The organism is Parendozoicomonas haliclonae (assembly GCF_900174585.1).
Lineage (GTDB): Bacteria > Pseudomonadota > Gammaproteobacteria > Pseudomonadales > Endozoicomonadaceae > Sansalvadorimonas > Sansalvadorimonas haliclonae.
The window spans coordinates 115,343-173,013 of the sequence record NZ_FWPT01000010.1 but is presented as its reverse complement, the minus strand read 5'-3'; the positions used below and the strand labels follow the sequence as shown (position 1 = coordinate 173,013).

Below are 57,671 nucleotides of genomic sequence, written 5' to 3'. Positions count from 1 at the left end.
CTGCCAAAATCCATAGCACTGCTTCTGGCAGGACTGCTGGTTACGCTTCTGGCCGGCTGGCTGCTGCATTCAGCACCGTCACAGCCAGTTCAAATATCTGATAACCACACCGACGATACCAACACGAACTCTTCTGTGGAACGCCCCATGCTCCATAGTGGGGCACTAACAACACCAACCCAAAGCCATACTCCCTCTCCACAAATCAGATCGTTACGGGGAACCAGTCCTGATGGCAGCATTACAGTAGACGAACAGGGAAACATTTTTATCACTGCCGGAATGCGCAGACTGTTTGAATACTATCTGGCGACACTGGGCGAACAGTCTCTTTCCTCCATCCGCCAGCAGTTTTATCAGGCCGTTAAAACTCAGCACAACGCCCGCATCGCCCAGCGGGCAACAGATTATCTGGATCAATATATCAACTACCGTGTGGCACTGGCCGAACAACAGCAATCGCTGGCAGCATCTTCCAGCCAATTATCTTTGTCCGAACTCTTTCGCCTGAAAACCGAATTGCTTACTACAACCCGACTAGAATATCTGGGTGCTGAGATGACCGAAGCCTTTTATGGCGATGAGACTCTCTACGATCAATATATGCAGGAGAAGCTGGCTATCCAGAGCAACAGCAGCCTGAGTGCGGACGAGCGAAGTATCCAACAGCAGCAGCTTGCCAAAACCTGGCCGCAATTTGCCCAGCCGGCAGCTTCTGAGAGATTCAATACTGTTCAGCAGCAAATAGAAACAGCCAAAGAGCAGGGAGCAAGCCCTAACGATATCTACGTTCTGCGCTCTCAGGCTTATGGAACAGAAGCCGCTGAACGCCTTACGGCACTAGATAAGCGACGCCATCAATGGCAAACCCGGCTTGACCACTACCAACAACAAAAACAGCAGTTATTGGCCAGCGGTTTTCCCCCCGGAGACAGCACATTCCAAAACCTGATAGAGAATTCCTTTTCCGGGCCGGAGCAGCATCTGGTTCTGGCACTGGAAAAGACCAACAAGCTGTAAAAGAGGTTTCAGCTGAGAAGATGTAACTAATAAAAATGCATTAATAACAATAATAAGGACACAACTATGCGCTCTTTCTCACCACGTTTCCGGCCAAGGCTGCGATTAGCGTTTCTCGCTCCCCTTCTCGGAATGATTATCAGCCTGCTGGCCACACCGGCATCAGCCTGGTGGTGGAAAAAGGATACCTACACCGAAACCCGCTACCCGATTGTACTGGTGAACGGCATGTTCGGGTTTGATACCACCGCCTTCGGTCTGGTCGAATACTGGTACAAAATCCCCAGGGAGCTGGAAAAGAGCGGTGCCGAGGTTTATGTCGCCCAGGTTTCCGGACTGGCCAGCACCGAACAACGCGGATTAGAACTGCTGGCCCAGCTGGAAGAGCTGCAGGCCATTACCGGAGCGGAAGGCTTTAACCTGATTGGTCATTCTCATGGTGGACCTACCAGCCGCTTTGTTGCCGGCGTTCGTCCTGATCTCGTGAAGTCGGTAACCAGTGTCGGCTCTCCCCATAAGGGCAGCCCGGTTGCTGATCTGGTGCTGGAAGTAGGAGACACTCCGGTTGTCGGTGATGCTGCGTTCGTGATTATGGAAGCGCTGTCGGGGCTGATTAACCTGATGTCCAACAACCCTACCGATAATGGCCAGGATGCGACTGCCTCTCTGCAATCTCTGAGCTCATCCGGCAGCGCCGACTTTAACCAGCGTTTCCCGGCCGCCATCCCTTCCGATTGTGGAGAGGGCGACTATGAGGTTGATGGTATCCGCTACTACTCATGGGGCGGCACCCAGGCCTTTACCAATCCGCTGGATCCTTCCGATTACTTCTTCTCGATTCTGGCCCCCCAGATTGATGAAGCCAACGATGGTCTGGTCGGTCGCTGCTCATCCCATATGGGCATGGTGATTCGTGATGATTATCGAATGAACCATATCGATGAGACCAATCTGCTGTTTGGTCTGCACAGTCTGCTGGATACCGACCCTGTTGCCGTATATCGCCAGCATGCCAATCGTCTGCAGAACGCCGGACTCTGATCAATAGATCAATATTCCGCGCACGAAGAAGGGAGCCAACGGCTCCCTTCTTCAGTACAGATATTAGCGTTTAATTAACGACGCTCAATACCTGCCGGTACAAAGTCAGAGACTTTCAGCGGAGACATCTTCTCAACATACTCACGCAGAACGTCGGCATCGATATAGCCGGTATCCACATAGCCAGGATGCTCGGACACATTCGGGTAGTTGTCACCGCCCTTGGCTGAGAAGTTCAGCAGCGCCATACGGTAGGTCTTATCCATATCAACGGACTTGCCGCCGATCTTGATCACATCAACCTTCTCGCCGTCAATCTTCATTTCCACGCCGTTGAAGTGAGCGAACGCACCACTATTGGTTGGCTTGGCAGCTACAACCTTCAGGTACTCAACCACTTCCTTACCGCTCATATCCACATAAGCCAGACCATTACCGAAAGGCGCAACCGTCAGGATATCGCGGTAGGTGATTTCACCGGCATCGATGCTGGCACGAATACCACCGGAGTTCATAACCGCCAGGTCCGCATTGGCCTTGGACATCATGCCACTGGTGATCAGACGACCCAGGTTGGTGTAGCCGAAACGCACTTCGTTACGGTCACCGGCCAGACGCTCGTCAACAGAACCTACCTGCTGTTCTACCAGCTTGGCGCCCTTCTCCTGATAAGGCGTCAGTAGCTTGAGCATTTTTTCGTCCTGAGCAAAGGTGAAGTTACCTTTGTGGTTTACAGGAATCAGTTCATAGTTGAGCAGGCTCAGCTTGCCATCACGGTATTCAAAGTCAGCACGACCAACGTAACGGCCCCAATCCTGAGCCTGTACGATCAGTGTGTTGTTTTGCAGGTCAGGCTTGAACAGTGGGTCCTGGGAATGACCACCAACAATCAGATCGATGCCATCAACACTACGGGCGAGGGTTACATCACCTGGGGCATTCACACCGTGATCACCGTTCTGGTAGTGACCCATATGAGTCAGAGCGATAATCACATCAGTTTCGTCCTGCAGCTCAGGCAGAAGCTTCCTGGCCGCTTCTACAGGGGAGATAAACTCCAGCCCCTTCATATTCTCAGGGTTGCTCTGCTTAGGGGTATCGGTAGTGGTCAGGCCCATCACACCAACAGTAATGTCACCCAGCTCGAAAGTGGTATAAGGCTTGAACGCGTGTTCGCCATTAGCCTTGTATACGATGTTGGCAGAGAGGAACGGGAACTCAGCCAGATCCTGCTGCATTTTCAGCACTTCAGAAGAGTTATCAAACTCATGGTTACCCACAGCCATGGCGTCATAGCCCAGCAGGTTCATACCCTTGAAATCCGGGATCGCATCCTGCAGATCGGACTCAGGCACACCGGTGTTGATATCACCGCCGGACAGCAGCAGTACATGACCGCCTTCGGCTTCAACTTCTGCACGCACCTGGGAAACCAGAGTCATACGGGCAGCCATACCCCACTCGCCTTTACGGCTGGTCCAGAAACGGCCGTGGTGATCATTGGTATGAAGAACGGTGAATTTTTCGACTTTATCTTCGCCGAACCAGCTGTTCTGCGGCATCATCGAGCAGGCGCTGACCGCAGCCGCCAGTACAGAAACCGCGGCAAGGCGGAAACCGAGTCCTTTGCGTGACATTGTTCGTCCTCAAAGCGAGCGTTGTGATTCTTTTTATTGTCCCCGCAGAGGGTGCCTTAACCCGATGATACAGATCAACAAATTCCGAGAAAGGCGATAATTCACAAGCAGGTCAGTGCTGCTGACAGCACTGTTAGCAGCACTGACTATTGCAGACAGTAGCGCGAACAACCCTGATAGAAACGGCTCATAAGTAACATTGCATAGCCAGCTTATGAGAACAGGGAGGTTCACAATGGCCTATCACAGAGGTGTTCACCACGCGACCGGACAAGTTCATTTCCCCGAGCAGGAAGTAGCGAACGACAAACCGGATACCCCCGAAGCCACAGGATCCACCTGGGGCTATATCGTAAGCTGGGTTTATGCCATTCCGAAAATCGTTACAGTTCCCGCTTCGTCCATCTATCGCGCCCTTTTTGGCTACTCCGCGACCAAAGCTCCAGTCTCCGATAATGAGCTGGGTACGGAACTGGCCAGATTCCGCAAACGAGCCAATGAAGCGAGATCAACTCACGATCAAAACCTGGCCGAGATAATGGGCCGGTATCCGCATCATGATCTCGGCCAGCATGAACCCTTGGATGCAGAAGTCGCTACAGAAAACAGTCGTTTCCAGAATGAGGCGGAAGCGCTGAAAAAAGAAATGACCCAGTCTATAGCGCTGGCCAATACCCGCCGTGACACCATCAACCAGATTCTAAGCACTCTTGGTCTGGTTGATCTGGATATGCAACAAGCCCACGCCCAGCGCAGCAATGAGCTGCAACTGAATGAAGGCATCAATGAGCTGATGGACTTCAACCATGAGGCCGAACGTGTCCAATCACAGAAAATTATTGAACTTGAAAATGAGATTCATCGCCTGAGTAATCAGGCTCAGGTCTACCAGAGACAGCACGCTGAGAATATCGCTGAAGTGCATCGCTTGCGGGGCTACCAGCGCCTTTACAACAACAAGGCCGAAGAGCTGATCAAAGCCCAGAATGAAGCCAGAGCCCAGCATAATTATTATGACGCAACGATCAAACAGAAAAACCGTGATCTTGATCTGGCCAAGCATCAGCATCAGCAGTTGCACGGCGATACAGTACGCCTGCAAGAGCTGGCCAATAAAGAAGGCAGAGATCGCATACAGGCAGAACAGAACGGTAATTATTATTCTCAGCAGTGGCAGAAGAGCAGTCAGGAGGTTGAGAAGCTGACCCGTGAACGTGATGATGCTGTCACCAGTGCCAGACTGGCGGCAGAACGTAACCAGGCAAATGTCCGTAGGCTGGAACGTGAATGTCAGGACAACCTGCGTCAACTGGAAGAGCAGAAGAAAACCTGTAAGCAGTGGATGACTCGCAGTCAGGTACTACAGCGCCAAGTGAGTGATCTGCAGACTCAGCTTCAGGAAAGCAGAGATGCTCTGAGAGAGGCAAATGCCACCAATGCACTCAAGATCCAGAAAAAAGATCAGGCCATGACGCTTATGAAACGTCGCTATGAGGACAGTGAAGCCCATCTGAAAAGAGAAGTCACCCAGGCCCGCATGGTCGCCAGTAGCAATGGTGAACGGGTGCAGGAACTGGAAGACATGCTGGAGCAGGCGTCCAATACCCATAGCCAGAATCAGTTCCAGATGGAACAGTCTCTAACCGTCTGGAGAGATAAAGGCAACCGTCAGATTCCGGCACTGGAAAAGCAGATTGAGCAGCTGACCAAAGAAATCAGTGAAGCCGCCAGCCGGTTTAATCAGGAAAAGCATCAGCTGGAGATCCAGCTGTCTGAAGAAGAGCTGAAAACCGACAGCCTCCAGCAGCGCCTGAAAACTATGGAAAAAACCATAGGTCAGCAGAAGCTGGATATTCAGCGACTGGAACAGGAAAAGCTCAAGAGCGAAAAAGAAACGTCTGAGTTAAAAGACAGACTGCCGGGATTACATCAGAAGATAGATCAACAGGCCCGTCAGCTGGATCAGCTACGTCATGATAATCAACAACTGAAGAGCAATGTCACCCGTGGTGATGACAATGCTCGCTCACTGAGCCAGCGGTTGAACGAGGCAAGAAACGGTGCTGATAGCCGTGAACAGCAGCTGAAGAATCAGCTGACTCTCGAACAGCAAAAAGTCGCTCGACTGGAAGCCGGCCAGAAAGATCTGCAGTTCAAGGCTCAACAGGATCTGAGCCGCATCAAAGATCTGGAAGCTTCAGAAAAAGCTCTTCGCCAGGAACAGCTTCAGGCCTCAGAAAACAAGCGCCGTCTTTCTGCCAACGAGAAAGAGACCCAGCTGAGCCATGAAGCAGAGACGAAGCGTCTGACCGAAGAGAACAGACAACTGAATGAACGACTGAGAGAGTCTGAAGCTCAGCACACCAATCTGCAGAATCAGGTATCCACCATTTTGCAGGGTCTTGGTGGCCAGGATACCAAGCTCAGCAATATGCAGGTGATGCGTCTGATCCTTCAGCTAATCACCCGCAAAGGCTCAGTTCTGGATACCCGTCTGGAGTCCCAGCAGGCCGAGCTGCGTCGGGAACTGCAAAATGCTCTGGAGGGTAAAGGTCAGATGTAACCTACTGTATTTTCCATGTACTAATGCACTTTCCATGCACTAAAGATCCCGGGGCTGATTCAGGCCCGGGATCTTTTATTTTCTACGACAATGGTTCAAGAGTGACCGTGCGTTCCACCAGTTCCAGAACCGCAGGCCGATGGGTGACCATCAGCAGAGTCTTACCCGGCAAAGCTTCATTCAAAACGGAAATCATCCGCCCCTCGGTATCCGGATCCAAGCCTTCAGTCGGCTCATCCAGCAGCACCAGCGAGCACTGGTGATCCTTCAGCCTTAACAGCACCCGGGCTATCCCTATGCGTCGCTGCTCGCCACCAGACAAAGCCTGACCAGCTGCCCCCAACCAGGTATCCAGAAGGTTTGTTTCTGGAGCGATATGGGTCAGCCCCACATGTTCCAGCACTTCGATGAGATCATCATCGGAAACCGTACCAGCCAGATCAGGATCAACGGCCAGCAACAGGTTATCCCTTAAAGTCGCACTGAAAATATGAACCTTCTGAGGCATCACTGCCATGGAGCGGCGTAACTGGTGTTCCGATAACAGCTCCAGTGGCTGACCGTCCAGTGTGATCTGCCCTTGATAAGGCCAGTCACGGGTGATCAATTGCAGCAAAGACGACTTGCCACAACCGGTCGGGCCGACCAGAGCCACCCGTTCACCCGGTTGAATATGCAAAGACAAACCATTCAGCACCGGTAGTCCATTCGGGTAAGCAAAGTGGATATCAGAACACTGCAGCTCCCCCATCGGCAACTCAGGGACTACACCGTCCGCAGGAAAGACGACTGCGGGCTGCTGTTCCGTCACGTCTCTCAATCGGGTTGCGGCGCTGTGAGTCTGTCCCAGCATCTGGAAAGCCGACGGCAATGGCATAACTGCTTCAAAAGCGGCCATGGTCGCTAATGTCAGCATAACTAGCACCGGTCCGTGGTTGTGCCCAAGGCTAAGATCGCCATCAATAGTCACTGCGCCCAGCAAAACCACACCCGCAAGAGTTGCTCCGGTCAACAGCGCAATAACCAAAATTGCAAGCCCGGCAACCCGCGCCATGGCACGCTCCTGAACCTGCACCTCGGATTCCGCATCTTCAATAGTTTCACGATAACGAACCGCAGCCCCATAGATCTGAAGCTCCGTCTGCCCGGCCACGTAGTCCATCAAGCGATTGCGCAGGATTTCTCTGGCCTGCACTGTGCGCTGCCCGGGCTTTTGTCCCAGCCGAAAGAACCAGCCGGGCAAAACCACAATCGCAACCAGCAATACGACCAGCAGCATCAGTGCCGTATCCAGACTGAACCAGGCCGCCAGGATCACCAGTGCCAAGGTTCCGGCCACAGCTAACAACAACGGGCTGATTAACCGCAGATACAACCCATCCAGCGTATCAATATCCGCCACCAGACGGTTTAACAACTCACTGTTACGAAACCCTTTCAGCCCGGCAGGAGCCAGCGGTTCGACTTTCTCAAAGAACCAGACCCGCAGCCCAGCCAACAAACGAAACGTGGCATCATGGGTCACCAGTCGTTCGCCATAACGACCAGCCGTTCGAGCGATGGAGAACCCTCGCACACCCGCTCCGGGGGTAAAGAAGTTAAAAGCCTGCGCCGTCGCAACCGTCAAACCTGCCACCGCTGTGGCAGTAATAAACCAGCCGGAGAGCGCCAGCAGGCCGACACTGCTGATCAGTGTTGCCAGTGCCAGCAGATAGCCAAGTGCAAAGCGCCCTTTATAGGGTTTGGCCAAAGCCAGAAACGGCTTCAGATCACGAAAGACTTTGCCAAGGCTGGCTGGCTGTTGGGTTTGTGTCTTATCAGACATAAGCCACCTCCCCGCCATGATCAGTCTCATCGACAGAAGCCAGTGTTTGCCACTGCTGAACCAGTCTTTGGAAAGGAGGGCAACTCTCAAGCAATTCCTGTTGGCTGCCCACTGCAATCATTCTTCCTTTTTCCAGCATCAAAACCTGAGCGGCCTGACCGAGACTTTCCGGACGATGGGTAATAGTGATCACACTGCGCCCCTGCACAGTCTCATTCACCGCCTGGTTCACAATTGTGGCGCTGTGATGATCCAGGCTTGCTGTTGGTTCATCCATTACCAGCAACTGGAAAGGTCGCAATAAAGCCCGCGCCAAGGCCACTCGCTGAGCCTGACCGACAGACAAGCCCGAGCCTTCATCACCAAGAAGGCTATCCAGTCCCTGAGGCAGACGGTCAAGAAACTCATCAACACGCGCCACCTGCATCACCCGTGCAATCTCGTCATCAGCAGCATCGTGCATCGCCAGAGTGATGTTGTCTCGCAGTGAACCATGGAACAGTCTTGGATTCTGGCCCAGCCAGGCCAACTGTTGTCGCCAGCCGAACAAATCAAGCTCCCGCAGAGACACCCCATTAATCAGCACCTCACCTTCATAATCGGTAAAGCCCAACAGCACATTCAATAGCGTGGTCTTTCCGGCACCGGATTCACCCACCACTACCAGTTGCTGACCGGCCTGCAGCTCAAAGGAGATATCATCAAGAATACGACGACCATTGCTTGCGGTGACCGAAACTCCACGAAACACGACACTGGCAGCTACCTGATCCGGACAAGCCACCTGTCCACCAGCCAGACCGGATTCCGAACTGTTAAGAAACGCTTCAATATCGTCACCGGCACCAATCGCATCGGCCTTGGCGTGATAGTAGGTTCCCAACTCCCGCAATGGCTGGTAATACTCCGGCGCAATCAGCAGCAAGAACAAGCCAGTAAACAGCGACAGAGAATCTCCCCACAAGCCAAAGTTCAGATAACCGAGATAACTCATCCCCAGGAAAACAGCGGTAATGGCGATAGAAATTGCCGTAAAGAACTCCAACACCGTAGAGGAGAGGAAGGCCAGTCGCAGCACCTGCATGGTTTTCTCTCGAAAGGACTCGGCAGCCGAGGCAACCGCCTGCTTTTCCCGCGCACTTTGGTAAAACAGTCGCAGGGTGGTCAGGCCTTGCAGGCGATCAAGAAAATGAGCACTTAAACGGGACAGCGCCTGCACATTACGCTGACTGGCCGCAGCGGCCTTCTTACCCACCAGCACCATAAACAGAACCAGCAGTGGTGCGGTAATCAGCAGCACCAGAGCGATCAGCCAGCTAAATGACAACGCAAGTAGTATGGTGATGATGGGCAGGATACGCACCAGTCCCATCTGAGGCAGATAGCGGGCGTAATAGTCATGGAGTTTATCCACCTGCTCCATCAGCAGGGTCAGCCAGCTACCGGCCGGACGATTGGCAAGAATAGCCGGTCCCATCTGATCAATGCGGGCCAACAGCTCGCCTCGAATCTCGGTGCGTACCTGCTCACCCGCCTGTTGGCCTGCCAGTTCACGCTGCCGGCCGCACACACCTCTGCCCAACGCGGATAGCAGTAATACCGCAATACCGGGCAACACCTCGGAGAAGGTGGCACCGGCCATAACCAGTTTATCGATAGTCCAGGCCAGTGAAGCGGCCTGTAGAATAATGAAAAGATACTGACAACAACCAAACAGCACGGCTCGCCGAATCCATGGGCGAACGCTGGTCTGACGGAGCTGGAGCCAGGACTGCACAACCTGTTCCCGTTCCTTTTGCATGAACCACCAAATTTCTCATTGTTAACAGGAAGGCATTGTATGCAGCACGCTGACAAAGACAATGGAAAATACCTACAAGTTTCAGTGGGTTGCAGCCTGAAACATTTCGCTGCGTGCGCAAACGCTCATAAGTGTTATGTTTTCCCGATATTTGTAACAATACCGGCAAAATTTTTGTGCTGAGCGTGACAATGTTTCAGGTTTGGAGCCGTTATTGCCACGCTGGCTGATTAGAGAGCAGGTTCGTTTTCTCGTATGTTTGATTCCATTCGTATTGTCATGCTCCGCACATGGCATCCGGGCAATATTGGTTCTGCCCTGCGCGCCATGAAAACCATGGGGCTGGCCAGACTGATTCTGGTGGATCCCCATCAGTTTCCTCACCCGGAAGTCGCAACCATGGCCGCCGGCGCTGATGATCTGATTGACTCTGTAGAAGTGGTCAGTTCTCTGGAAGAAGCCATTGCCGGTTGCCGGCTGGTGGTAGGTACTTCTGCCCGCAGCCGCAGTTTTCCATGGCCGATGCTCACCAGCCGCGAGTGTGGGGAGAAGCTGGTGCAGGAATCTGCCACTGGTGATGTGGCGCTGGTCTTTGGTCAGGAAACATCCGGCATGACCAACGATGAACTGCAGCAGTGCCACTTCCATGTATCTATTGATGCCAACCCGGACTATCCGGTGTTGAATGTTGCGTCTGCCGTTCAGATTCTCTGTTATGAGATCAAGCAGGCCAGCCTCATTGAGCAACCGCCAGTAAAAGAAGAGCACGACGATACGGTTTACCCGGATACCCGACAGATGGATCAGTTCTACGAACAGCTGGAACTGGCTCTGGGGGATATCAATTTTATTATTCGCCAGCATCCCGGCAAGATCATGACCAAACTGCGTCGGTTCTTTAACCGGGCCCGCCCGGAACAGGAAGAGTTAAATATTCTGCGCGGTGTGTTGAGCCGGGTTCGCCAGAACGCTGCGGCAAACCAGCCGGAATCAAACGATTAAATAAACGCCGTTGGTCAAACACTCTGAGCGCACAGTATATGTTCCGGCTCAGAGTGTTAAACCAGGAATGATCTTTCAGACCGGCAGCAGCTTACGCAGCCCGGCATCCTCAAGAATATGAGCCAGCTGATTGGCGTAGGTGACAAATTTCACTTCCCGCCCTTGGTAACGCACCTGCCCTTTGGGTGAGATCGGTCCTACCTCCACCGGCTCAAGATGGAAAGCTCTGGCCAGACGAGCACCATCACTGGTTGCGCACAAACCACCGACATAATTGATATGGTCAAAGTGGCGACTGATGTAAGTCATCACTTCCATAATCAAGCGCCCGGCTGCTAAGCGACTCGCGCCGTACAGAGAGAAAATATAAAGACTGTGAGACTCACCAGGTGCAGCAATATCATCCAGCGACAGTGATGCCTCTTCCCGGCGGGCATGAACCAGCTGCCAGAACACTTCATCCTTCAACGGCAAAGCAATCAGGTGGCCGAAATATTGTCCATGCTTCATGCACAGCAGGGCCAGGCGGTTACTGTGCCGGATCCAGCCACCGAGACGCTCATGGCTTACAGGAACAGCGGAAGCACTGAGTGATTGATCATATTCGATGATCATATCCAGACAGTTCTGGTGGTTCGGGGAGTCATTGAAACGTTCAATCTGGTAATGGCCACCTTCCTTCTCCGGGAAGGTTCCAACCTTCTGCCCCAGCTTGGGAGAAACCAGATAATGCCTGACCAGATATTCAACCGCCTGATCCGATGTCACCCGACTGGCTCGCCCGGAGCGAAACGGATAGATTTTTTCGACATCATCATGGAAGTAGGCAATTACTTCCCGCTGACGATCACAGGTCGGCTCCGTCGTCGCCCGCTCCCAACGACTGATGGTGACAGAATCAATACCTGATAACACCGGTGAGTAACAGGAAAGAGCCACAGCCAGACGATCCTGGGTTAAGCCCGCTTCCTTTCTCCGCTTCTTAAGATAATCCCCAAAACTCTCAAGCATGCGCCTACAGCCTTTTCTATGTGACCCAACCAGGTCTGTCGTTTTATTGCTTGTAATCCTGCGGGTTCGGCTCTCACTGCCAGAAACCCAAGAGCACGCCACCATTGCGGGTGACCGCAATGATGTTACGCAAAAGGGAGGGAAAAAAAGTTGTCTTATGCCAAGAAAAGGCATGATTTATGGCGGGGAGGAATTAGGCGTCAGAGGCCCTGTTTTTTAGCCTCATCCCAGAAGTGATCCAGCTCTTCCAGTGAACACTCGTCCATGGTTTTACCCTGTGCCGCGACAACCTGCTCAATATAGGCAAACCGGTTTCGGAACTTGCGATTGCAGCCGCGCACAGCCTGTTCGGCATCGACTTTCAGATGGCGGGCCAGATTAGTAGCGGCAAACAGAAAGTCACCGACTTCTCCCTTGATCTCATCCTGATTGCCCGAGACCATCGCCTCTTCAATCTCGTCCAGCTCTTCACGCATCTTGGCCAGTACGGGACGTACATCCGGCCAGTCAAAATTGACCCGCGCGGCTTTGTCCTGCAGCTTCTGAGCCACAACAAGGGCTGGTAGATTATCGGAAAGACCATCCAGCAGCCCAAGCTGCTTCTCGGCTTTTTCCTGTGCCTTCACCTGATCCCAGGTGTTATGCACCTGTTCTGCTGTCAGCTGCGAAGGAGTCCCCGTTAACAAATCGGGATGACGACGCTGGATCTTGTCCACCAGCCGATTAACGACACCAGAGAAATCAAACATTCCCTGCTCTTCAGCCATCCGGGCGTGATAGACGACCTGGTACAACAGATCACCCAACTCATCTTCCAGATGCACAAAGTCACCACGCTCAATGGCATCGACAACTTCATAAGCTTCTTCGAGGGTGTAAGGGGCGATAGTGTGAAAGGTTTGCTGACGATCCCAGGGAGAACCCGTCTGCGGATCACGCAGACGGGCCATCAGTTGCAGAAGATCATCCAGACTATGGACGGGTTTACTCAAACGAAAACCTTGTGCTTATGCTGAAGCCGGTACGGCGCTGTTGTCACGGTGGACATCCAGCACGTTCGGCAGCTGATTAATTTTTGCCAGCACCCGACCCAAAGTATCCAGACTGGAAATCTCCAGATCCAGGGACATGGTGGCCATATTGTCATTGGTATTGGTCTGGGTATTCAGACCAATCACATTGACCTTCTCGTTCGCCACCACCACGGTAATATCCCGCAGCAGTCCCGGACGATCATAAGCGAGAATCGCAATCCGTACCGGATAGGTACTTTCATGCTTGTGACCCCAATGCACTTCAATCACCCGATCCGGCTCCTGCTCACGCAGTTGCAGAGCGTTGCTGCAGTCGGAACGGTGAATGGAGACACCACGCCCCAGCGTGATGTAACCCATAATCGGATCACCCGGCACCGGCTGACAGCAGTTAGCCATCTGGGTCATCAGGTTACCCACACCTTCAACAATAATATCGCTGTCTTTGCGCTTCTTGCTGACCGGACGGGTCTTGAATTCAAATGCCGTTTCATCAACCGGCGGTTCCACCAGACGCTGCGCGGCATGCACAGCCTGCAGCAGACGCAGATCACCGGAACCGACCTTGGCCAGCAGCTCCTCTGCATCCTGCAGCTTCATGCTTTCGGCCAACTCATCAAGCTTCACGCCGACAATGGCCAGACGTTTAAGTTCGGCTTCCAGCATATGGCGGCCGGCGGCGATGTTGGAATCACGATCCTGCAGACGGAACCAGCTGACAATCTTGGCCCGCGCACGACTGGTACGGACATAACCCAGATTCGAGTTCAACCAGTCCCGGCTAGGGGAAGCGTTGGACGCCGTCAGGATTTCAATCTGGTCACCGGTCTTCAGCGCACTGTTCAGGGGAACAATACGTCCACCGACTTTTGCACCACGACACTTGTTACCTACCTCGGTATGAACACGGTAGGCAAAGTCGACTGGTGTGGCACCAATCGGCAGATCGACCACGTGACCATCTTTGGTAAACACATAGACCCGGTCCGGCTCAACATCGAGATGCCACTGGTCGGCCAGTTCTTCCATGCCCTGACCAATCTCTTCCTGCCACTCCAGCACCTGACGCAGCCAGTTGAGTTTGGCTTCGTAACTGTCACTCTCGTTTTTGGTATCTGTGCCCTTGTATTTCCAGTGGGCACAGACACCGAGTTCCGCCTCTTCGTGCATCGAGTGGGTACGAATCTGCACTTCCAGCGTCTTACCCTGTGGGCCGAGTACTGCAGTGTGCAGGGACTGGTAACCATTCTCCTTAGGCGTGGCGATATAGTCGTCAAACTCTTTGGGGATATGGTTCCAGAGCGAGTGCACCAGACCAAGGGCAGCGTAACACTCCTGCACCTCATTCACATAGATACGCATGGCGCGGATATCGTACAGCTCGCGGAATTCCACGCCCTTGCGCTTCATCTTCCGCCAGATGCTGTAGATATGCTTCACCCGCCCGCTGACTTCGGCATGAATACCGGAAGCGGCAAGCGAATCCCGCACCTTCTGCATCACATCCTGAATGTACTGCTCACGGTCCACACGGCGCTCATCCAGCAGCCGGGCAATCTTTTTATAATCCTGGGGCTTGAGGTAGCGGAACGCCAGATCCTCCAGCTCCCATTTGATATAACCGATGCCCAGACGGTGAGCCAGCGGGGCATAGATCTCAAAAACTTCCCGAGCTACACGCTGCCGACGCTCTTTGTCAGCATTCTTCACCGCCCGGATTGCACAGGTTCGCTCTGCCAGCTTGATCAGGGCCACCCGAACATCATCAACAATGGAGACCAGCATTTTGCGGACTTTTTCCAGCTGATCCTGCTGCTGGCCCAGTACCTGGGTGCGGGTCGGATTCTGGATGGCGCTGATAACCGCCATCCCCTGAACGCCCTTCACCAGACGGGCTATTTCAGAGCCAAATTTTTCCTTCACCTCTTCCAGGGTGATACGGTGTTCACGCACGGAACGATACAGTACGGCAGCCACCAGCGAAGCCTGATCGAGCTTCAGCTCGGCCAGAATATCCGCCATTTGCAGACCGATCGCCATCAGGCTCTCGGTCTCGGACCATTCACTGGGTTTGCCAGGCACGGTCGCCGCCCGCTGCACCATCTCGCAGGCATCCAGCAGCTGCTGCTCATCTTTCAAAGTAACGAAAGATTTCAGCCTTGCCAGCCAGGAAGGTATATCAATCGAGCCATCCGCCATTATGGGATGGTCATCACGTACCTTGACCATGGGTATTCAGTTCAACCTCTGCTTATATCTACGGCAGGAGCTCTGCAGCCCCTGCCCGCTTTTCATTGTTCCCTGAAGCTTATGCTTGTCAGTTCCCCCGAACGAACAGCCCCATACTTTCAACATGGGTGGTCTGTGGGAACATATCCATAATCCCGAACCGGGCCAGCCGATATCCCTGCTCCCTCAAAAAGCCTGCATCACGGGCCAGGGTCGCCGGATTACAGGATACGTAGAGTATCCGGGAAGGCAAAGCGTTCACCATCTGCTGGAGAATTTCCAGCGCACCGGTTCTGGGTGGGTCCAGCAGCATCGCATCATAAACGCGACTCATCCAGACCCGGCGACCTGGTTCAGCAGCCAGATCCGCCTGTTCAAAAGAAGCATTATCCATGCCATTGGCGACGGCGTTCATCCGGCCCCGTTCAACCAGTGCCATCACGCCTTCCACCCCAACAGCTTCCCGGCACTGCCGGGCCAGAGGCAGGGTAAAGTTACCCATACCGCAGAACAGATCAAGCACCTGCTCAGAAGGTTTAAGCGCCAGCCACTCCAGAGCCTGGCTTACCATCTTCTGGTTAATTTCCGGGTTGACCTGGGTAAAATCAATTGGCTGAAACGCCAGAGTCAACCCCTGCTCAGGGAGTTCATAGCGTAAGCTATCCGATCCATCCGGTGCATGGATACAAGTCATGGAAACCGCCGATGAATCGGTCTGCATATAAAGGTGCAGCTGGCGTTCCATAGCCAGCACCTGCCAGCGCTCACGATCCACTTCCGGCATAGTACCAACAAGCCGCAGCAACACTGCCGTGCCATTATCGGCCTTGGCCAGTTCGATATGGGAAATAATTTTCCGGTTTTTAGAGGATTCCAGCACCTCACGCAAAGGCGCAATCAAAGCCGAGAGCTCAGGAGCCAGCACCAGACATTCCCCGATCGAGACAATATCCTTGCTGCCTGCCGCCCGGAAACCAAAGTGAACCTGACCGTTCCACCAGCGCACCGCCAGACGCGCCCGGGAGCGGTAACCGAATGGCTCACTCACCAGCGGGGCTTCCAGAGACTCCGGGGCCAGTCCAGCCAGACGCTGCAACTGCCCCAGGACGATGTCCTGCTTAATGCCCAGCAGAGCTTCGCTGCGGATATGCTGCATATTGCAGCCACCACATTGATCAAACCATGGGCAAGGCGGCGCAACCCGATCGGCGGATGGCTCGATCACCTTGCTGACCGCCGCATCAATACGTTTGGTGGTCTGGTTCACGATCCGGATTTTAACTTTATCACCCGGTACAGCACCTTCCACCAGCATCACCCGCCCGTGCTCTTTGACAATGCCACGGCCATCATGAGCCAGCGACTCAATTGTCACTTCCGCAGGCACTGCACCAGCGCGGGAAGACCGTACCGTACGGGGTGGATTTTTACGTTTAATCTGCATGAAAAGGGGCCGTAATACACTACCGGTAAAACGCTCTATTTTACCTGCTCATTGCGCCCCTGTATGCAATCGCTGATGCTGTGACAGTCCAACTCGCTCAGGATTCAAAAACACCGGTGGAAAGATAGCGGTCGCCACGGTCACAGATAATGGTCACGATGGTGGCATTACGAACCTGTTGATCCAGTTCAAGCGCAGCCGAAACAGCACCACCTGAGGACACTCCACAGAAGATACCTTCTTCTTTGGCCAGCCGCCGCATGGTGACCTCGGCACTCGCCTGGGCGATATCCATAACCCGATCCACACGAGCGGCATCATAGATAGCCGGCAGATATTCCTTAGGCCAGCGGCGAATACCGGGGATGCTGGCTCCGTCAGCGGGCTGCAATCCAATAATCTCAATCGAAGGAGACTGACTTTTCAGATACTCCGAGGTCCCCATAATAGTGCCGGTTGTTCCCATGGCACTGATAAAGTGTGTCACCTGCCCCTGGGTCTGCTGCCAGATTTCCGGGCCGGTCCCCTGCACATGGGCAAACGGATTATCACTGTTGGCAAACTGGTTCAACACCAAGCCTTCACCGCGCGCTTCCATCGCCAGCGCCAGATCCCGTGCACCTTCCATGCCCTCTTCTTTGGACACCAGCACCAGCTCTGCACCATAAGCAGACATCGCCGCTTTACGCTCATGACTCATATGGTCTGGCATAATCAGCACCATCCGATAACCACGGATGGCCGCCACCATCGCCAGAGCTATGCCCGTGTTACCACTGGTCGCCTCAATCAGGGTATCGCCGGGTTTTATACGACCACTCTCTTCTGCACGCTGAATCATCGAGAGTGCCGGACGATCCTTAACGGATCCGGCCGGGTTCTGCCCTTCCAGCTTCAGCAACAGCACATTATTACGATCACGACTGCCCATACGCTGCAGACGCACCAGCGGTGTCATACCGATCAGGGATTCAATAGTGGGATAAGCAATACCAGCATCTTTGCCTGTAAGCCCGTTATTATTCATCACTGTTCTCTATATTCTACGACGTTGGACATTCCAGCATCCGTTTTCGTTATTCTGTTTTGGGTATAGTACCGGTATGCACTGAAAGATCTGTATACTGGTTTTTCATAACGATAGAAACGCAAAGAATAATAAACAGGCACTCATCCCCACATGCATAACATGTACAAGGGTCTTAAGAACCGGGTTTTACGAGCCGGCCTGATTCCCGTTGCCCTGCTGACCATTACCCTCTGCCTGCTCTCCGGCATTTTGGCCTTCTTCCAGACTAAGGCTGACTTTGAACAACAGTCGCTGATTAACAGCAAGCAACTCGCCCTGATCATCTCTCACTCGCTCAGCCATAATGATAAAGAGCTGACCCAGACCATCCTGCGCACCTCTCTACAGCTGAAAGGCATGGAAAGCCTGCGCATCACTGATGAAGGTGACAACGCCCTGTTTGAATCAGGCATCCCAATGCTGCCAGCGATAGCCTCCCCACAAACAAGAAGCTATGTCGTTGACCTAGATGACCATCTGCTGATCACCGTACCGGTATCGACTGGTGAGTCAGCGCCTGCACTCTGGCTTGAGGCAGGCTTTAACAAACAGGAAATTCTGCTGAGCCGTTATCAGTGGCTGCTGATCATTATCACTATCTCAGTGCTTTCATTAATGCTGGCTACGATTGCCCTGTTGCGTCTGGCCAACAGCCTGTCTTTCCCACTGGAGCGTATTACGTCCCAGATCGGCCAGCTGGATCTCTACAATCTGCAAATGCGCCTGCCAGCCGATAGCAACAATGACTTTGTCCCCCTGAAGCGGCACCTCAATCACCTGCTGGCCCGCATGCAGATTCGTTATCGGGATATGAAAGATGAGGTAGAGCGGGCTGCGGCAGAAATCCAGCAAAATATGGAAACGCTGGAGCTAAAAAATGCCGAGCTGGATATCTCCCGCAAAAACGCCATTGAGGCCAGCCAGAGTAAATCCATGTTTCTGGCTAATATCAGCCATGAAATGCACACACCACTCAACAGCATTGTCGGCTACTGCGGACTGCTGGAAAAAACCCAGCTGGAAAGCCTCCAGCGCGAACACTTACGCACCCTGCAAACCTCTGCCGAGTGCCTGAAAGCAATTATTTCCGACATTCTCGACTTCTCCAAGATTGAAGCGGGAAAACTGCATCTGGAACATGCACCCTTTAACCTGCGCACTGTCGTCGATGAAGCGCTGGCCATGAACAGTCCCAGCGCCCAGGAGAAAAAACTGGAACTGGCGACAGTGTTCTACCCCGGCACCCCGGTCTTCTTGTTGGGCGACAGCAATCGTCTGAAGCAGGTCATTTCCAACCTTCTTAGCAACGCTATTAAATTTACCGAGCAGGGCTCTGTTGCCATTGAAGTGAACTGTATTCAAAAGCGGAACGAGATGGCTGAACTGAGAATCTCGGTAAAAGACACTGGCATTGGCATCTCCGATACTGAAGGCCACAAACTGTTCCAGGCCTTCTCCCAGGTTGATTCCTCCCTGAGCCGTAACCGCGACGGCACTGGTCTGGGACTGGTGATCTGCAAAAACCTGGTGGCCCAGATGCAGGGAGAAATTGACTTTACCAGCCATGCCGGTGAAGGCAGCTGCTTCTGGTTTACGGCCAATCTCGCTATCGACCATAAGAGTGAAGCCCTTCACCAAAGCACCAGAACGGATCACCTGTCAGGTATTGCCATTGTTTGCGAGCCCAGGGAGTGGTCCCGACTGGCTATTGTTCGCCAACTGGAAGATCTGGGATTTGAACCTCACTGCCTGGACACCGACTCCATGTTTAACAGCTCACGGCTCAGCATTCTTAAGCAGGCCTCACTGTTTGTGGTTGGCGTTCATCAGGAAGACAGCCAATCCACCATTACTGAAGTCGCACCTTATATAGACACCAATGCCCGCTTGCTTTTGCTGGGTGATCCGCAACATATTGAAGATTTAAATTATCTCACCGGCACCAACACCCGGATACTTCCCTTCCCGCTTATGCAGGAACAGTTGCTGGAAAGCCTTTGCACGCTGTTTGGAGAAGATCAGGTAGATTGCACCCAGAAACCGGAGCAGACACCACAAGAGCTATCAAACGACACCCGCATTCTGGCGGTGGATGACAACCCGCCCAACCTGAAGCTGTTAAAAATCATGCTCGAAGACCTGGGCGTGCAAGTGGATACCGCCAACTCCGGATACAAGGCGGTCGAATACGCCCAGCAACACGACTACGATCTGATCTTTATGGATATCCAGATGCCAGGCATGAACGGTGTCGAAGCCTGCCAGAAAATTCGACAGCAGGAACAGGGTGAAAAGAATATCCCCATTATTGCCCTGACAGCACACGCGATGATGGACGAGAAGTCCCGGCTGCTGGAAGAGGACTTCGACGCCTACCTCACCAAACCAGTCAGTGAGCAACAGTTATTACACACTATCAGCCATTGGACACAGCCACTGTCAGCAGGTCAGACCCTTTCACTGTTTCCAGGCGATTCATCCGCCGACGAGAAACAACAGAAAGCGGGGACAACATCATCCAGCCCGGTTGATATGGAAGAAGGCATCACCCTGGCAGGCGGGCGCAAGGCTCTGGCAGAAGAGTTGCTGTCTATGATTCTGGAAACCCTGCCGGAAAACCGTGAAAGCATTGCCGCCCTTCATCAACAGGAACATTTTGTCGAGCTACAGGAAGTTATACATAAGCTCCATGGTGCCGCCCGTTACTGTGGCGTGCCGGATCTCCGTGACGCCTGTCGGGAATCAGAAATACTCTTGAAGAAGAAAAAGCTGTCGGAGCTTGAAGATTCAATTCACGTATTGAATCAGGAGATTGATCGCCTGCTGATCTGGCAGGCTCGCTTTATGCCGGCACGGCAGGATAAACAAACATCACACGACACCGAATCAATTGAGGAACTGGAAAGTCAGGCCTGAGCCTTGGCTAAATAGTGGCTCCCATGCAGAAACGAGGGAGCCACTGACAACACTTGAATGCCTATAACTTTAAGACTTGGTTATCTTTGGCTGACTCTCTTTCGCAAAAGCAATATCCCATTCACAAAAAGAGTCAAACTCAGGCTCATACCCTAAAACCTTTTTTGTCTCTGACAAATCAAGCCTTTTAAATCGATTATCGGAAATACCATGGGCTATAACGAATGGATCGTTAGTTAGATCAGCCTCTATACATTTGACGATTAACGAACACAAATCGCTCGGTTCTGCCCAGGCACTTAAATCCCGAGAGCTTAATTCATCCCATTCATGGGTATATTCAAAGGCGCCAATTCGGATTGCGATCGATTCTATGTTTTTTTGATAGGCATAGTATGCTGCTATGGATTCGCCAAATGCTTTGCTGACGCCATATAAGTTCTTAGGACGAACCGGCATATCACTTTTGACTTGTATATCCAGCGGATATCCTTCTATAGCCTGTGCGCTGCTTGCATAGATGACACGCTTAACACCGGATTCAGCCGCCGCCTGAAATATATTGTAAGTCCCTACGATATTGACTGGTAAAACTTGTTCAAACGGTGAATCCGGGGATGCAACACCGGCTAAATGGATGACCGTATCAACATTCTTGCAGGCAGCCTTACACGAAGCAAAGTCACTCACGTCGACCTTAATACCCCGTGCTTCATTAATTTCCAGATCAGCCAAACAAAGAGCATACGGCTTTTCAAGGCTATCAATGTAACCGACCAAAGCCGAACCAACTCTGCCATTCGCTCCAGTTATAAGGATCGATTTAGACATTTACTTCACCCCAAAAATGGCGAGTATAATGCCAGAAACAGAGTCTCCAACACTTTTAATTTCTTATGGAAACACACGTCACACGACGTGGAGTCTATCGTGGAAGGAGAAAGCCAGGCTTGAGCCTGAGCTTTCCTTATACGAGTGCCCTGATCAGTGCATCAAACTGAACAAACGGTTGCGGTAACGGCGCACCAGCGGATCGGCCGAACCCTTCTGATCAAAGATTTTCAGCATCAGCAGGCGGGCGCCATCATCACGGAAGTTGCGATCCCGGCGCACGATCGTTAACAGCGCTTCAAAAGCCGCCTCATCTTCATCCGCCAGCACATGGTGAATCGCCATCTGGTAAACCGCCTCCAGATCCGCTTCATCCTGCTGGATACGTGCTTCCACCTCGGCACGCGGTGAGATATCACTGGCCATATCCAGGAAAGCCAGCTTGGCCCGTGGCTGTTCCGCCCCCGGTGCATCCTCCGGTAGAGCATTGATGACCATCCGGGCATCATCAATACGACCTAATTGCAGCAACAGACGCGCCTGCAACACCTGCAAGCCCATATTACCCGGCTCTTCTGTCAGCAGTTCCTGCAACAAAACCAGTGCCTGCCCGGACTCACCGGCTTCGATCAGGGCATCGATCTGCTGCTGGATACGATCCGCAGGGCTCATGGTGACTTCATTCAGCAGTTCACGCAGATCCGCTTCCTGCTGCAAACCGGTCAGCACCTTCACCGGACGTCCTTCATGAATCAGCACCAGTGTTGGTATGCTGCGGACACCGAGCTGCATCATCAACTGCTGAGCCAGCTGCTGAACCCGTGGATCAGGGTCTTCCGCATTCAACTTGGCCAGACGAAACTTACCGGCATACTCCTGAACCAGCTTCATCAGTACCGGCAACTGCGCCTTGCACGGCTGGCACCATTCCGCCCAGATATCCAGCAGCACTGGCTTGGTATTGGAGCCCTCCAATACTTCGGTATGCAGATTGTCGGCACTGACATCAAAAACAAGACTAGAGTCGCTTACTGGCAGCTCATTCATTGGAATAATGCTCTCCGGATACGGATTGGGTTATGGGGAAATTTTACCTGACATGGCTCCTTCGGCAAATTCCAAAACTGGAGCCAAAGAGTGGCAATTTTTCATTATTTTTATGCCAAGAAGTATTGACAAATAACAGCGAAAGAAAAAGAGAAGATAAGGATTTTAAGGCATGGCTCGTTATCCACCACTTCTGTGGATAACTCTGTGGAAAGTCATTTGAATTTCTTATGCAGCCCTTGGTAAATATGGGGCCGCTATAAATTGATCATTTTTTGACCAATTAAAAACACCTTATTTTTCAATAGGTTACGTCACACATAAATTAAAACACCATTTTATACAGTTTCTCTTGACATAAGACAAACTACATAATTTCAGTGTGCATAAACAATTTGTAATCTGTCCATATTCCATAAAAAGAACCGCTCTAACATCAGCTTTTATCAGCCTCTATTATCCCGAAACCAGAGCTGCCAGGCCAAAAACAAGAAGGGCCGGCTAATGCCAACCCTTCTCATCAGTTCAACCTGTTCGATACCGGAAACCTAGTCTTGAATCAGGCCATACTCCCGACCGAGAACCGCCTCAATTTCTGCCCTTGGGTTATCAGACAGTGGTAGTTTTTCACCGGTGATCTTTTCGGCAATGTTCACATAAGTCCGGGAGACTTCCATCATCACCGCCTCCGGCAGGGCATTATCTCTGGCGAGAGCTTCCCGCTCATCCATACGATCCTTATTCAAAAGGATATCCGGATCAGGGAAGGTATTCAGAAGTAACTGCCGGAACCCTTCTTTAGAGTTCTCCAACACTTTACCGTCACGGTAAGCCTCTCCCTCCCAGATGCGGGAAGAATCCGGCGTTCCAACCTCATCCATATAGATCAGCTTTTCCTGACCATTGGCATCCGTGACATAACCAAACTCGAACTTGGTATCGACAAAGATCTGATCCAGCTCCGCCAACGCCTTGCTGATCACCTCAAACCCTTCCGCCAGCAGCCGCTCGTAAACGGCAATGTCTTCCGGGTTACGGAAACCAAAAGCGGCAAAGTTATCGGCAATATCCTTGCGGGAGACATTCACATCATCCTGCGCCGGCACACCGGGAATACCCTCCAGAATACCTTTGGTGGATGGTGTCATCAGCAGCTCCGGCAGTTTTTGGTCTTTACCCAAACCTTCCGGCAGCTCGATACCACAGAAGTTACGCTCGCCTTTGCCGTAAGCCCGCCACATCGAGCCGGTAATGTACTGGCGACAGATAGCCTCTATTTTTACCGGGCGGGCTTTCTGCACGATCCACACCAGTGGATGAGGGATATCGAGAATATGACTGTCGGCCAAACCCTGCTCACGGAATAACCGGAACCAATGATTGGAAATCGCATTCAGCGCCGCGCCCTTTCCGGGGATACCGTTTAGTCCACCTTCCCCGTGCCAGATACAATCAAAGGCCGAGATACGGTCACTGATCACCATAATCGCCAGCGGCGTATCTTCGGCAACATCATAACCCTTCTCCCGAATCAGGCGACGACTGTCATCTTCTGTCAGCCAGTAAACCGAGCGCACCTTGCCGCTGTGCACAGGCTTATCGGTACGGATAGGGAGATTATCATTGACCGCCAGAACCTTATCAGCCAAAGACATAAGCAAGTACTTCCTGATGATTGTGTTGTATTTATTTCTGCCGCCGCTGACTTGGGGTGATTCGCCAGCAGCAGAGGACGCAAAATAAAAAGAAACCAGCACTCAGGCTGGTTTCTTTATAACGCTGTTATTAGCTGAGGTTGGACCGCAGCCGTTCCAGGAAGGCTTCAGACATATCTGCCGGTGGCAGGGTATTCAGGTCCTTCTCCAGAGTCACATTAGTGGCATTACCCAGGCTCTGCACGCGCAGGCGGTATTCGCTCTCGGCAGCAACCGGTTTTTCATCATCACCACCGAACAGGCCGCCAAACCAGCCGCTCTCTTCACCATCACGGGCTTCAGAGTTACCTTCGGACAGACTGATAAAGATCAGGCCGGCACTACGGTTACGGTCCAGCACTCTGACGCCGGCTTTATTCAGCGCCACTTCCACGGCCTGCCAGCTGCGGGCAAAGCCCTGATCAATCTTCAGTACCGGGTTGCCGTTACCATCGCGCACCAGACTGGTCTGATCACCAACATCCAAATTACGGGCCTGCAGGGACACACTCTGCTCATCACGGTTCTGAACCAGATATACCAGCATCTCATTCATCAGACCATTCTGCAGACTGCCGCTGGCGGTATTTTCACTGTTCCAGTCAACCGGGGTGGTCACATCAGCACCGACGGGACGACGGGCATGTTCCAGAATCACTTCACTGGTCTCCGGCAGGATGCCCTGACGGACACTCAGGCGGAACTTCTCAATGCTGTTTTCCGAGTTTTCCAGATCGATCACCCGGCCAACCATACGACGCATCAGGCCAGGCTGGGAGGCATCACCAATCTGCACCCAGTCGGTTTCCATCACACCACTGCTTGGGTCTTTGGCAACCACAGAAATGTTGTTGGCTTCCCAGAAACGCAGGATATGGGTCCAGACTTCAGCAGGGCCTCGCTGCGCCAGCATCACCCGCTTATTGCCGTCGGTAACAATCTGATAGGCCGAGCCATCATCGTGAACAATACGACGATCTGCACGTGGCACTTCATCATCACGGCTTACGTCCGCGGAAGCCGTCACTTCCGGAATAGACATATAGTCCACCGGCTTCACAGCCTTGAGGTTGCCCGGGATCACCAGATCCGGTGCTACCTTTTCATCAACATAATCACCGGATTTATCCCGGAAATAGCCCTGTTGTCCAAACAGGGTACCGCAGCCATTGAGGGTCAGGGCCACACCGGCCAGAGCCACTAATTTGCATGCAACGGTTTTGTATGCGTGCTTCATGCACTCTCCTTAATCTGCAAGCCCGGTTAGCTCAGTGATGCCAGCGCATCCCGAACTTCCTGGTGGTAAGCTTCCGCCAATGGCGTGAGTGGCAAACGGATTCCGCTGTCGATCAATCCCATTTCCTGCAGGGCAAACTTCACCGGGATAGGGTTGGATTCAACAAACAGTTTTTTATGCAGAGGCATCAGACGCTCATTCAGCGCCCGGGCTTCATCAGCCTTGCCGGCCATCGCCAGCTGGCAGAGCTCATGCATTTCGGCCGGTGCCACGTTGGCAGTCACCGAAATATCGCCCTTGCCGCCCAGCAGCATCAGTTCAACCGCAGTTGCGTCATCTCCGGAGAGAATATCAATCCGGTCGCCACAGCGTTCAATCAGATCCTTGCCACGGGCAATATCACCGGTGGCATCCTTAATCGCAATAATATTATCCAGCCCCGCCAGCCGCTCAACAGTATCGTTGTGCATATCCACAGCCGTACGACCCGGTACGTTGTAGAGAATCTGGGGGATCGCCACGGTCCGGGCAATAGTTTCAAAGTGACGGAACAAACCTTCCTGAGTCGGCTTGTTATAGTACGGAGTCACCAGCAGACAGGCATCCGCGCCAATGGCCTTGGCCTCTGCTGTGAGATGCACAGCTTCCAGCGTGGCATTGCCACCGGTACCGGCAATTACCGGAACCCGGCCATTCACCTGGGCAACAACACGTTTGAGAATCTGACAGTGCTCTTCAACGGTCACGGTTGCAGACTCTCCTGTTGTCCCAACGGCGACGATCCCGTCAGTTCCCTTTTCAATATGGAACTCGACCAGATCGTGGAGGCGCTGCCAATCCAGCTCACCGTTAGGCAGCATCGGGGTCACCAGAGCCACTAAACTGCCAGAAATCATCATTTACTCCGTTTCTTGAATTCAGGTTCACGTACATGCTTACGTGAATTATGAAATGTTACCGACCCCATAGATTTAGCACAAGGGATCATAATCCCCACAAAAATCAATTTGTGGTATTTCCCGAAGGAGTATCCCCGATAAATCGTGATACGATGGCTGCCGGCCCAAATTTCGCATAAAACAGGAACACCATGCGCCTCACCTTCCTTGGCACTGCCGCCGGCCTTCCCTCAAAACATAGAAATGTCAGCGCAACCATTCTGGCCAGGGATGACAGCAAGGAATGGTGTCTGGTTGATTGCGGCGAAGGCACCCAGCATCAGCTGCTTTATAGCCGTTATAGCCTGCATAACCTGCAGGGTATCTTTATTACCCATGTCCATGGCGACCATATGTTTGGCCTGCCCGGTCTGCTGACCAGTGCCAGCATGCAGGGCCGCACAGCACCTCTGACGATTTGTGCACCTGAAGGTGTGGAGAGTTTTGTCCGCAATGCCCTGCAGTGCGCGGCCGTTACCCATCTGCCTTACGAACTGCACTTTGTCGCTTCCGACAACGAGAGTTTTCAGTTCCTGACCAGCGATTTTGAAGTCAGTGCCCATGAACTTTCCCATCGCGTTCCCTGCTATGCCTATGCCTTTAAAGAACACCCGCTTCCGGGCGAGCTGTCTTTGGCGAAACTGCATACATTGAATGTGCCTCGCGGGCCACTTTGGGGGCAACTGCATCAGGGGCAATCCATCACGCTGACCGATGGCACAGTGATTCACGCCAAAGATGTGCATAAGGACAGTGCCGAGCCTCGGGTGGTAATTATTGCCGGTGATAACGATCGCCCCGCCATTTTGCACGATATTATGACCCGCGCTGATCTGCTGGTGCATGAAGCGACGTTCTCAACTCCGGTACGGGAGAAGGTGGGCGACAAGTGGATGCACAGCACGCCACGACAGGTCGGCGAAGCAGCCGAGGCAGCAGGTTTGAAACATGTGATTCTGAGTCATTTCAGCAATCGCTACCCAACACATCCCAAGCCAAACCAGACGGGTATCAGTGATCTGAGAAAAGAAGCGCAGGATGTCTATTCAGGTACCGTCACCATGGCCAAAGACCATGGCTGCTGGGAATTGCGCCGGGATCGTAAGCTGGTTGAAATCGAGAACAGTTAACGCAGGTAACGATTGGTTGCTGCTGGACCGAGGTGCTCAATCATCATTTCCAGCACCTGTTCGCGCTCCCGGGCGCGAACACAGGCCAGAAACTGTGGGCGACGATGTTCAGGCATCTGCCCGGCAATCTCTTCTGCGAGCTGATTATCCCGAATTTTATCCAGGCAGGAAGCGAGAAAACGAACCTCAACATCCAGCACACCGTCATTGTGTTCCATATCCAACAGAGCATTGAGCGGCGTAAAATGGGCGAGGCCTTCATACTCTCCTCTCTGCTGCCAGGTCACCAGATTCTTCTCCACAGCAATTCTTACCACCTGCCGGAACAACCACCGCAGATAGGTGTTATGAACCTCTAAACAGTGCTCCATTTCATTCTGGCAGGCCATTGGATCATTGATACGCCGAATGCGGTTAGCCTGCTCTGCTGACAACAGCTTGTTATTAAAATGACCTTCCGCATCCAGATGCAGCTGATCAATCACTGTGCCGGCCTGCTGTGGCTCCACATAATGAAACACAGCAAAACTGCCGCAGGTCAGCACAGAGTGCCCCTGCATCATCCGCAGATAGCTATCCAGATTTTTGTAAATCCCATATTTATCTGCAGCTTTCTCAAGCTCGTCCTGTAAAAAACGATCCAGCTGTTCGATCCAGCCTGGAGGCGGCGCATCAAAATCCCGGTCGTTTTCAAGTTCCTGAATATAGGCAGCCAGATCAAAAGGCTGGTTAAAATCCCGGGCATGCAGGAACAATCCCAGAGTATCAGCTCCAATAGGCGGGGGCTCCGGAGCCAGCGGTTCATCTTCAGGTGGCTCAAGATCGGGAACAGGAATCTCAAGCTCACCACCTACCTGTCCTTGTAGATCCACTTCAGGCTGCTCCAGCGGCTGAGCAATATTGTGGGGAGGCCTATGATCATCAACTGCAGCTATTGGCTGTCCGGCAGGAACAATTATTGCTGAATAGCGCGTGCCCAAATCATCATGTAGAGCCAGAATATTGCACTGGCCGTTACGCTGCATTCTGCCCCAGTTCTGCTGCTCCGCAGGGAGACGTTCGTCATACTCACAGAAACTGGTGTGCAGCTGGGGAAAGATATCTGCCAGGATCAGCATCTCCGGCTGACCAACCGGGCAATCCGTGCGCGTCGCCAGCATATGGCTATAAACATCCAGAACGTCTTTCTGGTTATACATACCGGGGTGTTCAATCTGTTCGCAATGCCGGTCAAGGGCATCCCACCCCTGCGCCCGTAGAGTCTCGAATAGGCACTGGGTAAAACGATGATCGCCATCCCGTCGGGTGATCTCATATCCCACCAGCATGCGTAGCGTATTAACCAAAGGCTGCAGACGCTGTCGATTCATCAGCAGGGCATCCAGTGCTTCGTCACTGTGATCAATCACAAAAGCATTCAGCAAGCCTTTGGCATGCAGCAGCTCGTTCTGCCCCTGGCAATAAGTCACATATGCCTGAAAAGCAGGATGTTCCAGCTGTTGCTTCAGTGCTTCCACACAAGCATCCCTTTCACGATCATTGCAGCGGAGCAGGTGGTGCAGAAAGGCGGCCGTACAGGCCACATAACCACTATCCGCATTGGGGCTGGTTGTACGTAGCTGGCAGCCATCAAGAATGCCATCCAGTGCCTGAGGCAGCCCCATCAACAAAGCAGGGTTTGGCAGGCCGCAAGGGGGAGGATCAAACCGTAGGGAGTGATGAAATCCCTGTTCGGGTTCAACATTCGGCCATTGCTGATTTGCCGGTTCAGGCCGTTCCAGACGTTCGCCAAAGTTATGAAGCTGAACCGCCGCTCGCTGGACATGCTCAACCACGTCAGGCCGCTCATTGGCCAGCACTTCCCGCAAGGACTCATCCGGTGCCCGTTCCAGCAGGAAGGCTGCATTACCCGCCTGTATACGCAGCGGCTCCGGATCATCATTCTCGGGATGCTGGTGAATATTGTTCAGAACCTGTCCGGCATAGCGCACTGCATGAGCAACTTGAGCTATCTCTTCCTGATGACGCTGATCGGCCAGAGAAGGCTGCCTGAGTAACAGCGGGGGCGGAGGTTCTGCCTGATCATTCTCAGGAATCAGTCGAGGTAAAACCGGCATATCCGGCTTGGCGAAAACGCCGATCTCCATCCCTTCGAGCCCGGCAAAATTCATCTGATCCTGCAGGTAGTTCACCATCCCCTGCAGCTGCGCCAATAACGCCTGATTATTGGGTAAAAAACCTTCCAGCCGATTGTGATAAATGCGGAATCTCGGTAACAGTTCAGCCCAGCGATTACGTAGCTGATCATCAACGCCGGCTCCGTGTTGATACCCTTCAAACTCAGCAACAATCGTATTAAAAAACTCGCAGGCTTCCCGCAGCCGCTCAGGGTTGCCTCGGGGACGAACAATCAGCTCAGGCCTCGGCAGAATAACCTCTGGCTCCTGCAGATCATCCTCGCCCTCATCTTCAGGAATATCCTGGGCGTCTTCAGGCTCTTCGGGTTCATCCAGATCTTCGACAGGCTCATTCTCAAGTGCTGGCCGACAGCAGCGTGCACAGAGCGAGGTCACTCCCGTCAGGGTCAGACCACAAACAAAAGTGGCAGCCCCGCCAGCTGGCCCCAGAGAAACAAAACCGACCACACCACCAGCAACAGACAGAGCCAAAAGAATACGTCCACGCCATTGACCATGATGGGGCGCGGGATGAGCGGGCAAAGCGGGTTGTACAGGCAAATCGCCGGGTGGGGGTAACTGCTGCATAACAATAGCATCCTGCCAAGTGTCAGCGCATTCGACAGTGGATACCGGCGGAAAGTTCCCGATTACCGGCACCCTCTGATTATTGAGAAGCGAGCTCTAAAAAGGACTCTTAGAAGGATTCAATAATTTCGCCATCATCCCCCAGCTGTTCCGGATCAGCCATCAGCAGAGGCTCATTGGCCAGATCAAAGCTCATCAGTTCCGTATCAATGGAAAACCATTGTTCCAACAGTTCAGCATCCAGTGCATCCGGCCACAAAGAGATATCAATACACCAGGCACCCAGTTCATTCTTCAGCATGGCCGGCGCGTGATTCAGGACTGCCTCAACAAAATCCTGTTCACTGTTGGCTTCCGGGATCAGGTAGACAGAACCGGTCTGCTCCAGCTGCTCCCGCAGTGCCTGAAGTTCATCCGCATCAGCCGCGACACTACTGGCACACCAATCAATAAAAGCCGGACGGGCACGCAGACGAAGAGCAGAACGATTCAATATTTTCATCAGGCAGGTTCTCAGCAAAAACGAGACGATAATAGAAAGCGAACAAATAAAAAACCATCATAACCAAGCCTGTACAAACAATACGTTAAATCCAGCCCAGCGCATTCAAGCTCTCATACACAACGGCTCCAAATACCATGGCAGATAGGTGAAGCAGTTCGGATTCCCACCCCAATATCGGGTAAAAAACGATCATTGATCCCGCCGCACTTAGAAAAGAGAGCAGGTAATTAACCGTTTCTGATCGTTCCCGAATGTCATGAAAACGGTGAACAAAATCCGCCAAAGTGTAACCACTCATACCGCACCAAACACCAGACCAGCCATAACTGCCCGCCAGAGCCAAACCAGACTGTAAAAAAACACCAAATAAGAAAGCGTGCTTCCATTCAGGCTCTGACACCGATATCCCCTGAAACTCATTTCGCAGTGAGCGAGCCCACCAGGGCTGCATAACCCCGCTTAGGGCAAAAGCATTGATGCCATTAAAGGTGGCGGTATTTCCCTGGGCAAAAAGAGGGGGAGGGATAAGTCGGGGAAATCTCTGCGTCAAGGTATAAAGCCCAACACCAGCAGCAAGGGAGACAGGAAACAATACCGACTCCAAGTAGGGATTGGAGCGAGATGTCCTTTTAATCTCTCTTTCAATGCGGCCTTTGAGGGATTGAAACTCTCTGGACAGGGACTCGATCAATTTCGGAGACATGTCGATTTTATCAATCTTATCCAGCTCAACAGCCAACTCTCGAATACGCTGGGGAATCTCGTCAGGCAGTAAAGACGATGTGTTATCGGCAAACGAGAAAGGAACCACCATTACAGCAAGCAGAACATACAACCTCAGCTCTTTACACATGCAAACTCTTCTTCCCCATACAAGAGTTCATAAACATAGCTGATAAAATGAAACATTCGTGCCAACAATTGTTACCGGTAATGAACGCGTGTAATCACTCTACTCCACTGACCGAAATATCTCTTGTTCACCATAAAAAATCCAACAGCTATATCAGCCAGCGCAGACTGCACTGTCATTCCAGCCAAATCGTTCCAGCAAGGATCCGAACACATCATCAACACCGGCACAAATCACCAATCGTTCCCCGGTCACCGGGTGGCAGAAGATCATCTCCTTGCAGTGAAGAAGCAGACGATCTGCATCAAGGTTTTCGGCAAAGTAACGGTTATGGTTGCCTTTACCATGTTTTGCATCACCGATAATCGGATGCGCGATATGCTTCATATGCCGGCGAATCTGATGTTTGCGCCCAGTGATGGGATGAGCTTCTACCAGTGAATAACGACTGGCCGGATAACGATCAATCTGTACCGGTAGCTCGACGGTCTGCAACCGGCGATATTCAGTGATAGCTTCCTGGGGAGGCTTATCCTGCTTAGCTTTCTTATCAGCAATTTTGTCCAGCTTTTCCTTCAGGGCATAGTCAATAACACCTTGCTCCGGGGGAATGCCACGCACGACCGCCAGATAACTTTTCCGGACATCATCCTGCGCCTGAAACTTCTCCCCCATCAACCGGGCTACCTCCGGTGAGAGTGCCAACAGCAGAATACCAGAGGTTGGCTTATCCAGACGGTGTACCGGATAAACATATTGCCCAATCTGATCGCGAACAATCTGCAGAGCAAAGCGGGTTTCGTGCCGATCAATCATGGAGCGATGTACCAGCAGACCAGAAGGTTTATTCACCGCAATCAAATGCTCATCACGATAGAGCACTTCAAGGGTTTCCTGGACAGGCGCTTGCGCTTCTTCAATGGAAGACGGGGTTTCTACAGCAGACATTCAGATAGCCAAAAGACAGGAGTGCGCTCAATAATAATTCAAACAGGATTTCTTTCGCTATTCCCTGTATCTTTGCCGCTTTCAAAGACCTGCGACACGATCCCCGGCTTATGGCTGCCAACGCTCCCGAAATCCTTCTGCTTAACAAACCTTTTATGGTGCTCTGCCAGTTCACCGATAACGAAGGCCGCGCCACACTGGCTGACTATATCAAGCGCCCCGGCGTGTATGCCGCCGGCCGTCTGGACCGTGACAGCGAAGGTCTTCTGCTGCTGACCAACAACGGCAAGGTGCAAAACCGTATCAGCGACCCTCGCCACAAGTTGGAAAAAACCTATTGGGTACAGGTGGAAGGTATTCCGGAAGAGAGTGATCTCGATAAGCTTCGCCAAGGCGTCACCCTGAATGATGGCCCAACCCGCCCGGCTAAAGTGCGACGAATGGACACACCTGATATCTGGGAACGCAACCCGCCTATTCGGGAACGGGCCAATATTCCTGATTGCTGGCTGGAAATTAAAATCAGTGAAGGACGTAACCGCCAGGTTCGACGAATGACCGCCCATATCGGTTTTCCCACGCTAAGGCTGGTACGTTATGCCATTGGTGACTGGACGGTCGATGATCTTCAGCCCGGAGAATTCAAAACCCTGCCGGCACCGTTGGAACTGACCAAGCCTCTATCGACAAAACCACGGACTCCCAAACAACAGTCTCCTAAAGCGAAAGGGGGAAGGCCTGCTTCCAAACGTCCTTTCTCTGCAGCAGGTAAACCCGGTAAACCCCGGGGAAGGCGTTAATCCAGCAACAGCATCAGCAAAAAGCTGACAGTAATCACCAAAGTCAGCAGACGATCGAACCAACCACTGTTGCGCAGTTGAATCATCATCACTTCACCATTGCTGGGCCTGCGAGCCTTGCCCAGCAATGGCCAAAGGTTGGCCTGCAAACTCTCTCCTGGAAACAACCGGTATTCCGGCGAACCCAGTGGGACAACCATCTCACCAATAATCAGCTGTCGTTCATTGAACAGCACCATCTCGCCCTGCCCGGCTACCTGCCGCCCATGATGATCTTCAATCACAATCGTCTCACCACAGATACCGATCCGCTTTTTACCACCAAAGTACACGGTTCTGATCATAAGGATCATCATCCCGGCCACAGCCACAAGGCAGGACATCATCGAGAAATTATTTTCCCGGATGATAGAAGGCATCATCATGGCAAAAACCGCTATCAACATAACGCCGACAAACACCACAAAAGCCAATAGCTTACCGGTATTTGCTTCTATCCAGAGGATAGGGGTGTCCGCATTTTGGGGAACGGCCACAGTCTGCATGTCCGGCATAGCAGCAGTTTTGCGCATAGCCACAAAGCAACTAAAGAAGAATGAGAACAGCGCCAGTCCGGCCACCAGCAAAGCCATAAGCTCCCAGAAATCACGCGTCTCAAGGTTGGCCTGTAACCGCTGATCCATCGCTGGGTTCACCATATCGACCATACGCTGCCCCTGGGCATCAAAGGTCATAACTCTCTGGGCATAATCTGCTGCCAGCAGCACATCATCCCAAAGGGTAATGGCCAGCACATCACTATCGGAAGGTGTGGCCAGCCTTTCGATAAACTGCCAGTCATGGCTGTATCGGTAGATACCGCCTTGATCCATGCCATTGCTTTTCTGCAGCACAAACCAGCTGTCAGAACTTTTCACGACCTGAATGGGCCAGATATCACCGGCCTCCCGAGCCACGGCCGGTTTCACCAGATGCTCTTCCAGCACCTGTCCGAAACGCCCTTGCTCCGAAGCCAGCCTGACAACCCGATGATTATTGGTATCCGCCAGAATCAGCTGACCATTGATCCATGCCAGCCCATTAGGAAACAGTAAATCCTGCCCCACCGAATTGATGGCTATACCATTGGTGCCATAATGCACAATGCGGTGACGGCCGGTATCCACCAGATAAAAATCGCCTTCACCTTGCCCTTCCAACAAACGGAAAGTGCGGGGAGCAGCAACTGGTTGATCACCGCCCACCAGCTCATCGCAGTGGGACACCTGCCAGCGACAGACTTGCAGCCAGCGGGCATGCTCTTCATCAGTGCCTTCAGGACTGAGGCGCAGGAATGTCCGCAACTCCTCCCAGAACGAATACTCTTTTCCCTGGCGGGATAGTATGAGTCGCCCCTGATCCAGTGGCAGAAAATCGCCATAGTCGCTATCTAGGCTGTTGCGCTCGATTGCTACATCCAAGGTGTCTGGTGAAGAGAACACCAATAACTCACGCCCCATATCCACCCAGAGCCGATTGTCTTTATCGACTTTCAACATTCCCGGGGCGTCAACAGTTATGGCTCGCTGGTTCAGACTGACCCAGGACACCAGCAACAGGCCAAACCAACTTAAAATAAGAAACGTGGCTAACGGGGACAGATGGATATCCGCAGAACGGGAGGAAGAACGCGACATGTGTAACAGCCTTATAATTATTGTGCGCAGAACGGCTTATAGCTGCAGAGCCTGTGATTATAACCAGTCACCCTTTGACGTGTAAGTACATACAACTCTTACATCTGCTTGCCCCATAATTCGTTCAACCCTCCCATCCCCAGAAAATTAAAAGTTGCATGGGCACTGGCAGACGCTTCCAGCCCGATATAATGAGACAGACTGCCGTACAAGAACCCTGACATTCCAGCCATGGCAGACTGCCAGCCGGAAGGTATGGGATTGCGCAAATGAGCCAGCCCGAACATGACTGATGTTGTAGTCAAGGCCAGAACAAAAGCTCTATTTGCGTATTGACCCACGCGACATTGCTTCAGAACATAAAACCCGGTGTGATAGAAAAGGTTCTGTAAAATTCCCCGAAAGACAAACTCTTCTTCAATCCCTCCGAGTGCTGATTGGCAAGCAGACAGTTCCAGCCCCCCCGTCAACGCATGCTTCTCCAGTCGGCTTCCACACAACCACTCCATAGTGAAAAGTGTTAAGCCGGTGACTGAATAATCAACCAGACCGACATAGCATCCTAGAACACAGCCAAGTGTTTTTTTAAGGAGATAGTTTTGAACACACTCCTGCTTATTCACTGTGAACGAACGCCAGCTGTTTTTCTGGCCACGGCTATTTTCCTGTGCCGTTACGATCTTTATCTGCACGGGTTTGGCCTGTACTGGCTTAACCGGTGCAAGAGTCATTCCGCTCATATTGTTCTTAACCCACCGATACGTTGAAGTATTGGCGTTGGAACCATGCCCAGCGGAAATAGTTCCTTATGCTCTGCTGGCATTACCTGTTTTTGATTAGACGCTTAAATTTTGTAACCCGATTCCAGTTGACATGCGCGCGCAGGGTCTTAGCATGCACTTCACCACCAACCACGATGAGTGAATGATGAAAAGACTTGCTATGGTATTGGCAGTATTTATGGCCTTTACCTTTTCCATGGCGCCAACTGATGTTTACGCCAAGAAGTTTGGAGGCAGCAAATCCTTCGGCAAATCCTTCAAAACTGCGCCATCCCAGCAAACGCTGAAGGCTCAGCCATCCAACAATCAAAGTGCCACCCGTAACCAGAACCAGACCAACAATCAGGCAACCAATACGGCCCAGAAGAAGAAAGGGCTGTTTGGCGGCATGGCCGGTGGTCTGCTGGGCGGCCTGCTGGCCGGCACCCTCATTGGCTCATTGCTGAGTGGCGGCGGCTTTGGCGGTATGGGCTTTATGGACCTGCTGATCTTTGCCGGTCTGGCCTTCCTGGCCTTTAAACTGTTCAAAGCGATGCGCGGACGCAGCCAGGCACCAGCCAGCAGTCAGTGGCAATCCCAGCCGGGCGGCTTCCGTCAGAGTGATTTTGAGCAACCCGCTCAGAACACCAGCAACGATTTCCGCTCCCAGCCGGAACAGAAGCCAGATGCCCAGTTTGGTGATGGATTCCGCTCCAATGGCTTTGAACAGCCAGCAGCCCAGCCTGCGGCACAGGGCTTTGGCAGCGAAGCCAACAACAATGATGTGCCTTACAACCTGCCACCAGACTTCGATATGAACGGTTTCCTGCGTCGCGCCCGCGACCATTACCGTTCCATTCAGGAAGCCTGGAACAGCGGTGATATGAGCACCATCCAGGAATATGTGTCTCCGGATCTGTACGAGCACCTGGCTAAGGAACGTGCCGCCATGACTGGCGATCAGCACACTGAAGTGATGTATGTGGATGCAGAAATCGTCCGTGCCGATTACATCATGGGCAAAGCGGAAGTCAGCCTGCGTTTCAGCGGCCGCTACCGCGACAATGTTGAGCGTGTGGAAGAAGAGATTACCGATATCTGGCATCTGGAGCAGAGTCGCTCCGGCGCGCCATGGCTGATTGTGGGTATTGAATACGCCAACAGCTAAACTGATGTTCTAAACAGAAAGCTGGACTCTCAAAGTTAGAGTCCAGCTTTTTTTTGTGCTGGCAATTCGGCCAGAGAATCCAGTATCGGACAGTCGGGGCGATCATCGCCATGGCAGCAGGAGGCCAGCTCTTTCAGGCTGTCACGCATGGTCTGCAACTGGTTAATCTTGTTTTCGATATCTTCAATACGGGCCTGTGCCAGCGCTTTCACATCGGCACTGCGGCGGTTATCGGTTTTATACAGCCCCAACAGTTCACCGCACTCTTCCAGAGTAAAACCCAGCTCCCGGGCATGGCTGATAAAGCGCAGTTCCCGCAAATGTTTGTCATCATAACTGCGATAACCGTTTTCCAACCGCGATGCCGGAGACACTAACCCAATACTCTCGTAATAACGGATGGTTTTAGCGGTCAGCCCGGTTTCCCGGGCCGCTTTGGCAATATTCATCTGGCTTTCCAGACTCCTTGAAAGTCAAACAATGAAACCATGCCGGAGTGATGATGGGTAGGCTTTGCTACTAGTGCGCCGCAGGAACCCGCCGGTAGGTTTCTTCCATTTCTTCCGGCGCAATACCATAACCGGAACGGGTCAGATAACCATTACGAAAGACACGCATGCCTTCCGGGCTCCAGCCCACATGAATCAAGGCCGTCTCTCCATCTTCTGAGCCCAACAGACGTAACACCTCATCATCAATCAGAATGGCGCGGATTACCGCTTTGCGGGTAAACGGTTTGAATGTGCGATTACTGGTTGGCAAAGCGCCGTAGCTTTCCAGCCAGTCCACTTTTTTCACTAGCCACTCATTATAAACACCAGGCACAACCGGCTCGGGGTTCCGGGCGATCACATGATCCTCCCGAATATAATTGATGGTTTCCTGAACCGCGCCACCCTGACCATCAGAGACCTTGGTCGGCAATAACATTCCCACCTCACCGGGAGCCGGAAGACGCCCCAGCGTCGGTGCTTTTTTACGGAACAGTTCAGCCTGGGCAAAGCGTACCATCAGCGCTTCAATATTCTGAAAACGCACCGGTTCGGCCCGGGCACTGACAACAACCAAAGCCAGCACCAGAGCAAAAGCGAAAGGAAGAACTCCGGATTGAAGCGTGAAGGCAATCATTTTCGTAGCGTCCCTGCGATGAAAATAAGGTCTTCAATGAGTATGTATCGTTTTTCCGGGTCTTCCATTAACAATCGTAAGACGAAGGCTTAAAGCGCCGTAACCGATTGGCGTTAGACACCACTGTCACTGATGACAAAGCCATCGCAGCACCCGCCACCATCGGATTGAGCAATACTCCCATCAGTGGGTACAGCACACCAGCGGCTACCGGAATACCCAAGATGTTGTAGATAAAGGCTCCAAACAGATTCTGACGAATATTGCCCATGGTCGCCCGCGACAGCTCGATAGCATCAGCCAGACCATGCAGGGAGGCACGCATCAAAGTAACATCCGCAGCCTCAATAGCGACATCGGTTCCGGTACCAATAGCAAAGCCAACATCGGCACGGGCCAGAGCCGGCGCATCGTTAATACCATCGCCGGTCATACCGACCACTTCGCCCTGCTCCTGCAGCTTGCGAACATGTTGCTCTTTCTCTTCCGGCAAGACCTGGGCATGGAAGGTATCTATGCCGGTTTGTGCCGCCACAGCTTTGGCCGTTTCCGGATTATCACCGGTCAGCATCACCACCTTCAGACCCAGCTTGTGCAGACGCCGAATAGCCTGAGCAGAATCAGCACGTACCGGATCTCCAACAGCCAGCAATCCAGCCAATTGCTGATTTACCGCCAACATAATCACGGTGCGGCCACCGCCTGCCAGCTCATCAATCACATTTTGAGCCTCGGTCAGAGCAATGCCATTGCCAGCCATCAGACGCTCATTCCCCAGCACCACAACCCTACCGTCAATCACGCCCAGAACTCCGGAGCCAGTAACCGCCTGGAAGTTTTCCACTGCACCGATGGCAGCATTCTGCTCTTTGGCCGCTGCCAAAACCGCATCCGCCAAAGGATGTTCCGAGCTTTGCTCCAAAGCGGCAGCCAGAGTCAGAACCTCATCATCGGCAAAGCCGTTAAAGGCACGGATATCCGTGACCTTGGGTCGGCCTTCGGTGATAGTTCCGGTCTTATCCAATACAACCGTGGTCAGCTTGGAAGCAACCTGTAGCGCCTCACCTTTGCGTACCAGCATCCCGAGTTCAGCCGCTTTACCCACACCGACCATAACCGACATAGGCGTAGCCAGCCCCAGAGCACAGGGGCAGGCAATAATTAAAACCGTCACCATCACAATCAAGGCATGGGTCAAGGCCGGTGCCGGGCCAACAAAGAACCAGACCAGCGCCGCCAGCACCGCTATACCAATCACCACCGGAACAAAGATGGAAGCGACTTTATCCGCCAGCCGGGCGATCGGCATCTTGGAATTCTGCGCCTGCTTCACCAAACCGATAATGCGGGCCAGTGCGGTTTCACTGCCCACCCGGGTAGCTTCAATCACAATGGAACCATTGCGGTTCATGGTTCCGGCACTCACGTTGTCGCCAACCTGCTTACTGACGGGAACCGGTTCGCCGGTCAACATGGATTCATCAACCAGGGTTTCACCACCAACAACCGTACCATCAACAGGAATACTGGTACCCGGCAGAATACGCACCTTGTCGCTATGACGAATCATTTCAACAGGAACATCCTGCTCCCCCTCATCGGTCACCAGTCGTGCGACAGGTGCCTGTAGATTCAACAGTCGCTTCAACGCTTCACCGGTCTTACCCTTGCCTTTCAGCTCCAGCATCTGACCAAAGTTGATCAGGCCGATAATCATCGCAGAGGCTTCAAAATAGACATGACGGGCTGCAGAAGGCAGAGCTTCCGGAAACAGAACGACAGCCATCGAATACAGCCAGGCTGAGCCGGTACCCAGTGCCACCAGCGTATCCATATTGGCACTGCGGTTTTTCAGGGAGTTCCAGAAGCCGGTAAAGTAATGCCCACCACTGAACACCAGTACCGCAAGCGTCAACAGACCGACCAGTCCCCAGCCCCACTGGCTAGTTCCCGGTTTCACCATCATCTCACCACCGGCCAGCATCCAGCCCATCAACGGCAGACTCAAGCCAAGAGCCACCAGCGTGTGCCATTTGCGCCGCTGCAGCTCTTTGCGATCACGCTCTTCCTGACGACGACGGTTCTCGCTTTCACTCACGACAATGGTCGCAGTAAAACCGACACCCGCCAGCGCAGCAATCATTTGCTCCTGGGGAACATCGCCTTCAACCCGCACAGTTTTCTCTGCGAGGTTGACCGAACAAAAATGGATGCCATCAACGGCGGACAGGGAACGTTCAATTTTCCCGACACAACCCGCGCAGGAAATCTTGGGCACAGACAGGGTTGTTACCGGCTGCGGGGTCAGGTTTTCTCGGGCTTCAGTGCTCACAACACACTCCCAGACTATCGAATACTGAGGAGCATAACCCTTCCCCTAACTGGAAGGTCAAGCGCTGCGACTTTGTTATCTTCCGATACCAACTGTGTGCGTTAGTAGCTCTGTTGTTTCTGTTATCCGACGTTAGGAACCCGCATAGCTATTTGGGTATCAAATTCGGGAATCAGAGCGCCTGAACTCCCGGAGGACGGAACGATGCCAAAGTCACTCACAGCAACAGCACTGCTCGGCATTCTTGTGAGTGCTACAGCTCTGCCATCACTCGCCAGCACAGAACCTGCCGAGCCGGTTATTAATGTTGAGGTGCGGGAAGATTTATCCCGACTGGGTAAGGACGCGTTCGATCTTGAGTGCGACTACGACGTCTACTTCTATGTCGGTAATGGCAAGGCCGAGACCAAAGCCCGCGCCAATCATACCGATAACGACTTTCTGGTGTTTGATTACTACAACACTCTGAGAGCGATCTACAAACATACTCCTAATGCCCAGGGCACAAAGGTTCCCCATGAGAGCAACAGGCTGCCAAAGAAAACCTATCTGATCCATCGGAACCACAAGGGGACAGCTTACCCCTATTCCATTGCCAGACATGCACCCAATGCAGAAACAGGCGTCGTTCTTTATCACACCAACAGTGAGGGGCAGCCTGTGCGCAAAGACTCAACAATTCTGGTGCCGGGTGGACTGGATACGATGCACGATATTGAAGTCAACCGCATCGTTCAGCGCTGTCCTTTGGATATCCAGCAACTGATTCGGAAAAAATAGCTTATGTTAAAGCCCCTGGTCATAACGCTCATCAGCAGTGTGATTCTGAGCACATCAGCATTGGATCAACAGATCAACAAGGATTCACTTCATGTGTACAGCGAAAGTGATCTGAATCTTGAGGATAAAAATCCCTTCAATATCAGCTGTGATTTCGAGGTTTCATTCTCACGCACCGATAATGATGAAACGTTTGAAAGCCACGCGACTTATACATCCAAGGGTTTTCTGATCTTTGAGCACTATAATACGTCATCTGCCGTATTTGATGCCTCAATTGATTATAAGGGTGAAGAAATTCCAGCCCCACAGAACCGGTTGCCGAGAAGAACTCTGCTGATACATTTTCAGCATAAGGACACCGCCTACCCCTATTCCGACACGAAAATCTCGGCTTACAAAGACGCAGGAAATGCCAATCCAGATACATCAGATATCGACACGCCGCTGATCTCCGAACTGGTTCCGAGCGCATACGACACTCTGGACGACATCAAGATTGAACGGATCAGCCAGCGCTGTCCGATCAAACTTGAAGATGTGATCAATAACTCACAATAAATCGTCGGCAGGCCCCGGACACTTTATCTCAGGCTCTGAAACAAGACAGGTGGCAACTGCGTTTTAGTAATCCATTCTGCAGGTATGGTTTGTTCTGTACCTGAATAGCAGGCTCCCAGTACCGCACCAAGAGTAATGGCCCGGCCACAGGAATCACCACCACAGAGAATATTCTCCCTGATCGCCTGTTCGTAAGATTGTGTGTTCAACAGCAGATGGCAGATCACCACAAAAGAGGCTTCCAGCTGGCAGGCCATCCCCACTTCAGCAGCCACTTCTCTTGAGGTTTTCTCGCTCAAAGATTCCGCCTTGTCGATCTGGGCATCAATAAACGCTCCGGCATTACGGGCAGCCATCACACAAACATAGGGTGAACCGCCCCGCAAGGCACTCTGGAGCATCAATGCGGCAGCCTGTGCATAGAGCACAGCCTGATCATTGTTATTGGTCACCCGAACAGCCGATTCGACCGCCTGGCTGATATCATCTTGATGACCACAATAAGCAATCAATGCCGGAAGATTGGAGAGTGCGGGATTCTGAGTATCATCAGCACCACAACCAGACAACGGCTGCTCCTGCGCCTCCCGCTGGTAGATATTTAACAAAGTGCCTCGGGTGGGGTGGTCGATATAGCCCTGCCACATTCCACCAAAATCAAACCAGTGACGATACGCCTGAATATAGCGCTCTTCCTGATAGTCGCCGGAGGACTGCAGGCTATCGAGCATGGCCGTCAGCTGCGCACCGTAGTGAGACAGGTCTCCAATGGCTTTCCCCTCATGGGCAAAGTAACCCTTGTCGCCATACTCTTCCCGATTGGGAAGGTGGAATTCTGGGTGATCGCCACCATAGCGGGCGATCAAAGACTGGTCATACAACCAATGGAACCCGAGAGCCGCAGCATCTGCGACATAAGCGCCTAACACACAGTGCAAAGCCCTGTTTTCCAGCATGTACATGTCTCCTGATACAACCTTGCAAGACGTCTGTCGCCGGGCCGAAGCCGAATGGTTACCTGACCAGCCCCAGCCTGATTCCGAATCCACGCAGAGAACCATAGAACATAAAGACGGTTTTCATCACTCTCAGGCGCAAACGTTCTCCGAGAGCTGTGTCTTCGTCCGGCTCAAACAGATTACGAATCTGGCGGCTCAGTGCCTGATTATGCTGAAGTTTTCGCTCTGTAGACGAGAGCGTAGTCCAGCGTTTTTCTTCAATAAAATGCCCATAGCTCTGGCCACGCACCAACAGTGCCGATTCCGGCTGGCCAATCTTCTTTCCTTTGGCGGAAACATAACGGATCGCCAGACCAATACGACGATCCTCAGCCCGATTCGGCTCGGAGCCATGCACAATTCGGAAGTGATGGAGAGACATCTCTCCCGGCTGCAGTGCCATAAATACCGACTGACTGTCATCCAGCGCTTCAGCAATAGTCTGCCCACGGGTTAACAGGTTATCTTTGTCGTAAGTGTTTTCCTGACGAAAATCTCGGGTATGCGTCCCCGGAATCACCTTCATGCAACCGGACTGTTCATCACTGACACTCAAAGCCACCCAGGCAGTGACCACATCATCAGCATCCACGCCCCAATAGGCGGCATCCTGATGCATGGAGACAAAGTTGCCTGTACCCGGCTCTTTGATAAACAGATTGGTCATGTAGCAAAGGATATCGGGACCAATCAAAGACTCGACCGCATCCAGCACCGCTGGATGATGAACAATCCGATCCGCCCACTCCTGAATAAGATAGGTTTTATTCAACTCGATCTTGGAGAGCCTTCCCCCACTGCTGGACTCAGCCTGTTCCAGCAAGCCGCGCAACTCAGCCGCTTCTTCAAGGGAGAAAACCGGTAGCGGACACAGGTAACCCCGCTCACGGTATTGTTGAACAAGCGCATCATGTAACCCCGTAGCCACGGTCTGACCACCTAAAGATTCACTCATAGCATCGAACTCTTATTATTTTTCTTAGCGGAATATACCGCCCGCACTTGCCAGATGCACTGGCAATTTCCGACAATGTCCCATTAACAAAAACAGCAATAATAAAACCAGCGTTATGAATCAGGAACGGTATCTCGAGGAAGTTCGCAGACAACTGTCCAGCTATTACCAGCAACTCAAGGCTGGCCATAAGCCTGTGGCTGAGCAGCGCAGCCGTATTGAAGGGTTTATGCAGGCAGGGATTTATATGGGAATCTACAGTGCACCCCAGCGGGATGCCTTGATTGCCGAGGTTCATGAACAGATCTTTGGCATGTCTCTGCGGGAGCGGCAGAAAGTCCACCAGCATCAGTGGCAGGGAGATATTCGCGATTACAGCGAGTATGACTCACCGACAATAAACCGCAGAAGCAGCCGCTGATACAGCGTTGTCAGAGCCACTGACCGCTCGGTTATCCAAACCTCTGCATTATGGCTTTCCTGATGATCTAACAGGTGATTTCCCTTTATTTTGGATCAGGACGGTCGCCATGTTTTCTCAACCACCACTCTCTAACGGCCTGACCACACCTGTTGCTACTGCCACTGGCGAAAACTCTGGCGATGAACAAACAAGTATTTCTGACTCCAACAGCATTCAGATTACCCCCCAAAGCCTTGTGGTCTCAGTATTTCAGTTCAGGCTACTGATAATGGCCGAACTGGCCGTAGCTGCCGAGAATCTATCACAGCGCGAAGCGCGTATGATCATCCCCTGCAACCCAGAGAGGGCCTATCTGTTTCTGCAGGGCTATACACAAGATACCATCACCTATAATGCGCTCTGGAACGTAATGGATTTTATTGAGCCCCGAAGAAAGGAAAAAGGCCTGTGCCCGTTCCATAGCTGTAACGCATCTTTCAAAGGAACAAGCAAATGGTCCATCAACGGGCATCTGAGAATTCATGGCGGTGAGTTCCGGCAGGAATCCACCTGTGCCTATATCAAATACCCGGATGAAATTGGTTTGGGATCCCCTGACTTATCAGAAGCTACTGTTCAGCAGTGGATCCCCTGGCACCAACTCCATCCCCTGCAAATGGGTTATGTGGGACCGGAGATAAACAGAGAGTTAGAGCTACACGTACTCCCTCACGAGAGTTAATCAGCGGTTACAACGTCTGTTAGCTCTCCAGCCAGACATCCCGTGCCCAGTGCCAGATAGTCGGCCATTCATCTTCAATCAGCTCACCATCATGGGTCCAGAACCGGACATTGCCATCCTGCTCAATGCAGTAATAACCATCATGCACTTCACAGATCGCAATCAGTTCACGGGGCATACCCAGATCCCAGGCAGTCGCGGTGATTTCCGGCAGATAGGTGTGGGAGTTTTCATCAACAGCCGTGGCCGGTTCGATTGAACCGCAGATAACATCCCCCACTTCCTTGAGGAAAATTTTATAGTCATCCGGCAGATGGATCAGGATCTGCTCCTGCACTGTGATCAGATCATCATCGTCCGGCAAATCCAGCGGGGTGGGTACATCTTCATTACGTTCCCGCAGCAGATCAATGATATCTTCCATTTCGTTAAAACCAGTTCGGTAAAAACGCGCAGTATATTACAACGGCCGGGTTATTGACTGCCTTGCCGGTAATAATAATCAGTAGTCTGGATGCGGGAGTTCCAGTGATCTTCTCCCTTGGACTGTATCAGCGCCTGCATCACCAGCGTCTCTTTCTGGTCTTTGTCTTTGTGCAGCGTGCCGGTCATAGCAACGACATAAGGTGAACCACATCCCTTCATCGTCAGGCTGAGTGCAATGGCATTGCCATTAATGGCCGCGTTCAAAGGCGCCTTATAACCAATACAGTCTCTTGTAGATGCGACGGCTGTGGCGAAAGTGCCTTTTAAGTTATCCCGATCCTGCTTTGACAGCGCCAGAACCGAGCCTCGCTGATTACGCCAGGTACCTGCAAACCGATCAGCATCATCGGCAGAAGACAAGGCTGGCAACAGCAAGGTTGCAACAACCAGTAATAATGAGACTCGCCTTAAAAACCTTTGCATTTCTCTATCCCTAACCAAAACAGATTACGGGATGAGACAATGTAGCTGCTATCCCGCAGGTTTACCTGCAGGCATCAACAACAGCTTTGTAGCTAAGGCTGCCACCAAAAATATCCAGCGCACTGCCAATGGTGATATGGATTTTGTTTTCGCCTGCCTGCCGCACAGCTTCAACATCCTCAAGCGTGGCAATACCACCGGCATAGGTCACCGGGATCGGAGAGTGCTCAGCAAGAAGCTTTACCAGCTCCAGATCAGGCCCCTGCATCAACCCTTCCACAGAAGCGGCATGAACCAGGAATTCACTGCAATAACCGGCCAGCCGGGTCAGTATTTCCTTACTGACCGTGGCTTCAGTAAAGGTCTGCCAGCGATCAGTCACAATAAAATATTGCCCATCACGCGCTTTGCAGGAAAGATCCAGCACCAGTCTGCCCTTACCTGTCACAGCAACCAGTTTGTCCAGACGCTCATAATCAATCCGCCCCTCACGGAAGACATAAGACGTCACAATCACCTGAGATGCGCCCATATCCAGATAGTCCCGGGCATTGTCTGCGGTTATGCCACCGCCAATCTGCAAACCACCCGGCCAGGCACCCAGAGCTTCCCGGGCCGCGTCCTCATTACCTGGCCCCAGCTTGATTACATGGCCGCCCCGCAGGTTATCCTGCGCATACAAATTGGCAAACCAGGCCGGTGAGTGTTTACTTTCAAAGTTCACCTGCGCGGAGTTGTCACTATCAGTCAGGGAGCTGCCGACAATCTGCTTGACCTTGCCATTGTGGATATCGATACAGGGGCGGAATTCCATACATTCTCTCGTTATTTTTGCCAGTACAGGCCCGGTGCTATTTTCCATGGCTTATCTGGATATTGCCAGTCAGCCTGACAATTCAGTCAGGTAAAAAGAGAACTCGCGGGCAAGAAGAAGGCCTAAGAAGTTCTGGCCCAGGGAGGGAAACCCGTGACCCCTATAAGTCGATTACCTACAGAAAACCACATAGAACTCTATGACTTTATCCAAAGTCTCCAGCACATTGCCCGGTCAGATACACCGCATGCGCAGGCTGAGTGGGTCATCAATGGCAAAACCTTCCAGGTAGTCAGTCAGATACATATTGAGGGCCTGACAGGCCTTAGTACACAAGATATCGATATACCCCAGCGCTATCTGCAAGTACTGAGCAAAGTAGAACGTAAACTGACCCACCGGGAAGTGTGCCTGCTTTCCGGAAAATACTTTGCCAGCCAACAGTTCTTCCCCCATAAATTTGCCGATAGGCCCAGGCCACAGCTTGGACACTCGCCAACAACGCCAATCCAGCTGCACGAGTTTTTTAAAGCCTGCTGCATAACCTGCAATAGCTTCCCCCCCAGGACCACAGTCGATCTGACCCAAAACGAAAACATGGCCTCGCTGGCGCAGGAAGTATTAACCACTCATGAACCCTTTTTGCTTGCTGTACTGCCAAGTTTTATAAACCGCTATATCCAATGTGGCTACGATGAACGGCTGTTCCATATTGTGATGGCCCAGAGCTACAGTAATCTTGAGAACTCTCAAGCCCTGGTCAATGAACAAGCCTCACAACGCTGGGTTAGCTGGCTGGCCGCCGGCATTGAACACGCCTTGTACGAACAGCAAGCCACACTACCGAAGTTTTGTAATGCGCTGGAAGCAAAAATTGAACCTTCGGCATTGGTAGATTATGCGGCCTCAAAACAGCTGGAAGACCCAAAGACCATCCAGCTGATCCTGCCTCAACTAATCGGAAGGCTTCGCGCAGATCTGGAGGTATACAAGAGAGAATTGCCGGACCACACCGCTCAACCCAATAAGCAGGCCAAAGAAAAAGAAGAGAAAGCCCAACCAGAAGCTATCGCAATTCAGCCTCTATCCAGCTCTCCCAAACGAAGGGCCAACTAGGACTTACTGCCGATAAGTGGACATATACTGCACTAAAGTCAGTAAAGATTTCAGGCTAACATCCACCGTCGTATTAAACAGTGTGTGTTCCAGCCAGACGCCCGCCAATCCAAAACGCTCAAACATCTCACCATTCACCCAATAGCTGCTGGCCAGATAACGAAAGAATAACCATGATTGTCGACTGGGCGTGTAATAAATATGAGCCGCAGCAAACAGAGAGCTTCCTACAAGACGGGACCAGCGTGAAATAGCGCGCTGCCGGGCGGGCCAGTCATCATTCTCAGTCAGACAACGTTGCAGTAATGTGGATGAACCCCACTGAAATCCGATTCGGAATATCAGCTCTTCCTTCAATGCGGAATACATTGTATGCGTCAGCTTATCCGGCGACAGACTGTTCAATGCGCCAATACCCAACATGGCTAAAGCTTCACTGACACTGGCAATATGTTCAGCACCCCGCTGCGCGTTGGAAGCATTCACCAACCAAGCCATCCGGGCTATGCCGAAAACATCTTTAAACAGCAGGGGCGACAGTAACAACAGCTCCATGGCAATGTACTGGCTCCCCTTTGAGAGAGCCTGCCCCCATCCAGAGTGATTATCAAACCAGCGCCAAAGTATTTGAGAGTACTCGGCATCCTCTGCGGCTAAAATCTGTGCAAGAAGCGCAAAGTCGACCGATTCGGTATCTGCACGATTCACCAGATGATAGGGAAGCCCCTCAGGTGACTGTATCCACAATGGGTAATCGTTATCACGAAAGAAGTGCATAACACTTTCGGGAGGAATGCTGTTCAACAATGAGCCATGGACATTCATCTGTTGAATCCGAGCAGGAGCAAAACCTTCACACAGCCGGTAAAGATCAAGCGACCCGACCTCCGTCACCTTGCCAAGGTAACGGCAGCCTTGTTTATCAAAGTAAACATTGCTGGCTTTGGGTAGAGGATGGAAGTTCGATGCTTCGCTCAAAGCTTCTGCACGAAGCATGGAGCAACCAAGAACGTAGCCGACGAAAAGAAACTGCAGTAGCAGTGTCTTTGGAAACAAGCGCTTCACAGCCTAATCCTGCCTAAAGAGGCTCAGGACTATAGTTTCACGGTAAAAATCCGGCCAATACCGAACAGGGATATTACAAAAAAACACGGGCAGATGAATCGCTTCACCTGCCCGTGACACATTTACAGTCAATGATTACAGCCTGCTTCAGGCTGAATCCTTGCGGCTGATATTACAGAGCTGCTTTTATTACAGAGAAACAACCGCATCCAGAGCGATAGTCATCATCTCGTTGAAAGAGATCTGACGGGCTTCTGCGTCCAGCGCTTCGCCGGTACGGATATGGTCACTCACGGTGCAGATAGCCAGACCGTTGGCACCGAATTCGGCACATACGCCGTACAGGCCAGCGGCTTCCATCTCAACGCCATAGATGCCGTACTTTTCCATTACGTCGAACATTTCCGGATCCGGGTTGTAGAACAGATCCGCAGAGAACAGGTTACCAACCTTAACGGATACACCCTGAGCACGGGCAGCCGCTACGGATTTTTCCAGCAGGTTAAAGTCAGCGATCGCCGCAAAGTCGTGATCCTTGAAACGGATACGGTTGACCTTGGAATCGGTGCAGGCACCCATGCCGATAACCACGTCACGTACCTTTACATCGTGGGAGATAGCACCACAGCTGCCGACACGGATCAGGTTCTTCACACCGTAATCGGTGATCAGCTCCTTGTAGTAGATGGAAGCGGATGGAATACCCATACCGGAACCCATCACGGAGATACGCTTGCCCTTGTACTCACCGGTGTAACCCAGCATGTTACGGACATTGGTCACTTCCTTTACATTTTCCAGGAAGGTTTCAGCGATGTACTTGGCACGCAGCGGATCGCCTGGCAGCAGTACGCTTTCTGCGAAATCACCAGCTTGAGCATTGATATGAGGAGTAGCCATAATAAATCCTCTTTGGCAGGGCAGAAGGGAAATCCAGAAATACCCTGCACTTGTCGTTAAATCAGAGAGCCAACAAAGCCGACAGACAAAATAGGCCGGCCAATAATCAATATCAGGCAGTAATCTGCTTCAGGAAGCTGGTACCGTATTCCAGCTTCGGCAGATCAAAGTGTTCCGCCAGGGTCTGACCAAGATCCGCGAAGGTATCGCGCTTACCCAGATCAACAGCATTCACGCCAGGACCGGCAAAGATTACCGGCACATGTTCACGGGTATGATCAGAACCGTGCCAGGTTGGATCACAACCATGGTCGGCAGTCAGCACCAACAGGTCACCCGGCTGCAGCTTTTCTACCAGCTCTGGCAAACGGGCATCGAACTCTTCCAGACCAGCGGCATAACCCGGCACATCGCGGCGATGCCCCCAGGCGGAGTCAAAATCTACGAAGTTGGTAAATACGATGGTGTTGTCACCTGCCGCATCCACTTCTGCCAACGTGGCATCAAACAGTGCGTTAAAACCGGTGGCCTTAACCTTTTTGGTAATGCCCTGATTGGCGAAGATATCAGCGATCTTGCCGACGCTGACAACCTGACCACCCTTCTCTTTCATACGATCCAGCAGGGTTGGTGCCGGAGGCAGTACAGAGTAGTCCTTGCGGTTACCGGTACGGGCAAAATCATCCGGGGAACGGCCGATAAACGGACGCGCAATCACCCGGCCGATGTTGTAATCATCCAACAGACCGCGGGCAATTTCACAAAGCTTGTAGAGGTTGTCGAGACCGTAAGTCTCTTCGTGACAGGCAATCTGGAACACGCTGTCCGCCGACGTATAAACAATCGGCTTGCCGGTACGCATATGCTCTTCACCGAACTCTTCGATGATGGTGGTACCGGAAGAGTGGCAATTGCCCAGAACGCCCGGAAGACCGGCTTCACGGATCAGCTGATCCAGCAGTTCCTGAGGGAAGCTGTTGGTCTTGTCCTGGAAGTAGCCCCATTCAAACAGAACCGGTACACCGGTCATTTCCCAGTGACCGCTCGGGGTGTCTTTACCGCTGGACAGCTCAGCAGCATAAGCATAGGCGCCAGCTGTCGCCGGAGCTTCCGCCATGCCGTCGGCACACTTGCCGGTAGAACCCTTATGGGCATGCAGCAGCCCCATGGCGGTGAGGTTAGGAAGCTTCAGGTTTCCTTCACGCTCAACATTGGCACGGCCAGCCGCACACTCTTCAGCGATATGACCCAGGGTATCCGCCCCGGTATCACCAAACTTTTCAGCATCTTCGGTTGCACCAATCCCGAAGGAGTCCAACACGAGAATAATGGCTCTTGTCATTCCTGCTCTCCTGCAGGCCATGTACATTGCGGCACACATCACCTGCTTTTAACCTGTTTTATCCCGGTGGCAATACTTGAAGATGACTTGCCGGGGATAATCGCAGGCATTGGTAGCGATAAATTTGAAGAGTGGGCCGAATCCTTCCTGCCGGAATCTCCGGCTCACTCTTCAAACGTGTCTGTTCCCTATTTTATAAAGCCCAGACGTTTGTTTTTCTTGCCAATTTTTACTATTGCACACGAACAGTGTGTCTATCAGCCAGTGATCCGCTCATACACGATAGTCGGCATTTCATGGCGTTGTTCGGTTACGCTCATGGCCTGATGCACCATCGACGCAGCCTGCTGCCAGCTCTCTTCCGAGTTGGCATGAATCATAGCCAGAGGATCACCAACTGCAACGGAAGTGCCCAGACCGGTCACTTCACTCAGACCGACACTGTAATCCAGTGCGTCACTTGGTGTACGACGACCGCCGCCCAGCGCAACGACTGACAGTCCCAGACTACGGGTATCAATAGCACCGATGAAGCCGGCATGTTCTGCCAGAACCGGTTTGATGATCTGGGCCTTTGGCAGATAGTTATCGTAGTTCTCGACAAAATCTTCCGGACCGCCCAGTACATTGACCATGTAGCCGAAGATATCAGCCGCACGACCATCTTTCAGACAGGCATCCAGCTTCTGACGGGCTTCATCAAGATCTGCGGTGACATTGGCAGAAACCAGAACATCGGCAGCCAAAGCCATCGTCACTTCGTACAGACGCGGGTTGATCTCTTCTCCCCGCAGGAAGCGCACAGCTTCGCGAACTTCAAGAGCGTTACCGGCACTGTTGGCCAGACACTGGTTCATATCAGTCAGCAGGGCAGAGGTTTTCACCCCGGCACCAATCGCCACACCAACAATACTCTCAGCCAGCTCACGGGACTTCTCGTAAGTTGGCATAAAGGCACCACTGCCGACCTTAACATCCATCACCAGCGCATCCAGACCTTCGGCCAGTTTCTTGGCCAGAATGGAAGCAGTAATCAGATCGATAGATTCCACGGTCGCGGTCACATCACGCACGGCATAGATATGCTTGTCAGCCGGTGCCAGAGAGCTGGTCTGGCCGACAATCGCCACGCCACACTCGCGGACCGCCTTGCGCAGCAGTTCTTCGCTGACACTGGTCTGGTAGCCAGGAATAGCATCCAGCTTGTCCAGCGTACCGCCGGTATGGCCAAGACCACGACCGGAGATCATTGGCACAAAACAGCCGCAGGCGGCCAGCATAGGGCCCAGCATCAGGCTGACCATATCGCCAACACCACCGGTGGAGTGCTTGTCGACAACCGGCCCCTGCAAACCCTGATTGTGCCAGTTCAGCACCGTACCGGATTCACACATGGCGGTGGTCAGCGCTACACGCTCATCCAGAGTCATACCGTTGAAGTAGGTCGCCATGGCAAACGCGCCAATCTGACCTTCGGAAACCGTGTTGTTGGTTACGCCCTTGATAAAGGCATGGATGTCCTCGTTGGAGAGCACCAGGCCTTCACGCTTGCGGCGAATCACTTCCTGGGGAAGAAACATCTCAGTAACCCTCGGCTTTCGCGTTCGCGTCGGCGAGACCCAGTTCCTTCAGCAGGTTCATCAGCAGGCTGCTGGCACCAAAACGGTAAGTTTCAGGAGTAATCCAGTCCTGACCCATGATCTCAGCAGCGATATCCAGATGCTCTTTGGCATCAGCAGCAGAACGCACACCGCCAGCCGGCTTGAAGCCAACATTACGACCACTGTCTTTAATTGCCTGAATCATAATACGGGCAGCTTCAGGCGTGGCGTTAACAGGCACTTTACCGGTAGAGGTCTTGATGAAGTCTGCACCTGCCGCGATGGAGATTTCGCTGGCCTTGCGAATCAGAGCCGGATCCTTGAGTTCGCCGGTTTCGATAATCACTTTCAGCAGTACGCTGTCACCACAGGCAGCCTTGGCAGCAGAAACCAGATCAAAACCGATCTGTTCGTTACCGGCGATCAGGGCACGGTAAGGGAATACAACGTCAACTTCGTCGGCACCCAGCATTACAGCTTCAGCGGTTTCGCGGGTAGCACGCTCGATATCATCACTGCCATCAGGGAAGTTGGTAACGGTAGCAACCTTAACGTTGGTCAGACCCAATTCTTTCAGAGTCTTCTGAGCGATAGGAACGAAACGAGGGTAAACGCAGACAGCTGCCGTATTTCCTGCAGCCGTTTGGGAGCTTTTGACGAGATTGATGATCACTTCCGGAGTGTCATCTTCGTTGAGGGATGTATTGTCCATCAGCATAAGGGCAAGTTTGCTGCTGGCAGTCAAATCAGACATAACACTTCTCTCTTGTAGTCCAGTCCGCAGACAATATTGGGCGGCTCTGGCAAAAAAGCAAAGACCGGCAAAAGGTAAGGGCCTTCTGCCGGTTTTCTTCAGGCTGTTGCGGCCGGCTTACGCCATGGCCAGGAACAGACCTGCGATGGAGGCACTCATCAGGTTAGCGAGAGAGCCCGCCAGTACAGCTTTCACACCCATGCGAGCGATGTCGCCGCGACGGGAAGGCGCCATGCTGCCCAGACCACCCAACAGGATAGCGATAGAGGACAGGTTGGCAAAGCCGCACAGGGCAAAGGTGATCACCGCCTGAGTGTGTGGGCTCAGGGTTTCTTTGATCTGTACAAAGTCGATGTAAGCGATGAATTCGTTCATGACCAGCTTCTGGCCGATCAGGGAACCTGCCTGCAGGATTTCACCGGAAGGAATACCCAGGATGAAAGCCAGTGGCGCAAACACATAACCCAGGATCATCTGCAGGGACAGGTTGTCCATGCCAAACCAGCCACCGATGCCACCAAGCACACCGTTAACCAGAGCGATCAGCGCTACGAAGGCCAGCAGCATCGCACCTACGTTAGCCGCCAGACCTAGGCCGCTGGATGCACCCTGTGCCGCCGCGTCAAGAATATTGGCAGGCTTGCCTTCTTCTGCGTCAGCAGCCAGTTCTTCGGCTTTGCTGTCGGTGGTTTCTTCGGTTTCCGGCTTGATGATCTTGGCCATCAGCAGGCCGCCAGGAGCCGCCATGAAGCTGGCTGCGATCAGGTACTGCAGATCAACACCCAGACCAGCGTAACCGGCCAGTACGGAACCGGCAACGGAAGCCAGACCACCCACCATGATGGCGAACAGTTCGGACTGGCTCATGCGAGCGATAAATGGCTTAACAACCAGAGGAGCTTCAGTCTGACCAACGAATACGTTAGCAGTAGCAGACAGGGATTCCGCGCGGCTGGTACCCAGAACTTTCTGCAGGGCGCCACCCAGAATCTTTACCACAAACTGCATGATGCCGAGGTAGTAAAGAACAGCGATGAAAGCGGAGAAGAAAACGATGATAGGAAGAACGTGGAAGGCAAAGACGAAACCGGCGCTGCCCGCAGGGGTACCCAGACCACCCAGCAGGAATTTCACACCTTCACCGGCGTAATTAATGACACTCTGCACACCAGCAGACATACCAGCCAGAACATCCTGACCAAAGCTGGTGTAAAGTACGAACGCTCCAAGACCAGCCTGAATGGCGAATGCACCGCCAACAGTACGCCAATTAATGGCTTTCCGGTTATCCGAGAGAAGGAACGCCAGGCCCATCAAGCAGGCCATCCCCAAAATACTAAATGCAGCGTTTGCCATTTAAATTAACCCCGACTCTTTACAGAATCTTTTTGATACCTGACCTGAACCCCGTCATGGCATACAGCTGCAACGCAGACATACGACGCACGCACAACAACTTGCTCCGAGCAGAACAAAGCTGTACAGAATTCACACAAATGAAATGCGGGCGCTATTCTCTATGAAGAAATGCCGTTCTCGATTGATTCAGATCAAGCCTGTGCTTTTTTGTTCTTAATAAACTGCTAAGTTTTTTTACGTATTTGAGCGCGCAAAAAAGAACCCCCACCACAGGCGTGGCGGGGGTATAATAATCAGGTATCGCTCGCTCAACCCGTCATCCAGCCTGACAAAGAAAACGTCTTTATCGGCCGTCGAGCATGGATTCACCCAAATCCATGCACCACAATGATCAGGTGTTCTGCCGCCCTGAGCAGCAGATGCGGCGCATGTTACCGACTGCCTGATTGAATAAAAAACGCTTTATTTTGCACAGGCATTCGTTTTTTTTGATGATTGGGTCTATTGAGGTTTTATGATCCAAACTGAAGCTCTCCAGATTATTCAAACCGTTGCCCACTTCGGGAGTTTCACAACGGCAGCCAAACACCTGCACAAGGTGCCTTCGGCCATCAGCTACACCGTACGTAAAGTCGAAGAACAGCTTGGCGTACAACTCTTTATAAGAGACAGCCGCCGGGTTGAGCTGACTCCCGCCGGCCTGCACTTTGTAGAAAACGCCCGCCGCATCCTTGATGATCTGACACTGCTCAGCACCAGCACCTGCCAGATCGCAACCGGGGTGGAGAGCGACATATATATAGTGCTGGACAATATTATTAACCAAGGTGCCATCATCCCTCTGATCACGGCGTTTGGGGAAAAATTCCCGGACACCCACCTGCATATCTCTACCGAGGTTTATATTGGCTGCTGGGATGCCCTGTTCCACAACCGTTGCCAACTGGCCATCGGCGCACCGGTAACCATCCCGAATGAAGTTGAAAACCATCCAGCTCTGGAATGGAAAACCATGGGACCGCTGGACTGGAAACTGGTTATGGCTCCCGATCATCCGTTGGCCAGCAGAGATCATGAGACTGAAATCACTCCTGATGAATTAAGCCAGTACACAACCATTGTGGTGGAAGATTCTGCCCGGGTACTTCATCGTGGTGGCGACGATCTGGCCCATTATGGCCACCGGCTCGTAATGCCGAGCTTCCGCCAGGCTCTGGCCTGCACAGCTGAAGGGCTGGGCATCTGCATGGCTCCCAGCCACTTTGCCGACCATATGTTGAGGGATGGCACTCTGGTAAGCCGCCGAGCCCCGGCGCTGGATTACAACCAGAAATGCCTAATGGCCTGGAATAAGGAGAATATGGGGGCAGCCTTAAGATGGTGCCTGCAATGGCTGGGTAATAAGAGGGAACTGAGCAAACAGTGGCTGACTTGTCGCCCGGGGATGGCTCATATTGATATATCCTGATCAAAAGAAGATCAAGGCACAGGATTTATTTACAAAAATAAAAAGCTCGCCTTACGCATTGATTAAACAATACGTGGAGCGAGCTTTTAATGGGAAGCAATCAATCCGAATGGATCAGATAACTTCGATGTTCTCCGCCTGAGGACCTTTCTGGCCCTGAGTGATGGTGAACTTAACACGCTGGCCTTCAACCAGAGTGCGGAAACCGCTACCTACAATTGAGCGGAAGTGGGCAAAAACATCCGGTCCATTTTCCTGCTCAATAAAGCCGTAACCTTTGGATTCGTTAAACCACTTAACGATGCCAGTTGTCTCAGACATACTCTCTTATCCTAATTGCCAATAACATTCAGACCCAGATTACATTGGTTTTGTTACCAAAATGTAAACATCAAGCCAACCTGGAACCTTACCGTTGTTAAGACATCCTTTATCGAAATAAATTCAGTCCGCGCCCCAAACAAATCTCGGCCATTACAACGGGATCGATATGGCACTGATACAATAGGGTTACGCTTTATTCGTATGATTCTTACAGGCCTCAGCCAGTATATACCCTTTACTAGGGGTGGCAATGAAAATACAAAATTAATTCCACACTTTCTCAAGCCCTTGATAGAGCCAGTCAAATCAAGTTAATCCAACAACCATTACTTGTAACCCATTAAAAAATCACACACTGCAACAAGGCGTCAGATAACTTATTGAGTTGATTTGATTTTTCACTACATCTTATTTGCACCAATTTGATAAAAGACGGTATTGACCGACTAAAACCACTCTCATGCTACAGAGCAAAAATAGAGCACTTGAATACTGTATACTGCCGTCGAATAAGAAAGAAAATAATATCGAGAACACTATGCTTTATGTTTCCCACATCATCGGCAAAGGCCGTGGGGTGCTGACCAGCAAAAAGATCGAACGGGAGACCGTTATCGAACGCTGCCCGGTCATAGTTATAGATGCTGATCAGGTGAATCATTTAAAAGATACCGAGCTCAACAATTACTACTTCTGCTGGGGGAAAAACCAGGAGAGTGCAGCCATAGCCCTTGGACTGGGTTCAATCTATAACCACTCCTACACCCCCAACGCCATTTATCGGCCCTGCCTCGAAGAGCAGGTTCTGGAGATTGTGGCCATCAAAAAAATCCTTCCCAATGAAGAGATCACTTTCAATTACAACGGCACGCCTAATGACCACTCCCCACTCTGGGGAAATGATCAGATTGACTGGGTTGTTTGATACCAGTGCATTAATAATTCCCAAAAGTGAGACGTACTACAAAAACCTGCATTGTCGAGCTTAATCATGATGTGTACCCTGCACGCAAAATAAATAATACAAGGCAGGATGCCATGACGCCGTCAGGGAAGGCTGAACAGTCTTCGCAGTCACAGCAAGCACAACTCTGGGACAACCGCATTCCGGATAACTTGCTGCATCAGGAACTTCCAGAATCTCCGGCAATACCCGTTAAGTCATCCCTGATAAT

General features: G+C 52.1%; 51 protein-coding genes (2 of these 51 running past the window's edge). 16 read left to right on the top strand and 35 right to left on the bottom strand.

Features of this window, described 5'->3' with window-relative positions:
* Nucleotides 1–1,020 carry the 3' portion of a lipase secretion chaperone gene (locus EHSB41UT_RS19470; RefSeq protein ID WP_087112532.1) on the top strand. The gene continues 12 nt to the left of window position 1, outside the view, so 1,020 of the gene's 1,032 nt are visible here — the last part of the coding sequence; the start codon falls outside the window, past its left edge; its stop codon occupies nucleotides 1,018–1,020.
* Nucleotides 1,021–1,086: 66 nt separating this feature from the next.
* Nucleotides 1,087–2,061: an esterase/lipase family protein gene (locus EHSB41UT_RS19465; protein ID WP_242667365.1), complete on the top strand. Its 975-nt coding sequence runs from the start codon at nucleotides 1,087–1,089 to the stop codon at nucleotides 2,059–2,061.
* 74 nt (nucleotides 2,062–2,135) lie between these two features.
* Here the strand turns inward: EHSB41UT_RS19465 and ushA are convergent, their stop codons facing one another.
* Nucleotides 2,136–3,698, bottom strand: a complete 1,563-nt coding sequence (gene ushA, locus EHSB41UT_RS19460) for a bifunctional UDP-sugar hydrolase/5'-nucleotidase UshA (RefSeq protein ID WP_087112530.1) — start codon at nucleotides 3,696–3,698, stop codon at nucleotides 2,136–2,138.
* 235 nt (nucleotides 3,699–3,933) lie between these two features.
* Here ushA and EHSB41UT_RS19455 point away from each other — a divergent pair, with 235 nt between their 5' ends.
* Nucleotides 3,934–6,261, top strand: coding sequence for a CCDC158 family protein (locus tag EHSB41UT_RS19455; protein ID WP_087112529.1), 2,328 nt, complete (start codon nucleotides 3,934–3,936; stop codon nucleotides 6,259–6,261).
* A gap of 82 nt (nucleotides 6,262–6,343) precedes the next feature.
* On the opposite strand, the gene cydC is transcribed toward EHSB41UT_RS19455, so the two are convergent.
* Nucleotides 6,344–8,086, bottom strand: coding sequence for a heme ABC transporter ATP-binding protein/permease CydC (gene cydC / locus EHSB41UT_RS19450; RefSeq protein ID WP_165767344.1), 1,743 nt, complete (start codon nucleotides 8,084–8,086; stop codon nucleotides 6,344–6,346).
* Nucleotides 8,079–9,887: a heme ABC transporter permease/ATP-binding protein CydD gene (gene cydD / locus EHSB41UT_RS19445; protein ID WP_087112527.1), complete on the bottom strand. Its 1,809-nt coding sequence runs from the start codon at nucleotides 9,885–9,887 to the stop codon at nucleotides 8,079–8,081. Before cydD ends, cydC begins: the two co-directional genes overlap by 8 nt.
* 255 nt (nucleotides 9,888–10,142) lie before the next feature.
* Between cydD and trmJ the strand changes: the two genes are divergently transcribed.
* Nucleotides 10,143–10,889: a tRNA (cytosine(32)/uridine(32)-2'-O)-methyltransferase TrmJ gene (gene trmJ / locus EHSB41UT_RS19440; protein WP_087112526.1), complete on the top strand. Its 747-nt coding sequence runs from the start codon at nucleotides 10,143–10,145 to the stop codon at nucleotides 10,887–10,889.
* Nucleotides 10,890–10,964: 75 nt separating this feature from the next.
* Here the strand turns inward: trmJ and EHSB41UT_RS19435 are convergent, their stop codons facing one another.
* The 5 genes from EHSB41UT_RS19435 to cysM form a co-directional block, all read right to left on the bottom strand.
* Nucleotides 10,965–11,900: a helix-turn-helix transcriptional regulator gene (locus EHSB41UT_RS19435; protein ID WP_087112525.1), complete on the bottom strand. Its 936-nt coding sequence runs from the start codon at nucleotides 11,898–11,900 to the stop codon at nucleotides 10,965–10,967.
* A 200-nt stretch (nucleotides 11,901–12,100) separates the two neighbouring features.
* Nucleotides 12,101–12,892: a nucleoside triphosphate pyrophosphohydrolase gene (mazG, locus tag EHSB41UT_RS19430; RefSeq protein WP_242667364.1), complete on the bottom strand. Its 792-nt coding sequence runs from the start codon at nucleotides 12,890–12,892 to the stop codon at nucleotides 12,101–12,103.
* Between the two features lie 15 nt (nucleotides 12,893–12,907).
* Nucleotides 12,908–15,163 carry a GTP diphosphokinase gene (gene relA / locus EHSB41UT_RS19425; RefSeq protein WP_087112524.1) on the bottom strand — a complete coding sequence of 752 codons (2,256 nt, stop codon included), beginning with the start codon at nucleotides 15,161–15,163 and terminating at the stop codon, nucleotides 12,908–12,910.
* Between the two features lie 88 nt (nucleotides 15,164–15,251).
* A complete protein-coding gene (gene rlmD / locus EHSB41UT_RS19420) occupies nucleotides 15,252–16,607 on the bottom strand; it encodes a 23S rRNA (uracil(1939)-C(5))-methyltransferase RlmD (protein WP_087112523.1) in 1,356 nt (451 codons plus the stop codon).
* A gap of 97 nt (nucleotides 16,608–16,704) precedes the next feature.
* Nucleotides 16,705–17,634, bottom strand: coding sequence for a cysteine synthase CysM (gene cysM / locus EHSB41UT_RS19415; protein WP_087112522.1), 930 nt, complete (start codon nucleotides 17,632–17,634; stop codon nucleotides 16,705–16,707).
* A 162-nt stretch (nucleotides 17,635–17,796) separates the two neighbouring features.
* Here cysM and EHSB41UT_RS19410 point away from each other — a divergent pair, with 162 nt between their 5' ends.
* Entirely contained in the window at nucleotides 17,797–20,592 is a 2,796-nt protein-coding gene (locus tag EHSB41UT_RS19410) for a response regulator (RefSeq protein ID WP_165767342.1), read from the top strand.
* A 69-nt stretch (nucleotides 20,593–20,661) separates the two neighbouring features.
* Here EHSB41UT_RS19410 and EHSB41UT_RS19405 read toward each other — a convergent pair whose 3' ends face one another.
* The 5 genes from EHSB41UT_RS19405 to dapA form a co-directional block, all read right to left on the bottom strand.
* Nucleotides 20,662–21,423: an NAD-dependent epimerase/dehydratase family protein gene (locus EHSB41UT_RS19405; RefSeq protein ID WP_087112520.1), complete on the bottom strand. Its 762-nt coding sequence runs from the start codon at nucleotides 21,421–21,423 to the stop codon at nucleotides 20,662–20,664.
* Between the two features lie 153 nt (nucleotides 21,424–21,576).
* Nucleotides 21,577–22,470: a tetratricopeptide repeat protein gene (locus EHSB41UT_RS19400; RefSeq protein ID WP_087112519.1), complete on the bottom strand. Its 894-nt coding sequence runs from the start codon at nucleotides 22,468–22,470 to the stop codon at nucleotides 21,577–21,579.
* 548 nt (nucleotides 22,471–23,018) lie between these two features.
* Nucleotides 23,019–24,125: a phosphoribosylaminoimidazolesuccinocarboxamide synthase gene (locus EHSB41UT_RS19395; RefSeq protein ID WP_087112518.1), complete on the bottom strand. Its 1,107-nt coding sequence runs from the start codon at nucleotides 24,123–24,125 to the stop codon at nucleotides 23,019–23,021.
* A 130-nt stretch (nucleotides 24,126–24,255) separates the two neighbouring features.
* The gene (gene bamC / locus EHSB41UT_RS19390; RefSeq protein WP_087112517.1) at nucleotides 24,256–25,401 is read right to left on the bottom strand and encodes an outer membrane protein assembly factor BamC; all 1,146 of its coding nucleotides are present in this window, start codon (nucleotides 25,399–25,401) and stop codon (nucleotides 24,256–24,258) included.
* 26 nt (nucleotides 25,402–25,427) lie between these two features.
* A complete protein-coding gene (gene dapA / locus EHSB41UT_RS19385; protein WP_087112585.1) occupies nucleotides 25,428–26,297 on the bottom strand; it encodes a 4-hydroxy-tetrahydrodipicolinate synthase in 870 nt (289 codons plus the stop codon).
* Nucleotides 26,298–26,491: 194 nt separating this feature from the next.
* On the opposite strand from dapA, the gene EHSB41UT_RS19380 reads away from it, so the two are divergent.
* A complete protein-coding gene (locus EHSB41UT_RS19380; RefSeq protein WP_087112516.1) occupies nucleotides 26,492–27,469 on the top strand; it encodes a ribonuclease Z in 978 nt (325 codons plus the stop codon).
* Here EHSB41UT_RS19380 and EHSB41UT_RS19375 read toward each other — a convergent pair.
* The 4 genes from EHSB41UT_RS19375 to truC form a co-directional block, all read right to left on the bottom strand.
* Nucleotides 27,466–30,234, bottom strand: coding sequence for a hypothetical protein (locus EHSB41UT_RS19375; RefSeq protein ID WP_087112515.1), 2,769 nt, complete (start codon nucleotides 30,232–30,234; stop codon nucleotides 27,466–27,468). The genes EHSB41UT_RS19380 and EHSB41UT_RS19375 overlap by 4 nt on opposite strands.
* Before the next feature lie 109 nt (nucleotides 30,235–30,343).
* A complete protein-coding gene (locus EHSB41UT_RS19370; protein WP_087112514.1) occupies nucleotides 30,344–30,736 on the bottom strand; it encodes a hypothetical protein in 393 nt (130 codons plus the stop codon).
* A gap of 85 nt (nucleotides 30,737–30,821) precedes the next feature.
* A complete protein-coding gene (locus EHSB41UT_RS19365; RefSeq protein WP_087112513.1) occupies nucleotides 30,822–31,592 on the bottom strand; it encodes a hypothetical protein in 771 nt (256 codons plus the stop codon).
* 153 nt (nucleotides 31,593–31,745) lie between these two features.
* Nucleotides 31,746–32,540, bottom strand: a complete 795-nt coding sequence (truC, locus tag EHSB41UT_RS19360; protein ID WP_087112512.1) for a tRNA pseudouridine(65) synthase TruC — start codon at nucleotides 32,538–32,540, stop codon at nucleotides 31,746–31,748.
* 110 nt (nucleotides 32,541–32,650) lie between these two features.
* On the opposite strand from truC, the gene EHSB41UT_RS19355 reads away from it, so the two are divergent.
* Nucleotides 32,651–33,340 carry a pseudouridine synthase gene (locus EHSB41UT_RS19355; RefSeq protein ID WP_087112511.1) on the top strand — a complete coding sequence of 230 codons (690 nt, stop codon included), beginning with the start codon at nucleotides 32,651–32,653 and terminating at the stop codon, nucleotides 33,338–33,340.
* Here the strand turns inward: EHSB41UT_RS19355 and EHSB41UT_RS19350 are convergent.
* Together EHSB41UT_RS19350 and EHSB41UT_RS19345 are read right to left on the bottom strand one after the other, a co-directional pair.
* Complete coding sequence (locus EHSB41UT_RS19350) at nucleotides 33,337–35,016, bottom strand: NHL repeat-containing protein (protein ID WP_087112510.1); 1,680 nt, start codon at nucleotides 35,014–35,016, stop codon at nucleotides 33,337–33,339. The genes EHSB41UT_RS19355 and EHSB41UT_RS19350 overlap by 4 nt on opposite strands.
* Before the next feature lie 98 nt (nucleotides 35,017–35,114).
* Nucleotides 35,115–35,708: a CPBP family intramembrane glutamic endopeptidase gene (locus EHSB41UT_RS19345; RefSeq protein WP_165767341.1), complete on the bottom strand. Its 594-nt coding sequence runs from the start codon at nucleotides 35,706–35,708 to the stop codon at nucleotides 35,115–35,117.
* 232 nt (nucleotides 35,709–35,940) lie between these two features.
* On the opposite strand from EHSB41UT_RS19345, the gene EHSB41UT_RS19340 reads away from it, so the two are divergent.
* Nucleotides 35,941–36,945 (top strand): Tim44 domain-containing protein, encoded by a 1,005-nt coding sequence (locus tag EHSB41UT_RS19340; RefSeq protein ID WP_207626710.1) that lies wholly within the window; start codon nucleotides 35,941–35,943, stop codon nucleotides 36,943–36,945.
* A gap of 35 nt (nucleotides 36,946–36,980) precedes the next feature.
* On the opposite strand, the gene cueR is transcribed toward EHSB41UT_RS19340, so the two are convergent.
* The 3 genes from cueR to EHSB41UT_RS19325 form a co-directional block, all read right to left on the bottom strand.
* Entirely contained in the window at nucleotides 36,981–37,394 is a 414-nt protein-coding gene (gene cueR, locus EHSB41UT_RS19335) for a Cu(I)-responsive transcriptional regulator (protein WP_087112507.1), read from the bottom strand.
* A 70-nt stretch (nucleotides 37,395–37,464) separates the two neighbouring features.
* On the bottom strand, nucleotides 37,465–38,073 hold the full coding sequence (locus EHSB41UT_RS19330; RefSeq protein WP_207626709.1) for a hypothetical protein: 609 nt from the start codon (nucleotides 38,071–38,073) through the stop codon (nucleotides 37,465–37,467).
* 67 nt (nucleotides 38,074–38,140) lie between these two features.
* Nucleotides 38,141–40,405, bottom strand: a complete 2,265-nt coding sequence (locus EHSB41UT_RS19325; RefSeq protein ID WP_242667363.1) for a heavy metal translocating P-type ATPase — start codon at nucleotides 40,403–40,405, stop codon at nucleotides 38,141–38,143.
* Nucleotides 40,406–40,609: 204 nt separating this feature from the next.
* Here EHSB41UT_RS19325 and EHSB41UT_RS19320 point away from each other — a divergent pair, with 204 nt between their 5' ends.
* Both EHSB41UT_RS19320 and EHSB41UT_RS19315 read left to right on the top strand, forming a co-directional pair.
* Nucleotides 40,610–41,185 (top strand): hypothetical protein, encoded by a 576-nt coding sequence (locus EHSB41UT_RS19320; RefSeq protein WP_087112506.1) that lies wholly within the window; start codon nucleotides 40,610–40,612, stop codon nucleotides 41,183–41,185.
* 3 nt (nucleotides 41,186–41,188) lie between these two features.
* Nucleotides 41,189–41,746, top strand: coding sequence for a hypothetical protein (locus EHSB41UT_RS19315; protein WP_087112505.1), 558 nt, complete (start codon nucleotides 41,189–41,191; stop codon nucleotides 41,744–41,746).
* A 23-nt stretch (nucleotides 41,747–41,769) separates the two neighbouring features.
* On the opposite strand, the gene EHSB41UT_RS19310 is transcribed toward EHSB41UT_RS19315, so the two are convergent.
* A complete protein-coding gene (locus EHSB41UT_RS19310; protein WP_207626708.1) occupies nucleotides 41,770–42,702 on the bottom strand; it encodes an ADP-ribosylglycohydrolase family protein in 933 nt (310 codons plus the stop codon).
* A gap of 58 nt (nucleotides 42,703–42,760) precedes the next feature.
* Nucleotides 42,761–43,699 carry a phytanoyl-CoA dioxygenase family protein gene (locus EHSB41UT_RS19305; RefSeq protein ID WP_087112503.1) on the bottom strand — a complete coding sequence of 313 codons (939 nt, stop codon included), beginning with the start codon at nucleotides 43,697–43,699 and terminating at the stop codon, nucleotides 42,761–42,763.
* Nucleotides 43,700–43,814: 115 nt separating this feature from the next.
* Here EHSB41UT_RS19305 and EHSB41UT_RS19300 point away from each other — a divergent pair, with 115 nt between their 5' ends.
* On the top strand, nucleotides 43,815–44,120 hold the full coding sequence (locus tag EHSB41UT_RS19300) for a hypothetical protein (protein ID WP_087112502.1): 306 nt from the start codon (nucleotides 43,815–43,817) through the stop codon (nucleotides 44,118–44,120).
* Nucleotides 44,121–44,229: 109 nt separating this feature from the next.
* Nucleotides 44,230–44,844: a hypothetical protein gene (locus EHSB41UT_RS19295; RefSeq protein WP_087112501.1), complete on the top strand. Its 615-nt coding sequence runs from the start codon at nucleotides 44,230–44,232 to the stop codon at nucleotides 44,842–44,844.
* 19 nt (nucleotides 44,845–44,863) lie between these two features.
* On the opposite strand, the gene EHSB41UT_RS19290 is transcribed toward EHSB41UT_RS19295, so the two are convergent.
* From EHSB41UT_RS19290 to EHSB41UT_RS24515, 4 genes are all read right to left on the bottom strand, one after another.
* Nucleotides 44,864–45,268: an SMI1/KNR4 family protein gene (locus EHSB41UT_RS19290; RefSeq protein WP_087112500.1), complete on the bottom strand. Its 405-nt coding sequence runs from the start codon at nucleotides 45,266–45,268 to the stop codon at nucleotides 44,864–44,866.
* 50 nt (nucleotides 45,269–45,318) lie between these two features.
* A complete protein-coding gene (locus EHSB41UT_RS19285) occupies nucleotides 45,319–45,753 on the bottom strand; it encodes an avidin/streptavidin family protein (RefSeq protein ID WP_087112499.1) in 435 nt (144 codons plus the stop codon).
* A gap of 61 nt (nucleotides 45,754–45,814) precedes the next feature.
* Nucleotides 45,815–46,567, bottom strand: a complete 753-nt coding sequence (gene hisA / locus EHSB41UT_RS19280) for a phosphoribosylformimino-5-aminoimidazole carboxamide ribotide isomerase (RefSeq protein WP_087112498.1) — start codon at nucleotides 46,565–46,567, stop codon at nucleotides 45,815–45,817.
* Between the two features lie 234 nt (nucleotides 46,568–46,801).
* Entirely contained in the window at nucleotides 46,802–47,023 is a 222-nt protein-coding gene (locus EHSB41UT_RS24515; RefSeq protein WP_133060583.1) for a hypothetical protein, read from the bottom strand.
* A gap of 141 nt (nucleotides 47,024–47,164) precedes the next feature.
* Here EHSB41UT_RS24515 and EHSB41UT_RS19270 point away from each other — a divergent pair, with 141 nt between their 5' ends.
* Complete coding sequence (locus tag EHSB41UT_RS19270; protein WP_087112496.1) at nucleotides 47,165–47,683, top strand: hypothetical protein; 519 nt, start codon at nucleotides 47,165–47,167, stop codon at nucleotides 47,681–47,683.
* Between the two features lie 3 nt (nucleotides 47,684–47,686).
* On the opposite strand, the gene EHSB41UT_RS19265 is transcribed toward EHSB41UT_RS19270, so the two are convergent.
* The 6 genes from EHSB41UT_RS19265 to EHSB41UT_RS19240 form a co-directional block, all read right to left on the bottom strand.
* Nucleotides 47,687–48,748 carry a CPBP family glutamic-type intramembrane protease gene (locus EHSB41UT_RS19265; protein WP_087112495.1) on the bottom strand — a complete coding sequence of 354 codons (1,062 nt, stop codon included), beginning with the start codon at nucleotides 48,746–48,748 and terminating at the stop codon, nucleotides 47,687–47,689.
* A gap of 189 nt (nucleotides 48,749–48,937) precedes the next feature.
* Entirely contained in the window at nucleotides 48,938–49,648 is a 711-nt protein-coding gene (gene deoD, locus EHSB41UT_RS19260; protein WP_087112494.1) for a purine-nucleoside phosphorylase, read from the bottom strand.
* A gap of 112 nt (nucleotides 49,649–49,760) precedes the next feature.
* Nucleotides 49,761–50,990 carry a phosphopentomutase gene (locus tag EHSB41UT_RS19255; protein ID WP_087112493.1) on the bottom strand — a complete coding sequence of 410 codons (1,230 nt, stop codon included), beginning with the start codon at nucleotides 50,988–50,990 and terminating at the stop codon, nucleotides 49,761–49,763.
* Between the two features lie 257 nt (nucleotides 50,991–51,247).
* Nucleotides 51,248–52,570: a thymidine phosphorylase gene (gene deoA, locus EHSB41UT_RS19250; protein WP_087112492.1), complete on the bottom strand. Its 1,323-nt coding sequence runs from the start codon at nucleotides 52,568–52,570 to the stop codon at nucleotides 51,248–51,250.
* Between the two features lies 1 nt (nucleotide 52,571).
* Entirely contained in the window at nucleotides 52,572–53,345 is a 774-nt protein-coding gene (gene deoC, locus EHSB41UT_RS19245) for a deoxyribose-phosphate aldolase (RefSeq protein WP_087112491.1), read from the bottom strand.
* Nucleotides 53,346–53,462: 117 nt separating this feature from the next.
* Nucleotides 53,463–54,701, bottom strand: coding sequence for a NupC/NupG family nucleoside CNT transporter (locus EHSB41UT_RS19240; protein ID WP_087112490.1), 1,239 nt, complete (start codon nucleotides 54,699–54,701; stop codon nucleotides 53,463–53,465).
* 517 nt (nucleotides 54,702–55,218) lie between these two features.
* Between EHSB41UT_RS19240 and EHSB41UT_RS19235 the strand changes: the two genes are divergently transcribed.
* Nucleotides 55,219–56,172, top strand: a complete 954-nt coding sequence (locus tag EHSB41UT_RS19235; RefSeq protein WP_087112489.1) for a LysR substrate-binding domain-containing protein — start codon at nucleotides 55,219–55,221, stop codon at nucleotides 56,170–56,172.
* A 114-nt stretch (nucleotides 56,173–56,286) separates the two neighbouring features.
* On the opposite strand, the gene EHSB41UT_RS19230 is transcribed toward EHSB41UT_RS19235, so the two are convergent.
* Complete coding sequence (locus EHSB41UT_RS19230) at nucleotides 56,287–56,493, bottom strand: cold-shock protein (protein WP_087112488.1); 207 nt, start codon at nucleotides 56,491–56,493, stop codon at nucleotides 56,287–56,289.
* Between the two features lie 541 nt (nucleotides 56,494–57,034).
* Between EHSB41UT_RS19230 and EHSB41UT_RS19225 the strand changes: the two genes are divergently transcribed.
* Entirely contained in the window at nucleotides 57,035–57,421 is a 387-nt protein-coding gene (locus EHSB41UT_RS19225) for an SET domain-containing protein (protein ID WP_087112487.1), read from the top strand.
* Between the two features lie 113 nt (nucleotides 57,422–57,534).
* Nucleotides 57,535–57,671: the 5' end (the start) of a hypothetical protein gene (locus EHSB41UT_RS19220; RefSeq protein ID WP_087112486.1), read on the top strand. 469 nt of this gene lie beyond the right edge of the window; 137 of the gene's 606 nt are visible here — the first part of the coding sequence; the start codon lies at nucleotides 57,535–57,537; the stop codon falls past the right edge of the window.

What these genes read in the sequence shown, in the direction of transcription:
- EHSB41UT_RS19465 (WP_242667365.1), top strand. Translation starts at nt 1,087, where the DNA reads ATGCGCTCTTTCTCACCACGTTTCCGGCCAAGGCTGCGATTAGCGTTT.
- ushA (WP_087112530.1), bottom strand. Translation starts at nt 3,698, where the DNA reads ATGTCACGCAAAGGACTCGGTTTCCGCCTTGCCGCGGTTTCTGTACTG.
- EHSB41UT_RS19455 (WP_087112529.1), top strand. Translation starts at nt 3,934, where the DNA reads ATGGCCTATCACAGAGGTGTTCACCACGCGACCGGACAAGTTCATTTC.
- cydC (WP_165767344.1), bottom strand. Translation starts at nt 8,086, where the DNA reads ATGTCTGATAAGACACAAACCCAACAGCCAGCCAGCCTTGGCAAAGTC.
- cydD (WP_087112527.1), bottom strand. Translation starts at nt 9,887, where the DNA reads ATGCAAAAGGAACGGGAACAGGTTGTGCAGTCCTGGCTCCAGCTCCGT.
- trmJ (WP_087112526.1), top strand. Translation starts at nt 10,143, where the DNA reads ATGTTTGATTCCATTCGTATTGTCATGCTCCGCACATGGCATCCGGGC.
- EHSB41UT_RS19435 (WP_087112525.1), bottom strand. Translation starts at nt 11,900, where the DNA reads ATGCTTGAGAGTTTTGGGGATTATCTTAAGAAGCGGAGAAAGGAAGCG.
- relA (WP_087112524.1), bottom strand. Translation starts at nt 15,163, where the DNA reads ATGGTCAAGGTACGTGATGACCATCCCATAATGGCGGATGGCTCGATT.
- rlmD (WP_087112523.1), bottom strand. Translation starts at nt 16,607, where the DNA reads ATGCAGATTAAACGTAAAAATCCACCCCGTACGGTACGGTCTTCCCGC.
- cysM (WP_087112522.1), bottom strand. Translation starts at nt 17,634, where the DNA reads ATGAATAATAACGGGCTTACAGGCAAAGATGCTGGTATTGCTTATCCC.
- EHSB41UT_RS19410 (WP_165767342.1), top strand. Translation starts at nt 17,797, where the DNA reads ATGTACAAGGGTCTTAAGAACCGGGTTTTACGAGCCGGCCTGATTCCC.
- EHSB41UT_RS19405 (WP_087112520.1), bottom strand. Translation starts at nt 21,423, where the DNA reads ATGTCTAAATCGATCCTTATAACTGGAGCGAATGGCAGAGTTGGTTCG.
- EHSB41UT_RS19400 (WP_087112519.1), bottom strand. Translation starts at nt 22,470, where the DNA reads ATGAATGAGCTGCCAGTAAGCGACTCTAGTCTTGTTTTTGATGTCAGT.
- EHSB41UT_RS19395 (WP_087112518.1), bottom strand. Translation starts at nt 24,125, where the DNA reads ATGTCTTTGGCTGATAAGGTTCTGGCGGTCAATGATAATCTCCCTATC.
- bamC (WP_087112517.1), bottom strand. Translation starts at nt 25,401, where the DNA reads ATGAAGCACGCATACAAAACCGTTGCATGCAAATTAGTGGCTCTGGCC.
- dapA (WP_087112585.1), bottom strand. Translation starts at nt 26,297, where the DNA reads ATGATTTCTGGCAGTTTAGTGGCTCTGGTGACCCCGATGCTGCCTAAC.
- EHSB41UT_RS19380 (WP_087112516.1), top strand. Translation starts at nt 26,492, where the DNA reads ATGCGCCTCACCTTCCTTGGCACTGCCGCCGGCCTTCCCTCAAAACAT.
- EHSB41UT_RS19375 (WP_087112515.1), bottom strand. Translation starts at nt 30,234, where the DNA reads ATGCAGCAGTTACCCCCACCCGGCGATTTGCCTGTACAACCCGCTTTG.
- EHSB41UT_RS19370 (WP_087112514.1), bottom strand. Translation starts at nt 30,736, where the DNA reads ATGAAAATATTGAATCGTTCTGCTCTTCGTCTGCGTGCCCGTCCGGCT.
- EHSB41UT_RS19365 (WP_087112513.1), bottom strand. Translation starts at nt 31,592, where the DNA reads ATGTGTAAAGAGCTGAGGTTGTATGTTCTGCTTGCTGTAATGGTGGTT.
- truC (WP_087112512.1), bottom strand. Translation starts at nt 32,540, where the DNA reads ATGTCTGCTGTAGAAACCCCGTCTTCCATTGAAGAAGCGCAAGCGCCT.
- EHSB41UT_RS19355 (WP_087112511.1), top strand. Translation starts at nt 32,651, where the DNA reads ATGGCTGCCAACGCTCCCGAAATCCTTCTGCTTAACAAACCTTTTATG.
- EHSB41UT_RS19350 (WP_087112510.1), bottom strand. Translation starts at nt 35,016, where the DNA reads ATGTCGCGTTCTTCCTCCCGTTCTGCGGATATCCATCTGTCCCCGTTA.
- EHSB41UT_RS19340 (WP_207626710.1), top strand. Translation starts at nt 35,941, where the DNA reads ATGATGAAAAGACTTGCTATGGTATTGGCAGTATTTATGGCCTTTACC.
- cueR (WP_087112507.1), bottom strand. Translation starts at nt 37,394, where the DNA reads ATGAATATTGCCAAAGCGGCCCGGGAAACCGGGCTGACCGCTAAAACC.
- EHSB41UT_RS19330 (WP_207626709.1), bottom strand. Translation starts at nt 38,073, where the DNA reads ATGATTGCCTTCACGCTTCAATCCGGAGTTCTTCCTTTCGCTTTTGCT.
- EHSB41UT_RS19320 (WP_087112506.1), top strand. Translation starts at nt 40,610, where the DNA reads ATGCCAAAGTCACTCACAGCAACAGCACTGCTCGGCATTCTTGTGAGT.
- EHSB41UT_RS19315 (WP_087112505.1), top strand. Translation starts at nt 41,189, where the DNA reads ATGTTAAAGCCCCTGGTCATAACGCTCATCAGCAGTGTGATTCTGAGC.
- EHSB41UT_RS19310 (WP_207626708.1), bottom strand. Translation starts at nt 42,702, where the DNA reads ATGCTGGAAAACAGGGCTTTGCACTGTGTGTTAGGCGCTTATGTCGCA.
- EHSB41UT_RS19305 (WP_087112503.1), bottom strand. Translation starts at nt 43,699, where the DNA reads ATGAGTGAATCTTTAGGTGGTCAGACCGTGGCTACGGGGTTACATGAT.
- EHSB41UT_RS19300 (WP_087112502.1), top strand. Translation starts at nt 43,815, where the DNA reads ATGAATCAGGAACGGTATCTCGAGGAAGTTCGCAGACAACTGTCCAGC.
- EHSB41UT_RS19295 (WP_087112501.1), top strand. Translation starts at nt 44,230, where the DNA reads ATGTTTTCTCAACCACCACTCTCTAACGGCCTGACCACACCTGTTGCT.
- EHSB41UT_RS19290 (WP_087112500.1), bottom strand. Translation starts at nt 45,268, where the DNA reads ATGGAAGATATCATTGATCTGCTGCGGGAACGTAATGAAGATGTACCC.
- EHSB41UT_RS19285 (WP_087112499.1), bottom strand. Translation starts at nt 45,753, where the DNA reads ATGCAAAGGTTTTTAAGGCGAGTCTCATTATTACTGGTTGTTGCAACC.
- hisA (WP_087112498.1), bottom strand. Translation starts at nt 46,567, where the DNA reads ATGGAATTCCGCCCCTGTATCGATATCCACAATGGCAAGGTCAAGCAG.
- EHSB41UT_RS24515 (WP_133060583.1), bottom strand. Translation starts at nt 47,023, where the DNA reads ATGGGGGAAGAACTGTTGGCTGGCAAAGTATTTTCCGGAAAGCAGGCA.
- EHSB41UT_RS19270 (WP_087112496.1), top strand. Translation starts at nt 47,165, where the DNA reads ATGGCCTCGCTGGCGCAGGAAGTATTAACCACTCATGAACCCTTTTTG.
- deoD (WP_087112494.1), bottom strand. Translation starts at nt 49,648, where the DNA reads ATGGCTACTCCTCATATCAATGCTCAAGCTGGTGATTTCGCAGAAAGC.
- EHSB41UT_RS19255 (WP_087112493.1), bottom strand. Translation starts at nt 50,990, where the DNA reads ATGACAAGAGCCATTATTCTCGTGTTGGACTCCTTCGGGATTGGTGCA.
- deoA (WP_087112492.1), bottom strand. Translation starts at nt 52,570, where the DNA reads ATGTTTCTTCCCCAGGAAGTGATTCGCCGCAAGCGTGAAGGCCTGGTG.
- deoC (WP_087112491.1), bottom strand. Translation starts at nt 53,345, where the DNA reads ATGTCTGATTTGACTGCCAGCAGCAAACTTGCCCTTATGCTGATGGAC.
- EHSB41UT_RS19240 (WP_087112490.1), bottom strand. Translation starts at nt 54,701, where the DNA reads ATGGCAAACGCTGCATTTAGTATTTTGGGGATGGCCTGCTTGATGGGC.
- EHSB41UT_RS19235 (WP_087112489.1), top strand. Translation starts at nt 55,219, where the DNA reads ATGATCCAAACTGAAGCTCTCCAGATTATTCAAACCGTTGCCCACTTC.
- EHSB41UT_RS19230 (WP_087112488.1), bottom strand. Translation starts at nt 56,493, where the DNA reads ATGTCTGAGACAACTGGCATCGTTAAGTGGTTTAACGAATCCAAAGGT.
- EHSB41UT_RS19225 (WP_087112487.1), top strand. Translation starts at nt 57,035, where the DNA reads ATGCTTTATGTTTCCCACATCATCGGCAAAGGCCGTGGGGTGCTGACC.